Genomic DNA, 57,671 nt, shown 5'->3' with positions numbered 1-57,671 from the left:
ACACCATGGCGAAGCCCAGCTCCTGCTGGAGATTTGTTATCGTGTCAATAATCTGGCGTTGCACCGTTACATCCAGCGCCGTTGTCGGCTCATCGCAGAGCAGAATGCCCGGCTTACACGCAAGCGCAAGCGCAATAACTACGCGCTGGCATTGCCCGCCGGAGAGCTGGCTGGGATAACGGTCTTTAGTAGCCAGAGAATCGGGAAGCCCGAGCCGCATAAGCAGCTCCAGCGCGATACTCCGCGCAGCCCTGAGGCTGGTCTTCTGTCTGTAATAGACGACCTCGGTGACCTGCTTTACCACCGGACAGAGCGGGTCCAATGAACCGCGCGGGTCCTGGAACACCATGGCGCTGACCGCCTTGCTGCGGATCGTCCCTCCGGTCTGCTCCACACCGCGCGGCAGAAGGCCGAGAATGGCGCGCAGCGTCAGCGATTTGCCGGACCCGGATTCCCCGACCAGCCCGAGGCTCTCCCCGGCAGCCAGCGAGAAGCCGACCTTATCCACCAGCACCTCTCCGGATGCCGCCGTGAGGGTTAACGATTCTACTTCAAGTACAGATGATGTGATCATGATTTTCTCCTCCAGATATCGGCCAGGCCATCGCCCAGCAGCGACAGCGCAATCCCTGTATACACTACAGCGAAGCCCGGAACGGCCGACAGCCACCACGCAGTGGTGATGAACGGTTGCCCGTCAGCGATCATCGTTCCCCAGTCCGGTGTAGGCGGCGCGATGCCGATGCCGAGGTACCCTAGTGTAACGATCGCTACCAGCAGCCCGATCATATCCGTCATCAGCACGACTACGGCTTGCGGCAGTACATTCGGCAGCAGATGGCGCAGGAGAATCCGGTGTCCGGGCAGACCCAGTGTCTGGGCCGAGGCAATCCATTCCTGCTTGCGGAAGGAGGCAGTCAGGCCTCTGACCACACGGGCAAACACAATCCAGCCTACAAGGATGAAGGTAATATAAATTCCCCGCTCCCCTGCACCGCTGGCGAAGGCCACGATAATGACGATCAGATAGAACGGGAAGGCAATAAACGCATCTGTAATCAGCGAAATCACTTTATCAGTCCATTTACCGTAATACCCTGAGATCATTCCCAATAGCACCCCTGTGCAGAACGGGATAATCTCGGCCAGAATCATAATCGCCAGATCCGTACGGGCGGCATAGAGCAGTCTTGTCAGCAGATCCCGGCCAAGCTGGTCGGTTCCGAGCCAATGGGCAGCGGACGGCGGCTGCAGGAACGCGCTCAGATTCTGCTCCGATGGATCATATGGACTTAAATATGGAACAAGCACAGCGAGCAGAATCAGGATGGCGAACATCAGGATTCCGGTCAGCAGCGATGGAGTTTTCACAATCCGCCGCAATGCGCTTGGTCTTGTGCTTTTTTCAGTGAGAATCGGTTCTGAATGTATATTATTCATAGTTGCGCCTTCGTTCTGGGATCAAGCCACCCGGAGATAATCTCAGTCAGCAGACTGATGATGACAACCGCCAGCGCGCAATACAGGGCAATCCCCTGAATCACAGGGAAGTCACGGCTGGAGATCGAGGTGAACAGCAGACTGCCGATGCCCTTAATCCCGAAGACCTGCTCTACCACCAGCGTTCCCCCGATCAGATAAGAGATATTAACGCCCAGCAGCATCAGGGTCGGCAGCGCCGAATTGCGCAGAACATGCTTGAACAGAATGACCCGGGAAGGGATGCCGGCCGCACGCAGCGTAACAACGAATTCGGACTCAAGTACCTCCAGCATCTGCGCACGCAGCGAGCGGACCAGCGTAGGTATCTGTGAAAAAGCCACCGTCACCGCCGGAAGCACCAGGCTGTGCAGCGTGGACAGCCCCCCTTCACCGCTTCCGCCTACAGGGAACCAGCCGAGCCGGACGCTGAAGAGCAGAATGAACAGCAGCCCTACCCAAAAGACCGGCATCCCAAGTGTAACCGCCGGGATAATGCGGATCAGATGATCCAGCAGCTTGTCCTTCTGTGTAGCTGCAAGGACGGCAAGCACAAGTGCCGCGGCAATAGCCAGCACAGAAGCCATTACAATCAGCAGCAGTGTGACGGGGGCACGCTGTGCAATCAGCTCACGGGTTGAGGTTCCGCTGACAATCGAATTGCCGGTGTCGCCTTGGGTAAACAGCGTTTGGATGAACCGGACGAATTGCTCCCATATAGGGAGGTCCAGCCCAAGGGTGTGATGCATCGCTTGCAGCGCTTCAGGTGTACTGTATTCGCCGAGTATCATTTTGGCAGGATCACCGGGCACAATCCGGATGAGGAAAAAGACCGCCGTCATTACGCAGAGGATAACAATTAAGGCCCTTACAAGGGCTGTTCCCAGCCACTTGTAAGAACCATTGTTTCCAGCTGCACCCGTCAGGGTCAGTCTGGGCTTCATCATTGGCCTATGCGGACATCTTCCAGACGGAGGCTGCCGTTAGGCAGAACCATCAGTCCTTCAACGGAAGAACGGGCACCGATCAGGATGTCAGGATAGTATAACGGAATGTACGGCACTTCATCAGCGAGGATCTGCAGCAGCTTACTGTAGATGGCGGCCCGGCCTTCACCGTCAGCTGTCTTTTGTCCCTCATACAAAAGCTTGGTGACCTCGCTATTCGTGTAATGGGTCCAATACGATTTGCTGAAGCCCTCGGGATCGGTCTGGAACGCTAGGATCGAGTTCGCTTCCGGGGAGTCCGCCTGGCCGCTGTTCAGCATCGCTGCGAAATCATAAGCGAAGAAGCGTTCCCGGAAGGTGGCCAGCTCCACGGATTCAATCTCGATCTTGATGCCGATGGACTGGCCTGCCGCCTGGATAATCTGGGCTTCCTGGGCCCGGGTGCTGTTGCCGGAGGCGATCAGCAGCTTGGTGGAGAAGCCATTAGGGAAGGCTGACTTGGCCAGCTCCGCCTTCGCTGCGGCGGTATCGAAATCCAGCGTCTTGAGCGTATCGTTGGCGTTGTAAGGAATCGTTGGCGGCAGCAGGGATTTCGCGGTCTGGGCATAACCGAAGGTCAAGGCTTTGGTCAGACCTTCACGGTCCAGCGCCAGCGCCAGCGCACGGCGGACATGGATATCAGAGAAATGCTTATCCAGTGTATTGAAGAACAGCTGCTCCGTAACCCAGCTGCCGTTCGTAGCTACAGTAGTATCTGCGCCATTCTTAATCTCGCCTGCATTCTGGAGAGACAGCGCTTCAACCGCATTCACCGATCCGGCCTTAAGCTGGTTGATGGCCTGGCTGTCATCCTGGATCAGCTTATAGACCAGCTTGTCGATATAAGGCTTGCCTTCCTTCCAGTAGTTGGTATTCTTAGTGAAGGTCACATCGCCTGCCGGGTCCCAGCTCTCCACAACGAACGGGCCTGTGCCTACCGGCTTCTTGAAGAATTCCTCTTCGCTTACGCCGCCGAAGTCCTTCGGAATGATGCCGTTCGAGAAGTTCGACAGCTCCGAGATGAAGGGGGTGTACGGTTCCTTCAGCGTGATTACCAGCGTCTTGTCGTCCTGCGCCTTAACTGTATCCACCTTAGCCGAGATTGCCAGCGGGCCGCCAACCTTCAGATGACGCTCCAGGGAGAACACTGCATCCGCTGCCGTGACCGGCGTACCATTCGAGAATTTCAAGCCGTCACGCAGGACGAAGGTGTACGTTAAGCCGTCTTCGCTGATCGTATGCGACTGAGCCAGCTGATCCGTAATCTCCCCCTTGCTGTCAAAAGCCACCAGCGATTCAAACACTTTATCAATCGCAAATGCGTTATTCGACGTAATCTGGTTATGCAGATCGAACGAAGTAACAGAAGCCGGACGGCCATAGACGAAGGTGCCGCCTGCAGCAGGCTCTGCCGGTGCTGCGCTCTGCGCTGCGGCCGGACTTGAGCTGGCCTGGGCGTTATTGCCGGATTCGGCAGGATTGGCAGACCCGGAGCAGCCGGATAGAAGCGAGACGAACAAGATGGCCAGCGTACCCAGCCCTGCGGTTTTGCGGAGTGAAGACTTTAAATTAATCACAGTGTGATCCACCCTTCCTATAAATCATATATGTTTAGTATGGATTGTATTATGGGACAGAGCTTCCCTTCTGTCAAACAAAAAATCAGCCGGGCCGCAGAATTGCCTCTGAATGTTCCAATGCAGGAAATGTATTCGTAATCATTCGCTGTCTATCACGGTCTGAAGGCTGTAATCCTCCAGCGGGATATCAGGCTCCAGGCCAAGCGCCAGCTTCGCCAATTGACAGCCGATGAAGGGTCCCATTGTAAGTCCTGAAGCCCCCAGCCCGTTGGCGGCCAGCAGGCCCTCCCATCCGGGGACGGCTCCGATAACCGGTAGATAACCTGGGGTAAACGGACGGAATCCGACCCTTATTTCACGATAGATTCCCTCAGATAGTCCTGGAGCCACCTCCAGCCCCTTGTTCAGAATCTCCTGCATTCCTCCTGCGGTCACTCTTGTATTATATCCTGCGATATTATTCTCATGAGTCGCTCCAATGACAATCTGTCCCCCGGCAAAAGCAAGCAGGTATTGATCACTCGGCGGAATCACTACCGGCCACTCTTCCGTATTCTGTTGGTCTGCCACCTCCAGGTGCATGATCTGCCCCTTCTGGTAGCTGACCTTGAAGTCCAAGCCAAGCGGGCGGAGAAGGGAGTTCGCCCAGGCACCTGCGCAGACGATCACTTCATCCGCCGGAAGGATGTCGCCACCTACCGTTACTCCGGTTACCCGTCCGGGTTCAACATGAAGCGCAGCATCCCCGCCCAGCAGCACGGCGCCCTGCCGCTGCGCTGAACGCAGCAGTGCATCCCGCAAGGCGCGGCCGTCTACCCGCGCAGCTCCGCTGATATGAACCGAGGCAACCCCTTCGGCCAGCAGAGGGAAGCGTGCACGGGTCTCCTCTGCAGTCAGCCTCGTAATCTCACCGATCTCCGGGGCGTCTGCCAGCCGCATCCGGGCCCGTTCTTCTATTTTGCCGAGCTTGCCTTCGTCCGTATGTATACTTAGCGCACCAACCCGGGCATAACCGGTATGTGTTTCGCCGCCCTGCATCAGCTCCCCGATCAGTTCCGGGTAGAAACGCGCTCCCGCCTTCGCCAGCCGGTACCAGGCCTGATTGCGCCGCTGGGAGAGCCAGGGGCAGATGATGCCTGCGGCTGCATCCGTAGCCTGTCCGGGATCTTGGCGGTCCACCACCACGACCTCAGCTCCCCGCTTCGCCAACTGGTAGGCGGTGGATGCCCCGAGGATTCCGGCTCCGATCACAATTATTTTGCTCATATGTAATGTCCGCCCTTTCTGTACGCCTGAATCAGTGAATAGTGTTCTTCGCCAAGAATTCAAGGATGGTCTCATTCACGAGAACCGGCTGTTCTCTCAGCATATGCGGACGGTGGCTTGCTCCCTGCACAATCAGTGTACTGGAATTCTTCATCAGCGAAGCCAGCCTAGCTGTCTTCTCCGGGCCGGCAAAAGGATCATGCTCGCCTGAAATCAGCAGTGCCGGACAATCAATTCCGCTTAATTGTGCCTCAGTAAGATCCGGGTAGTGCACCCAGTCCTGTACAGTATGCCGCAAATACTCCTGCCAGTTCCCCTGATGGGCCTCCTGATGGCGCTGGATCATCTGATTAATGAAGGCCTGTTGCCCGCTGGCCAGCAGCCGCTCCGGCTCATATTCCTCCGCTCCCTGCGGTTCGCAACAACCGCTGGTTCCTATTGCCGTCAGCGTAGCCACCCGCTCCGGATGATTCACGGCCAGATACAGACCTACCCCTGCTCCCATGCTGTACCCGACAAGATGTGCCTGCTGCATGTTCATCCGTTCCATGAATTCTGCTATATCCTCAGCAATTTGCGGTGTAGACCAATTCAGACTGCTGCTCCTGGTTCTGCCATGGCCCCTGAGATCGGGGAAATAGCAGGCATACCGGTTCTGGAAATCTAGCAGCTGGCTGCTGAATGCCAGTATACTGCGGGAATAATGACTGTGCAAGAAAATAACGGGCTCTCCGGTTCCCATCAGTTCATAGAACAGGTCTAAATCATTCAACTTCAGATAAGGCATACTAATCCATTCCTCTCTCCTATGATTTCAAACCTAGCCTGTTACAGGCAAAAACCCCCGGAACATCCATTCCAGGGGAAACTGTCAGGCCGCTATAGATTCAGTTCGTCCATCCGCTGTTCCAGCTTAGGGAACACACGGAGCGCATTATTGTAGAAGACATCCTCCCAGTGGGCTTCCGGGACCAGATGCTTCACAAAGGGGATGTAAGCCGCAAGCGGAACCAGCGGCCAATCGGTCCCGAAGACAAGACGGTCGTACTTCTCGGCGAACACAATCGCCCGGCGAAAGTGATCGGTATACGTCTGCTCGGTCATCAGCCGGTCCACCTTCGCCTGATCCCCAACGATCCAGCCGGACAAGTCGGTGTACAGGTTCGGGTTCTTTTCCAATAGGGCTGCGGTGTCCATCACCCAGGGATCTCCCAGATGGCAGAGCATGAAGGTGATGTCCCGGTGCTTCAGGAAGGTCTCCTCCATGGACAGCGGATGGGAATACTTGAGCAGTCCCTGATCCGCATAGGTCAGTCCGCCATGAATGACAACCGGCAGATGATAGGCCGCTGCCAGCCGGTAGACCGGATCATAAATAGGATCCCCCACGTTGAAGTGGTAGTATCCGGCATACAGCTTGATGCCCACAACATCCGGCCGCTGTAAGGACGCTTCCAGCGCTTCCAGCTGGCCCTCCAGATGAAGGGTAAGCGGGTTGATTCCAACACAGGTGAACAGATTCTCCGGGAGGCTTCCCTCCAGATCAAGCAGCATGGGATTAAGCGCCTCTGAATCCGGAAAAGCACCGGCAACCGTCTCGGTCACTCCCATGCCTACACCAGCCACAACCCCGCTGCGGCGGAACTCCTCCAGAAGCCCCCTGCCGGTATAGTCAATGTTCGCCAGGGTCTCAGCGGTATCATGGAAGGCGGCGATATTGGAATAATGCACATGTGCGTCAATAATTCTCATCCGTAGCTTCCTTTCTGTTCCTTACTTCTTGAACCGGACCGACAGCAGATCGGCGTAAGCCTGCACCGGGATCTGCAAATCCGATATCAGATAGAATTGGGGCTTGCTGAACCGTTCTTCACCGTCCTGCAGATGCAGGTACTCCTCAGTATAGGTCAAAATGGCATCAGCATTCACCATTAGAGATGCTGAGAGATGTTCAGGGGGTACTGCCAGCGTGAGGTGCTCCTTCCGCTCTCTTGCACCAAGCTGGAGCAGTCCGTTTCCGCTCTTGGCGCCCGCTTGAATTCCTCCAGCCTTGTATACAATATCTTCTCCGCTACTGTTCTTCACATAGAATCTGCCGTCCCGGACCTCAGAACCGGCCTGATAGAAGGTTGAGGTCTCCAGATTCAGCGGGTACAGCGGCTGGCCTGTATTCTGTTCCACACGCACTGTGCAGGCAAGCACAGGAACACCCGGAAGCAGCATGAAATATTGATGCAGGACAAGTCCCCGGTATTGCTCGTTCTTCTGAATAGTAACACTTACCCGGATGCCTGACCAGCGGTTGCCCTTATCATCCGTAAGTTCAGCGAAATCAGCCGCAGCCTCTTCTTCCATCAGACTGCGTAGTGTTACATCTCCTACCCCGGTAACAATTCCACCCACCCACGGGTTCCACCAGGATTTGGCTACCGGCTGCGGGAATGAAGAATCCAGCCATTCCTGGTCCTTGTACACCAGCGAGAATAGGCCTGGGGAGAAGTCAGGGCTGGCCTGTATGCGCAGAACCCCGTTGTCAGCGGCCAGAACCCTGGACCCGCTTACTTCCAGTGTATCCTGCCGGATTGTCCCGTCCTGGACAGGCAAGACCAGGAAGGTCCGCTCCTGTTCGGCGTTCTCCATATCCAAATGCACGGTAAGCACATCCGGTTCCGGATGATCCGGGCGGGCCAGCGGCAGAGCCGCTTCTGTAAGCTTCTCCTCTCCGTTCAGTTCAAGCCGGGCCTCCTGAGTGTTCCCCTTAATCGAAGACACATGGACTTCACCCTCCAGATAGCTCATCTTCTGCTCCTGCAGTATAAGCTCGGGCGGGCCGCTAATAAACGGATTGCCGTTGTTCAGGCTCACTTCGAGCGGCTGCCCGGCCTTCAGCTCCTCAGCACCGTTGCCCTTGTTCAGCGCATATGCACGGAAATCCTGCCAGCGGTCCCAGGTGCCCAGCGCAACCCGCAGCGGCCGGGTCACCGCCTGGCTTCCCGCCGGAATCCGCCCCAGCGAATGTTCAACGGCGTGCAGCCAGGATTCCTGAATCAGCTCTAATTCCGCAGGCCAACTTATGCCCCTCGGCGTCTCACCCTTCGCGAAGATCCAGTTCTCCGTAAATTTATTTCCTTCCCAATAGTCCAGGTCAGAGGCTTCCTCTCCTGAGCTCAGGTCCACATATTTGCCGTTATACGGGATCACCCCGCCATGCAGCCCGAACTGGAAGCTGTCCTTCAAGATCAGTTCCTCCTGCTGATCGGTGTCCAGCGAATTGTGAACGCTGTAATGCCTAGAGATCAGGCCGTTATTCAGCAGGGTCACCACCATGGTCAGCCTCAGACCTTCCCGGGTGCTGATATCATAGACCGCTTCAAGCCGTATGGCCTCCTGCTCATGGTGTATCTTAACCTCCAGCGGAGCGAACTTCTTGAACTCATCCGTATAGGGGCGGCCGAACTTCGGATAAGGCAGTGTCACGGCCGTCTTACGTCCTTCGCGCAAGTACAGCTTGTGGCTGAATTTGTCCAGCACAGCCGCATACCGTCCGCTGCAGATGATCCAGCCCTCCTCCGTCTTACCGCCAAAGACTGCATCGGCGCCCGGCAGCACCAGGCTCAGCTCCTGCTCCAGAACGAAAGCTTCGCCGCTCTCCTCCAGCCGGCGGATGCCCACGTTGTGATGCCAGATGCCATGAGCCAGCAGCTTCGCTTGCACCTTAACCGTCCTCCGGCTTCCGGCCGGAACCTCTACGGTAATCCGGTTCTGTGCGAACGCCAGAATTCTGTCCTCCGGCAGCTCAAAGACAAACTTAGCTCCATCACTATACTTGTTCTCGACCGTCACATCCAGTTCCACCTCTTCACCCGTAAAGACCGCCCGTTCCGGCAGCCGGAGCTTCACCTTGACCGGGTATTTGGGCTTCACGCCAAGCTTGAAGACAGCAGGCAGGCCGTTGATCAGCAGCTCCGCCTCAACAACAGGATGAGTCTGGTAGACATTCTGCTCCTCCTCCACCGGATGAATGAAGAAGCGGCCCTCGATCCGCGCCTCAGCATCAACCTCAAGCGATTCCTCCAGCTCATAGCGGATCTGCGCATTGCTTATGCCGGTCACCTGTAGCGACAGGGGCTTCCCGCTTTTGTTAACCGCCTCATAAACCACCGGATATTCCGCACCAAAGGGCCGCTCATGTTCACCGGGAATGGTTACCTGAATCCGGTAATCCTCCGTCTCGATCAGGCGCAGTCCGCGGCCGGTCCGCTCGTACTCCATGCGCAGCGACACTCCGTCCTTCTGCCATTCATATGTAAAATAGTCAAACCCGCTCTCACCGTGGCCGTCAGGCTTGACTTCAATCTTGCGGATACTGTCGTTATACCAGTCTATCTTCTCAAAATAAGCGCTTACGGCAGCAGTCTGAAGCACCGAAGGAATGAAGTTCATCAGGTGGGTGGTATCATCCCGCTTTTCCCAGAAGAACCCGCTCTTCTTGTAGGTGGGAACCGCCTTCACATTACCAGGCCAGGTATACAGATCCAGCCGCGGCCAGCCGAGCTTAATCGTCTCCTCCACAGCACGGCGGACCAGCCGCTTGCCCACCTTGCGTCCATGGTAATCCGGCCTCACATTCAGCAGCGGAATATAGAGCGCCCCGGTATCCTCTCTGTAATGGGAGAAGCTGCAATACCCGATCACTTCTCCCCCGGCTACGGCCAGGAACAGCTTAAGCAGCGGATTAATCTCATGTTCGCGAATTACACTTTCCTCTGTCTGGTAGGAGCTGTCCCCGCCCCAGCTCTGGGAGCTGGCGTTCCACATCTCGGCGATGGAAGCGGCGTGGCGTTCGGGCACGTATTCTTCGATGATGATGTCGTTTGAATCAGACATTGCAGGCAGACCTCCTCGGATCACTGATATTCTTGCAGAATAGAATAACTGACAAACTATAACTACTTGCAGTATATAACAGATCATTTAACCGTTGTAAGATCCTCTTTAGTTATAAAATGAATATTACCTATCCATCCTCCATACTCAGATAAAAGTCAGCTTGGAACCGACCAGATAGCCAATCGACACAAACAGCAGCGACCACAGGAACGCTCCGGCGACCGTCACCAGCAGATACTTTTTGAACGACATGGCACTGATGCCGGAGACGTAGCTGGTCACATGCCGGATGCCGGGTACGAAGTAAGCGATGAAGATCGTCCAGTTTCCGAACCGGAAAAACCAGCGTTTGACACTGGCGAATCTTTTCGGGGTCAGCCCCACCCACTTCCCGTACCGGTCGACTACCGGCTGTCCAACCCGTAGACCAATCGTGTAGCTGATCAGCATGCCTGTGATAGAGCCTATGAAGCACACCAGGACCGAGAGAGAGTAATCCAGCACCATTGTGGAGGACAAATAGCCGACGAATAGCGTCAGGAGCTCATCCGGGACAGGAAGTCCCAGAAGCCCCAGCGCCAGCAGCGCAAAAATCGCTATATATCCGTATTGTGAGATCATCTCAATGACCCATGGCATGATGGTTCACTTCCTGTTAACGAGATTTTTGATAGACGGGAACGGGACTCTGCTAATCATCAGCATAGACAGCAGGCCCATAATCAGGACGATCAGCTCCGGCTTCAGCCGGTCGCTGGTCAGTGCAACCACCGACAGAATCACGCCGGCGGCTGTAATCGGCATTCCGGTGAATCCCTTGGAGGGAGCCGAGATATTGAACCGGGCCAGGCGCAGCGCGCCGCAGATCAGGAATCCGACGGCAGCCGCCGTCCCGATCCCCTGCACATTCTCCAGCCGGTGGAACAGAATCAGGAAGGCCGGGGCGATGCCGAAGGAGATAATATCCGCGAGCGAATCGAGCTGTTTGCCGAAATCACTGATGCAGTGCAGCATCCGGGCCAGCAAACCGTCCATAACGTCGCATAGAGCCGCCAGCAGAATCATAAATAAAGCAAGATGATAACGTTCTTGAATGGTGAATAGCAGCGAGAATGAGCCGAGACCCAGGTTCCCCAGCGTGCACATTGAAGGCAGCCAGTTCCATTTCATGCTGGTTCACTCCTTTTCTGACAAAATAATAACGGACGCATTAGCCGGTAAACGTAATATTGAAGCAAACGCCATCCGCGGTGTTGCTCACTGTATAGCGGCAGCCGTGCATATCCAGAATCTGCTTCGCGATCGAGAGGCCGAGTCCGGTCCCTCCGGTCAGGCGGCTGCGGGATGGCTCGATCCGGTAGAACCGCTCCCAGATATGCGGAAGCTGATCCTCGGGGATCTGCTCCCCGGTGTTATAAACAGAGAATAAAAGATCCTTAGCCTGGCTCACCAGCATAACGGTTATAGTGCTGCCTTCCTCGGCGTGCCTGATTGCATTGGTCAGCAGATTACTGATCACATTCTCTATCCAGGTCTCATCCGCATAGACAGGCTGTTCATTCGCAGGAATCACGACTACATCCAGCTGTTTGGCCTGCAGGGGATGAATCAGCTTATCCGCAACCTTCTCCGTCAACTCACTCAGCATGAAGGAGGTGCGGCGCAGCTTGATCGTGCCCGATTCCAGCCGGGCCAGATCCAGCATGTCCCTGACCAGGAACTCCATCTTGTCGGCTTCCTCGATAATGACTTTAATATAATGGTCCTGCTTACCGGCGCTTACCCCGTCCTCCAGCCCTTCGGCGAAGCCCTTGATAATGCTGAGGGGGGTCTTTAATTCATGAGACGCGCTGGCAAAAAACTCCTGCTGCATCTGCTCCAGCTTCTTCTTCTGCTCCATCTCTTCCACCAGCTGCTGATTCGTCTCGCGAAGCTCGCTGAGCGCAGCATCCAGGCTCTGCGACAAGGTGAGCATGCTTCGGGACAGGTGCCCCAGCTCATCCTTCGAACGGATGGACGCATGTCCGCTGAAGTCGAGCGCCACCATCCGCTTGGCGGTATTATTGAGCCTGATCAGCGGGCGGGTCACCATCTTGGAGTAAAAGAGGGAGAGAATCAGAATCAGCACGAATCCGCCCATGCCCAGGTATAGAAAGAACCAGCGCAGCGCCGCATTGGAATCTCTGATATCCTGCATCGAGGTTACCGTGAACAGCAGCTCAATCTCCCCGCCCGCCCGCTCAACAGGCATGATCAGGACCGAATTGCGGATGCCGCTCCAGGGGGCGGTCCATTCCTCTTGGATGCTATCCAGATTACGCAGCTTCGCGAGCTGCTCCGGAGTCAGCGGGAACCACTCCTCCATGGCCTCATACAGGATGCCCTGCCGCGGATTCCAAATCTTCAGGTCGGGCAGCACCAGCTCGGTGACGGTCCCGGCAATGGAGGCTTCTCCGTCTTCAGCCTCATCGCCAACAGGAGGCTTCCCTTGCTTGGTGATAGCGAACGGATAGAAAATATTACCGAGTGCACTCTCATCTGTGAAATGCTCTCCCACCACCTTGACCTGATCATTTACCTTCAGATTGGCCTCCCGGAGCATATCCCCGTACTGGTTCATGAACAACGACATCGGGACCACCTGTACTTTACCCGACTCATCCATCACCCTCATGCGGAACGGATCTTCAGACTTCATCCGGCCGTCCAGCCTTAAGATCACCATCTGCGTCTTGTTGCGCATCATGAACCGCACCTGCTCACGGGAGGTGCGGGTCCGGCTCCAGGCCTCGTTTGTATAGCTGGTTCTAAAGCTTTTGAGCTGCTTCTCGACGCGCGCCTCTTTCTGGTTCTGATAGAATCTGTCAAAGAACAGGAACTGGCCCAGAATCACCATGCCGTAAAAGCACACAAAGAAGATCACGGTCATCACAAACAGCTTGAAGGTAATCCCCCATCTTTTCATTCCTCGTCCTCGAATCTGTAGCCCGTGCCGATAACGGTACGGATGAAGCGGGATTCATAGCCCAGCTTGCTGCGCAATTTCTTGATATGGCTGTCCACTACCCGCGAATCCCCCTCGAATTCAATGCCCCACACACGGCTCAGGATCGTATCTCTCGAAATGACCGTTCCTTTGTTGCGGATCAGTAGCCACAAGAGGTCGTATTCCTTCGGAGTCAGCTCCACATCAGAGCCTTCGACCTCCAGCCGGTGCGCCAGCGTATTAAAGATCGCCGTGCCGAAGCTCACCACCCCGGATTCCGGCTCATGAGCCCCTTCTACCCGTTTCATCAGCGCGTTGGCCCGGGCAACCAGCACCTTGGGGCTGAACGGCTTGGTGACATAGTCATCGGCCCCAAGCTCAAAGCCGTGGATCTTGTCGTCATCGGCAGATTTGGCGGTCAATAGGATAATCGGAGTAGCCGATTTCCGGCGGATCTCCCGGCATACCTCGAACCCGTCCATCTTGGGCATCATAATATCGAGAATCAGCAGATCCGGCAGCAGCGAATCGAACCAGAGCAGCGCATCCTGACCATTGTCCGCTTCGCGCACCTCCCAGCCGTCCCGGATGAAATAGTCCGAGACCAGCTCCCGGATCCGCAGCTCATCTTCGACAAGCAGCAATTTTTTCTTCAATAGAACTCCCTGCTTTCCAAGCGTTTATATCTCACATCATAGTCTAGTGTTATGTCCTTTATGTGTCCTGATCAATCTTGCGGAGTAATAAGGCTGATAATATTAGCATTATCGGCTTCTTCTAATAGAAACAGAACATATTCGCAAAGAAAATTAAGATCTGGCCGTTTGGAAGAAATTGCACTGACGGGGGGGACTGACAAACATTTATGCCGCACACCCTAGCCCGAGTTCGAATTCTGATCGGTTTTCCGATTACATTGGGCCACGGGCCATCGCCTGTGTTTGGGCACAATGTATGCTGTTTTCCACATACATCCGGCCCGCGCATCCCCCGCCATCGCAAGCAGAAACGGCTATGCCGTCCTTTTTAAGGACGGTATCGTTTCAGCGAGAAATATAAGGATAAGTTATCGTGTGCAACATATAAATTCTGATATTTTCAAAAAAGAGCAGCGCGCTGCGCTGCTCTCTGTTACCCGGCTTGAATCGCCTGCTTGAACTGGCTGTTGTACAGCTCATTATAGATGCCTTCCAGCGCCAGCAGCTCCCCGTGGCTGCCCTGCTCGGCGATTTGCCCGCCTTGGATGACCAGAATGCGGTCGGCGTCCCGGATGGTGCTGAGCCGGTGCGCGATCACGAAGCTGGTCCGGCCCTTCATCAGCGTGCGCATTGCCTGCTGGATATGCATCTCCGTCCGCGTATCCACGCTGCTGGTAGCCTCATCGAGGATGAGGATGGCCGGATCAGCCAGGATGGCCCGGGCAATCGTCAGGAGCTGGCGCTGGCCGTGGCTTAAGGTTGTGCCTTCCGTCCCCAGCACCGTATCATAGCCCTGCGGCAGCCGCGCGATGAACCCGCTGACATTGGCCAGGACGGCCGCCTCTTCCACCTCGCGGTCGGTCGCATCCAGCCGCCCGAAACGGATATTCTCACGAATGGTACCCGAGAAGACATGCGCGTCCTGCAGCACCATGCCGAGCTGGCGCCGCAGCTCATTTTTGTTCATGGCCCGGATATCTCTGCCATCCACCAGCACCTCTCCGCCGTTCACCTCATAGAAGCGGGTCAGCAGATTAACGATAGTGGTCTTCCCGGCCCCGGTCGGTCCGACCAGAGCGATCATCTCGCCAGGCTGTGCCGTGAAGCTGACTCCGCTTAGGATCGGCGCATCAGGCTGATAGCCGAAGACGACCTCGCGGAAGACCACCTCACCGCATATTCTGTCCAGCCGCTGCGGCTGCTCCCCGCTGTATTCCGAAGGCATATCCATCACTTCGAACACACGCTCCGCCCCGGCGATGGCTGACTGGATCAGATTGTACTGATTCGCCAGCTCCGAGACCGGACGGCTGAATTGCTTGGCATAGTTCAGGACGCTGACTATGATGCCTACGGTGACCATCCCGTGGTAGGCCATCCATCCGCCGATGCCTGCGATCAGCGCGAAGTTAAGATTGCTGAGCATATTCATGACCGGGCCGACCAGGCCGGATACAATCTGTGCCTTGATGCTGGCGTTATTCAGCTCGCCGCTGATCCCGCGGAATCTGGCAACCTCCGTCTGCTCCCTTCGGTACTGCTTGATTACCTTCTGCCCGCTGACTGCTTCTTCAATGAAGCCGTTGAGCTCCCCCAGATGCTGCTGCTGATTCTTGAAGTAGAGCCGGCTTAACCCGGTAATTTTGCGGCTGGCCAGTACGACCAGCGGAACCGTTATAAGAGCGACAAGCGTCAGGGGAATATTAAGCACCAGCATAATAACCAACGAGCCGCTGAGCATGATCACGCTGTTCAGCAGTTGGGTCACACTCTGATTCAGTGAATTCGAGACGTTGTCAATATCATTGGTAGCCCGGCTCATCAGTTCACCGCTGGCATGAGTATCGAAGAAGCCCACCGGCAGCTCCTGATATTTCGCGAACAGATCCCGCCGCAGCTCATATACTGTCCGCTGCGATACGGATGTCATCACGTAAGCCTGTACCCAGGAGACTGCGCTCCCGAGCAGGTAAATCCCGCCCAGCAGCATACAGAACCGTACGAGCAGGCCGTAATCACGGGGAATAATGGCTGAATCGATCGCCTTACCCAGCAAATAGGGGCCAATCAGCGCCAGAACGGCATTCAGTATAGTAAATATGTAGACCATCAGGAGCCCTGTCCGCTGGCGGTTCAGATAGGACCAGATCCGGCCAACTGTAGCTCTGCTGTTCTTCGCACGAATCTTAGGCACAGCGCTTCCCCGTACAGGAGGGCCGCCGGGGCGTCCGGGCGGCTGCGCACCATTAGGATGACTGGACATATGGCTCCTCCTCTCCCTTCTGCTGGGACTGACGGATATCCCGGTAGATCTCGCTGCCTGCCATCAGCTCTGTATGAGTGCCCTGGGCCGCGATCCGGCCGTTCTCCAGAATCAGGATACGGTCTGCATCGATGATGGAGGACACGCGCTGGGCAATCATCACCACCGTGCAATCTGTAAGCTCGGTCTTCAGCAGCGTACGGATGCGTGCTTCGGTCACCGCATCAAGGGCGCTGGTGCTGTCATCCAGAATCAGGATCGCCGGGCGGATCAGCAGTGCACGGGCAATCGACAGGCGCTGCTTCTGTCCGCCCGACAGGTTGACGCCCCGCTGCCCAAGCAGAGTATCGTATCCTTGCGGCAGGGCGGAGATGAACCCGTGTGCTTCGGCAGCAACCGCCGCCTGCTCCACTTCTTCATCCGTGGCCTCCGGGCAGCCGTACCGGATGTTGTCCCTGATGCTGCCGCTGAAGAGCAGAGACTGCTGCATCACGAAGCCGATCCGGCCGCGCAGATGTCCGAGACTAATCTGCCGGATGTCCGTGCCGTCAATTTTCACAGCACCTGACAACACCTCATAGAACCTTGGAATCAGACTGACCAGCGTTGATTTCCCGGAGCCGGTGGCCCCAAGAATAGCAACCGTCTCCCCGGGGCGGGCGGTGAAGCTGATCTCCTCCAGCACCAGATTCTGATCCCCGCGGTTATATGCAAAGGAGACATTCTCAAATTCAACCTCTCCGAGTGTAATCACGCCTTGCTCCGCTGAAGGAGGATCGGTAATCTCACTCTCCGTCGCGAATACTTCATTCACCCGGTCCCCCGATACCTTGGCCCGCGACACGAAGGCCAGCATATTGCTCATCATCATCATCGACATCAGCAATTGGGTAACGTAGTTAATGAATGCAATAAGTTCACCGACCGGAAGCTTACCGCTCCAGTTCTGCAGCCCGCCGAACCAGAGGACAGCAATAATACTGGCGTTCAGGATCAGCATCATCAGCGGCATATTCAGTGCCATCAGACGGATGGCCCGGATACCGGTATCTGTATAGTCCGTATTGGCGCCATCGAAGCGCTTCTGCTCATGGCCTGCGCGCACGAAGGCCTTAATCACACGGATGCCGGACAGATTCTCCTGCAGCACATTGCTCACGCCATCCAGCTTCTCCTGCATCCGGGCAAACAGCGGGAAGGATAGCTTAATCAATACGTACAGCAGGATGAACAGCAGCGGCACCGCAGCCAGCAGAACCGTTGCCAGCGAGGGACTGATCGAGATGGCCATCACCAGACTGCCGATCAGCAGCAGCGGGGAGCGGATGAAGTTCCGCAGGATCATCTGTACGAAGGTCTGCAATTGCACGACATCATTCGTCAGCCGGGTGATCAGCGAGCCTGTTTTTAGCCGGTCGAGATTGCGGTTCGAGAAGGTCTGGATATGCTCAAACAGCTTGATCCGCAGATCATTACCGAAATGCTGTGAAGCCAGACTTGTAAAATAAGCACAGCCCACTCCGCCAACCATACCCGCAATGGCTATACCAAGCATGATTCCGCCAGTCTTCAGAATATGCGGCAGATTATTCGTCATCAGCCCCTTATCCACAATACTGGCCATAAGCGCCGGCTGCAGCAGGTCCATGGCAACCTCAACAACCATTAATAATGGGGCAAGCACACACCAGAGTGCATATGGCTTCATGAACCCCCTAAGCTTCCACATTCGTTCACCTTCATCTCATCTGTCATAACATCGGTTCAGGGTAAAGTGGTGATTTTATCCTCTACCATCGTTCTCGGCTTCGCCGCCGGAACCTCCAGCGGATAGCCAACGGCGAGAATAGCGACGACATCGTGCTCCTCCGGCACGCCCAGTACCTTACGGCCCAGCGCGCTTGCACCCAGCGAAGACCAGAACACTCCAGCTCCCGCCTCATGGGCTGCCAGCATGAAGTTCTGGATATAACAGGAGACCGCCATGATGTTCTCATCACGCGCCATAGCGTTATCCGCAGGCTTCGATAACACTCCAATCAGAAGAGGGGCTCCGCCGAAATCGGTCTTATGGTTCAGAGCCGCCCGGGTTTCGGGTCCAATCAGCAGCAGCTCCCAGGGCTCATTCATCCGGTGGTTTGGCGCGTAGCTTGCCGCTTCCAGCCAAGTATTCAGCTCTTGCTCAGGGATCGGGTCAGGCTTGAAGGCCTTAATCGTTCTTCTTGTCCGGATGGTGTCCAGAATTGTCATAGTTCATATCCACTCCTTCAGATGTAATGTCTTGTTCCCCGGTGTGACCGGCATTCTGTATACAATTGTATACGCTTATCTTTTGAATTCCAATGTAAATCCTAATTCAGGAGATTTCCAGTGCATTACCACACAGGCAAAAAGCCTGCGCAGCTCTGCAGGGGCAGAGGCTTCACAGGCTTTTTGCTGGTTGTTAGGCTGTCTCTCTCATTCCATCATCGCCGTGCGGACAGCCACAATCAGCATATCCATATGCCGGGCATATCGCAGCAGATAGTGTACAAGACTTGGAGCAAGCAGACTGCGCAGCAGGGGCTTGCGTGACTGGCCGATAATCACTTGTGTTGTCTGCATCTCATTCATCCGCTGGAGCAGATGCTTATACAGATGCCTGCGGCTGCCTGCCTCCGTGATATCCATCACCCCGCCCAGCCGTTCCGTCAGATGCCTTAACGTATCCAGGCGTTTCTGCTCTTCAGCCGTCCTGAGGCGGGCACATTGCACATAATGCACATGCCATTCCGCCTTCAGGCGGTGTGCGATACGGAAGCCGCGGCGGATGAGCTGCTCAGCCTGCGGCCCGGTGTCTACGCAGACGAAGATGACCTCGCGCCTGCTCCAGGGGCCGCGCAGGACCGGCTCCCGCTCCCAGGCCTCCAGCCGCTCATCCACATCATCGGCAATCTCACGGAGTGCCAGCTCGCGCAGCGCAATCAGATTGCCGATGCGGAAGAAGGATTCCAGCGCCTGGCTGACCTTCTCCTGCGCGTAAATTTTCCCCTCCCGCATCCGCTGCTGCAGCATCTGCGGGGTCACATCGATCAGCTCGACCTCACTGGCCAGACGCAGAATCGCATCCGGGACCGTCTCACGCACCCGCACTCCGGTTAACTGCTCCACAGCATCGTTCAGGCTCTCCAGATGCTGCACATTCACGGTCGTAATGACAGAGATTCCATGCTCCAGCAGCCGGAGGACATCCTCATAACGCTTGCGGTTGCAGCTCCCGGGGATGTTGGTATGGGCCAGCTCATCCACCAGCACTACCTCAGGGTGTCTGGCAAGAATGGCATCCGTATCCATCTCCGTCAGTACCGCCGACTGATAGGCCACCTGTGCCCTGGGGATCACCGGCAGGCTGCCCGTCTGCTGCCGGGTCTCTTCCCTGCCATGTGTCTCCAGCAGCCCGATGACCACATCGATTCCCCGGCTGAGCAGCAAATTGCCTTCCTGGAGCATTTTGTAGGTCTTGCCGACTCCGGGCGCAGCGCCGATATACACCTTGAAGGCGCCCCGCCGGATATGCTCGATCTGCTGCTCCAGCTCCCGCCCGGTCAGGCGGTGGAACGGCTCCTGCACGGCCTCCGGAGCCGGACGGACCGGGAGAATCCGTTCGCCGTCCTGCTCGGCGCGGTCGGCCATCAGGAACACATCGATATTGCGCGTCCGCCGCAGAACCCGGCTGGCAATGGAGCCCTGCCATTTCTCCTGCCAGCGGCTTTTCTGGGAATGGCCCATCACAATTCGGGTTACATTGTTACGGGTAGCGTAGCGTACGAGCGTAGCGGGCAGCAGCCGCAGGCGGACGACCTCCAGCTCCTCGAATCGCGCCTGGATACGCTCCGTCAGCTTCAGAATTGAACGCTTGAACACCTGCTGGTCCTTGGTCAGCGCGCGGCCGCGCAGGAGGAAGGTAACGATCAGCAGGTCGCCGTTCAGCCGCTTGGCGATCTGCTGGCCCCTGCGGATATAGAGCGAGCCGTTCCAGTGATACTGGGCTGATACAAGAATCCGCTCCGTTGCGCCGGAGGGGCCGATCAGCCCTTCTGCTTCGCGGTGCTTTTCCAGCGAATCATTGACTCCCTCCGCCATCAGCCGCAGCGACACCTCGCGCAGCACGCCCAGATTGCCCCGGCGGGACAATGCGGGATGGGCGCCCTTCCCCAGCACGCCCTCCTCCATCCGCTTCAGGATCGTCTCCGGCGAAACATCGATCAGGCGCACCTCATCGGCGGATTCCAGCGTATTCAGCGGAACCGTCTCCTCCGCCCGGATGCCGGTCATCTCATAGATTTGCTCGCCGACACCAGCCAGCTCATAGACATTAATCGTTGTGATCACACTGATGCCCTGATCCAGGAGGTAACGGATGTCCTCCAGACGTGTCGGGAACCTGGCCTCTTCACGGTTACGGTGCGCCAGACCGTCCACCAGCAGCACCTCAGGATTGCGCTCCACAATGGCTTCTAGCGGCAGATCCTTTTGTTCCATACCGTCCCTGGTCCAGTGAATGCTGGGCACCCGCTCCAGATCGCCGAGCTGCTGGACAGTCTCCGCCCGGCCCATTGTTGAGACGGCACAGATGACGACATCAATCCCCTGGCGCTTCAGCAGCTTGCCTTCCTCCAGCATATGATAGGTTTTGCCCGAGCCGCTGACCGAGCCGATAATGATCTTCAGCCGCCCCCGCTGGAGCTGGTAGATCGAATATAAGATGTCCTCCGGGGACTTGCGTTTATAGGGTGGCACCGGCTCACCTTCTTCCTGCAGACTTACTTCGTCAGCGCCTTAAGCGCCTCATTCAGCTTCAGCACATTGACGCGCTTCTCCCCGAACAGTCCCAGGTCACGGCCTTCGGTATGCTCCTCAACAAGTGCCTGTAGCTGATTAGCGGATATTCCGGTCAGCTTGCTGATTCTGGGAATCTGCACAAGCGCAGCCTCCGGGGAGATGTGCGGATCAAGTCCGGAACCGGAGTTCGTGATCAGATCCACCGGCAGCTTGCTCACAGGAACACCGGGATTATCCAGCTGCCACTGGGTAATAGAGTCTTTGGTACGCTGCAGCATATCGGGATTCGACGGGCCATAGTTGTTCGAGCCGGAGGCTCCGGCATTGTATTCAATGCTGGATACCCGGCTCTGGAACAGAGCCTGATCCTTGAAGCTCTGCCCGATCAGCGCGGAGCCGACTACCTTCCCGTCTGAATCCTTCAGCAGGCTGCCGTTCGCCTGGGCGGGCATCAGCACCTGAGCCAATGCCGTTGCTGCCAGGGGATAGATCATCCCGCAGAGAACAATGAAAACTACACTTAACCTTATAATAGTGAAAATATAGGCAGCCCGGGAAGGGGCTTCCTTCGCCCCGGCGGTGCCGCTAACGGATTGTGCCATGATGCTTCCAACCTCCCAGTATAATCAATCGTCTGCCGGACGCCAGATCCATATCTAAATCCATATACTGACGAGCAGATCAATCAGCTTGATGCCGGCGAACGGAACGACCACGCCGCCAAGCCCGTAGATGACAATGTTGCGCGCCAGCAGCCGGGTAGAGCTCATCGGCTTGTAGGCGACCCCGCGCATCGCCAGCGGAATCAAGAGCGGGATAATCAGCGCGTTGAAGATCAGCGCTGAGAGAATCGCCGAGCTGGGGGACCCCAGGCCCATTACATTAAGGGCATTCATCTCGGGAATCGCCAGCGTGAACATCGCCGGAATAATTGCAAAATACTTGGCAATATCATTAGCAATACTGAAGGTAGTCAGCGCCCCGCGTGTCATGAGCAGCTGCTTCCCGATAGCAACCACCTCAATGATCTTGGACGGATCGGAATCGAGATCGACCATATTGGCCGCCTCCTTAGCTGCGGTCGTCCCGCTGTTCATCGCCAGCCCCACATCCGCCTGGGCCAGCGCGGGGGCGTCATTGGTGCCGTCCCCGGTCATGGCGACCAGCTTGCCTTCGCCCTGCTCCCGGCGGATCACCGCGATCTTGTCCTCCGGCGTACTCTCGGCGATGAAGTCATCGACCCCGGCTTCGCGGGCAATCGTCGCTGCGGTCAGCGGGTTATCCCCGGTACACATAATCGTCTTGATTCCCATGCTGCGCAGCTCGTCGAAGCGCTCCTTCATCCCGGGCTTGACGGTATCCTTCAGATAGATCAGCCCGTAGATCCGGTTGTCTACCGCAACTGCCAGCGGTGTCCCGCCCAGCCGGGCGATGCCCTCCGAGCTGCTGTCCAGATCAGGCGGGACGGTGCCGCCATGAGCCAGCACCCACTTTTTGACGGAATCTACTGCGCCCTTACGCACAGAGCGTCCGTCCTGCAGATCGATCCCGCTCATCCGGGTCTCAGCCTTGAATTCAATGAACTCCCCGCCTGCTGCCAGGCTGCTGTCATAGCTTAGCTCCAGCTTCCTCGCCAGTTCAAGCACGGAGCGTCCTTCCGGGGTCTCATCCTTCAGCGAGCTGACGGCCGCCCATGCGGCAAGCTCTGAAGACGATGCTCCCCCTACTGCCACGAACTCGCTGGCCATGCGGTTACCGAACGTGATCGTACCGGTTTTATCGAGAATCATGGTATTGATATCCCCGGCGGCTTCCACCGCCTTCCCTGACATCGCCAGCACATTGAACTGGGTCACCCGGTCCATTCCGGCAATCCCAATCGCGGACAACAGCCCGCCGATCGTCGTTGGAATCAGGCAGACCAAGAGTGCGATCAGGACCGGAATCTCCAGCTTCACCCCGATGTAATCCGCAATCGGACGCAGGGTAACAACAACAATCAGGAAGATGAGTGTCAGGCTGATCAGCAGGGTGCTGAGGGCAATTTCATTCGGCGTCTTCTGGCGCTTCGCCCCTTCGACCAGCGAGATCATCCGGTCCAGGAAGGATTCTCCCGGATCACTGGTAATCCGCACCTTGATCTGGTCGCTGACTACACGGGTGCCGCCGGTCACAGAGCCGAAGTCACCTCCGGCTTCCTTGATGACTGGCGCGGATTCCCCGGTAATCGCCGATTCATCCACCGAAGCCAGCCCCTCAATTACTTCCCCGTCACCGGGAATGAATTCGCCCTGGCTGACCACCACGATATCACCCTTGCGCAGCTCCGAGGCAGGGACCTGCTTGACGGTTGAACCGGTAAGCTTATTGGCCGTGATGTCCTGCTTTGTTTTTTTGAGCGAATCGGCTTGCGCCTTGCCCCGGCCCTCGGCCAGTGCCTCGGCGAAGTTGGCGAACAGCACAGTGAACAGCAGGATGAAGAAGACAGCAAGATTGAAGCCGGTGGATTGCTCCGCATTGAAATATCCCGGCAGCAGTACCATCAGCAGCACGATCACCGTACCTGCTTCCACAACGAACATGACCGGATTCTTCATCAGGGTCACCGGATTAAGCTTCATCAGACTGTCTCTGGCAGCATTCCGCAGGATGGGACCTGTCAGCATTTTTTTCCTAGGTACAGTACTCATTCTCTTCGCTCCCTCTCCTTACCGTAAAGTCAAATACTCTGCTACCGGACCCAGCACAATCACCGGCAGGAACGTCAATGCGCCAATGATGAGCACCGTCCCGATCAGGATGCCCGTGAACAGACCGTTGTCGGTACGGAAGGTTCCAATCGTCTCCGGCACCGGCTTCTTGCGCAGCAGGGAACCTGCGACCGCCAGCATGGCAATGATGGACACGTAGCGGCCGAGCAGCATGACAATGCCTGTGGTGATATTCCAGAAGGAGGAGTTATCCGCCAGTCCCTCGAAGCCCGAGCCGTTATTTGCCGCAGACGACACATATTCGTACAACACCTGAGTCATCCCGTGGAAGCCCGGGTTGCTGATGCTCCCCTTACCCAGCTCGGTCAGAAAAGCCGCCGCCGTCGGCACCAGAATAATCAGCGGATGAATCAGAATCGCAATCGCGATCAGCTTCATCTCCCTGGCCTCAATTTTGCGCCCGAGAAACTCCGGGGTCCGCCCGACCATCAGCCCGCACAGGAAAACCCCAAGTATGGCATACATCAGCATATTGACCAGCCCGACGCCTTTGCCGCCGAATACCGTGTTCAGCATCATCAGGGTTAGCGGTGTAATACTCCCAAGCGGCGTCAGCGTGTCATGCATATTGTTCACTGTGCCGGTTGTCGCCGCTGTGGTGACGGTGGTGAAGAGCGACGATTGCGGGATGCCGAACCGGACCTCTTTGCCCTCCATACTGCCTTGAGCAGCATCTACTCCCATCGCGCTAATCGCCGGGTTGCCCGCCCGTTCCGCAGCGTAATTCAGTCCCAGCAGCAGCACGAACAGGGTCATCATCGCCGCAAAAACCATCCACCCCTGACGCTTGTTCCCGGCAAACTTCCCGTACATATAAGGCAGTGAGGCCGGAATCAGCCACATCGAGAGAATCTCCAGCACATTGCTCAGCGGACTGGGGTTCTCAAAGGGATGGGCCGAGTTGGCTCCGAAGAAGCCCCCGCCGTTCGTACCGATGTGCTTAATCGACTCCAGCGAGGCTACCGGACCAATGGCAATCTGCTGAGTCTGCCCTTCGAGCGTGGTCACTTCAAGTGTAGGCTTCAGCGTCTGTGGAACATGAAGTGCTACAAGCGCCATTGTTATAAGCAGTGCGGACGGAAGGAAGATGCGAACATGCGCCTTAACGAAGTCCTCGAAGAAGTTCCCGACCGAGCCCCGCCCTGTAATCCCTCTGACAAAAGCCACCGCCACCGCCAAGCCGCTGGCCGCCGAGGTGAACATCAGCATCGTCATAACTGCCATCTGCGAGAAGTAAGACACGCCTGTCTCCCCGCTGTAATGCTGCAGATTCGTATTCGTCATGAAGCTGATCACCGTGTTGAACGTCAGGGTCTGCTCCATGCCCCCGATCCCGCCCGGGTTGAGCGGAAGTCCCTTCTGCAGCCTGAGTATAATATAACTGAACGCCACCAGCACAAGGTTCGTTCCGATGAAGCTGAGCGCGTATGTCTTCCAGGACATTCCTTCCTGTTGTCTCAGCCCGATCAGCCGGTAGATTCCCCTCTCAGCTCCGCCGAAGATCCGGTCCGTCCGGTTCGGTTCACCCGAGAATACATGATATAGATAAGTGCCCGCCGGCTTCACCAGCAGTACGAGTATTAAGATGACCGCTATAATCTGCACAATACCCACAGGTGCCCCTCCTTAATTAGTTAGAATTTCTCCGGATGAATCAATGCATAGACCAGATAGAGAAACAGCAGCGCAGTCGCTGCCAGAACAACCGCCATCATTCATCCCTCCCTTGTTCCCCGGTCACCCGTCCGCACCACTCTGCGAACATGCAGAAGAGCATAAATACCAGTACCAGCGTCAACGTCATGTACAGATCCATCATCTGCTTTTGCCACTCCTTACCCTTATGGAATCTCTCTCTTGTAACTTCCGGTCTAGCGTAACATTTCTTCCATTAGTTCAGGGTTAGGGTTTGCCCGGGGGCATTAAGATCCCATTAAGATCACCATAAGGCCATTAGGCGTACCCCAGACTCATTCATCCTGCGCTAAGAACGGTAGATCTCCTCCCCCAGCACCCGGTTGACTCCTTGAAGAAAAGCGTTATACCCGCCATCCGGCTCCATGCGGTGCGGCAGCGCCCAGTCTACAATGCGCTCAATCTCCTGCGGATTGAACTCGAAGCTGGCGGCAAGCTGTGCCCGCACCTCCCCGGCAGCCGCACCTCCGGCAAACTTAGCCGCAGCCGCATACACCCCGCTGTTCTCGTAAGAGCATTGCTGCACCCTTAGCAGCTCCAGCCGCCGGTATGCTTTTTGAATCATCACCAGCACCACCGACACTACACTGACCAAGCCGATATTTCTTAACCACAGCTCCATTCCCAAGGCCTTCTTTCACAGTTGTGTTCTTTCAGAATTCAGCGTACCACTCGGCGCATTAGTTCAGGATTAGGGTTTGGCGGTTGGAATTAAGATTGCGTATGAATGCTACTGGCGGAGGAATAAAGTAGTTGCCTAGGGGGCGAAGCGCACACGCTTGACCTCACACCTTCGCTCGAGTGTAATGTAATCGGTTTTTCGATTACATTGCGTCGCGCACCTTCGCTCGGGTGAAATGTAATCGGTTTTTCGATTACATCGGACCGCACACCTTCGCTCGGGCGTAATGTAATCGGTTTTTCGATTACATTGAGTCGCACACCTTCGCACCGGCGTAATGTAATCGGTTTTTCGATTACATCGGGTCTATGTGCCGCTACAACCGCCGCCCCCCACTGTCTGGCTACACTATTGCAGCAACAGCAAAAAAACCATGCCTCTACAGACATGGTTCCCCAGGTTCCCCCTTACAACAACTGCGTCTTACCGTTCCTACGCCGCCTCAGATCCCCCTGCTGTCGTCCCCCGCCTGCAGCATCCGGTAGCCCACGCCGATATGGGTCTGGATCACCTTCGGCTGGGAAGGGCTGCGCTCAATTTTCTTGCGGAGCGTGGCCATGAAGACCCGTAGCGCCGGAATGTCATAGGTGGGACTTCCCCAGATTTCATGCAGGATATAATTATGGGTCAGTACCTTGCCCACATTCTTGGCCAGCAGGCACAGCAGCTTATATTCGATAGGGGTGAGGTGGATTTCCTCCTCCTCCAGCCAGACGCAGCCCGCCGCATAGTCAATTCTCAGATTCCCGTTCGTAAAAACAGACGCATCCTTCATCAGCTTCTCACCGTCCCCCCGGATGCGCCGCAGGCTGACCCGCAGCCGGGCCAGCAGCTCATCCACGCTGAAGGGCTTGGTCAGATAATCATCGGCCCCGGCATCCAGCGCTTCGATCTTGTCACGGTCCTCGCTGCGGGCGCTGACCACAATAATCGGCAGGTTCGACCAGGCCCGGACCTTACGGATAATCTCAACGCCGTCCATATCCGGCAGACCCAGATCCAGAATCATAAGATCCGGCTGGCTGGACACCGCCTCCAGGATCGAGGCTTCGCCTGTCTCGGCCGTATGGTATTTATATCCTTGCGTCTCCAGGGTTGTTGTAATCAGCTTGCGGATCGGCTTGTCGTCCTCCACGACCAGAACCACCGGTTTATTCATGGACATTCACCTCCTCTGCCAGCAGGGTGAAGCGGAAGACCGTCCCCTGCGGTGCATGATCTAGTACCTCAATATGGCCGCCGTGGGCGTGAATAATCGATTTGCAGAGCGAGAGTCCTAAGCCCAGCCCGCGCCTGCCGTCTCCCCGCACATTGTCGGCTGTATAGAACATCTCGAACACTTTTGCCTTCGCCTCGGCAGAGATTCCCGGACCGTCATCGGCGACCTCCACGACCACCAGCCCGTTCTCCCGCCTGGCCGAAATCGTAATATGCGATCCGGCCCCGCTATACTTAATTGCATTATCCACCAGGTTGATGATCACCTGAATGATCAGCCGTGAATCCATCCGGGCCATGAGCAGTTCATCCTCCAGCAGCACCCGGATCACATGCTCAACCTTATGGCGGTTCACATGCAGCAGCGCTTCCGCGATCACTTCCTCCAGCAGCTCGGCCTGCATTTGCAGATGAAGCGCCCCGTTGTCTAGCCGGGTGATCGACAGCAGATTCTCCACCAGATTGATCAGCCACATGGAATCGTCATAGATGTCGCTGTACAGCTCCTGCTTCTGCTCCTCACTAAGCACCTCCGAGTTGCCGATAAGGATGCCAGCATTGCCCGAGATGCTGGTCAGCGGCGTGCGCAGATCATGTGAGATGCCGCGCAGCAGATTGGTGCGGAGCTGCTCCTGGCGGATTTGCAGGGAGATTTCCTTCTGCTTCTCGTTCAGCTTGTCTTTCTCCAGGGCGAGGGCGCATTCTCCCAGCATGGCGATCGTCAGGCTTTTCTCAAAAATCTCCAGCGGTTCCTCCTGCTCCATCACAATCCCCGCCACCGCGAACACCGTGTCACCGCTGCGCACCGCATGATACAGGCAATGGGCCGACGAGAACGTATCGGTGGACGCACCCGCCCGTTTATTGTTCCGCAGCACCCATTCGGCAACCTTGCGCTCAGCTTCCACCGTATACCTGCTGGCATCCGCAGCGCTTCCGGCCTTCGTATAGATCTGCGGCTCTGTGAGCACGCCCTCGTCCACCTCATAGATAATGACGCTCCGGTCGAGCAGCTTCAGCATTTGCAGCGCCGTCTCGTTGATAATGGCCGGTGTGTCCTTGGCCTGCTGCAGCTTGCGGCTGGTCTCCAGCAGCACCTCCGTCCGGTAGGCCTTCTGCGCCGATTCCCGGGCTTGGGCTTTTACCCGCAGCGTTAGCGTGCTAGTAATGAAGGAAGCCGTGAGCATGACGAGGAACGTCACCGGATAACCGGAATCATAGGCCTGCAATGAGAAATAGGGCTCCGTGAAAAAATAGTTAAACACCAGCACGCTTAGAATCGAAGTCACCGCACTGTACAACCGTCCCTTGGTCACCATTGCATCCAGCAGAACGCCGAGAATATAGACAGTGATAATATTCGCTTCACTGAAGCCGAGGCTCTTGAACCATAAGCCAATTAGCGTACATACCAGCAGGATGCCCAGGGTGGTAGCTGTATCCGTCAGCGACAGCAGCGGAGGCTTCGTGTAGGGCCGAATCCCTTGACGGACGGCAGCGCCATGATCCGGGATAATATAAATATCCATCCCCGGCGCCGCCGCAGTCAGCTTATCGATAAAAGTGGACGCAGACGGCCAGCGGCTCTGGTGCTGCGAGTGGCCGAGGAGGATTTTGGTGACACGGCTCGTTCTGGCGTATTCGGCAATTTGTCCCGGTACATCCTCACCGTAGACCGTCGCAACCTGAGCGCCAAGCTGCTCGGCCAGTCTCAGGTTTTCGCGCAGCTCCGCCTTGCTTTTCACGGTCAATTCCTTCGTCTTGGACGTCTCCACGAAAAGCGCAGTGAACTCCGCGTGCAGGCTGTCCGCCATTCTGGCTGCCGTCCGGATCACCTTCCTGCTCGACACCGCCGACGACAGGCAGACCAGGATATGCTCCTTGGCGTTCAAGCCCTCCGCTGTTGCCCCCTGCCCAATCCGCTCGGCCATCCGTTTCTGCTGGTCTGCTGCATAACGTAAGGCGATGTCCCGCAGGGCCGTCAGCTTCGGAAGATCATACAGCTCCGCTGCCTGCTCCTGCTGTTCCCCGGCCGGGTAGATCCGGCCCTTCTTCAGGCGGTCCAGCCAGTCAACCGGCGTGATGTCGATGAACTCCACGCGGTCGGCATTGCCGAATACGCTGTCCGGAATCCGCTCCGGCGCAGGAATGCCTGTTATGGAAGCAACTGCATCTGCCAGTGTCTCCATATGCTCAATCGTGATCGTAGTATAGACGCTGATGCCTGCGCGCAGCAGTTCTTCTACATCCTGATAACGTCTTTTGTGGCGTAGTCCAGGCGCATTGGTGTGGGCCAGCCCATCCAGCAGGATCAGCTCCGGCCTGCGGCGGATCGCCTGGTCAAGGTCGAATTCCTGCAGGATTAGTGGGCCCGCAGCAATATTAAGCGGCGGCAGCCGCTCCAGCCCGGCAAGCAGTCCGGCCGTTTCCGTCCCAGCATGGGGCTGTAACCAGCCTACGGCTACTTGGACGCCCTGCTGCTGCTCCGCACGGGCGGCAGCCAGCATGGCGCCAGTTAGGTCTAAGCCCGGTACATAACCGAAGAATATCGTCAGCCGGCCCCGTCTTTTTGCCGCTGTCATCTGCCCTGTCATCCGCAGGCTTCCTTTCTTCAATGGACATTGTTGTGTGCTAGCGTAAGTATAGCATGTGGCTCATCAACATAGGATTACGGATTCCGCTGTGGCATTAAGATTGCATTAAGATGATGTGGGCTGACTATGCAGCATAGCTGCTGTATCACTCTGCCCATATGCATTGCTGCCAGCCGCAACCACTGTGCCATCCGCCTTCAGGCCAAGCGTATGGGTACAGCCTGCCGACACCGCTACGATATGCTGCCAGCTACTGACCTCGCACTGCCCGTATTCATTCCAGCCAGCCGCTGTAACCGTACCGTCTGGGTGCAGGCCGACAGTATGATGGCTCCCGGCGGCAACCGCCGTAATCCCGCGCCAGCCGCCTACTTCGCATTGGCCGCGCTTGTTCAAACCGGCTGCGGCTACTGTGCCATCGGCCCGGAGTCCGGCGGTATGCAGGTACCCTGCTGCGAGCATGGTCATCTCCTGCCATTCGCCGACCTTCAATTGCCCATGGCGGTTGTTCCCCGTAGCAACGACTGTGCCGTCAGCACGAAGTCCGGCTGTATGCCAGTCGCCCGCCGTCACCGCAACGATGTCCTGCCAGCCGCTCACCTCACACTGGCCCTCATTGTTCCGCCCAGCCGCGAGCACTGTTCCATCCGCCTTCAAGCCAACTGTACGCCGCCAGCCTGCGGCAACCGCCACGATATCGCACCAGCCGCTTACATTGCATTGGTCATGCTTGTTCCAGCCCGCCGCCATCACCGTACCATCTGCTTGAAGGCCTACTGTATGCGAGTTGCCGATATGTGCATTGCCCGCAGCTACCGCAACAATATTGCGCCAACTCCCTACCTCACATTGCCCGTATGTATTCTCCCCGCACGCCCTTACCGTTCTGTCCGGCAGAAGCAGCACAGAATGGCGGTAGCCAGCCGCGATTGCAGGTAATGAAACAGTATGCATAATAATTGCACCCCTTTTTTTCTACTATTATATAGAATAGCAGAAAGAGGAGCCCAAGGCTCCCCTCTCTATGCTCAGCTCCAATACCTTTACTGAATCAACAGTCCGAACCCGCTCTGAATATAGTACAGGTCCGGATAGGCAATGTTGCTGGTCGTCAGGTTGTTAAAGGTGGCCGAGCCGTTGCCGGTGTACGTGTAGATGGCTGCTCCTTTATGGGCGCCGGAGAAGCGCGAAGTGGTCACGCCGTCGAGACCGGTGCCGTTAATATTGATGTTGTTGAATACGATGTTAGAGAAGCCTCCCCCGTAGCCGAACTGGATCGCATCGCGCTGGGTGTTGATGATGTCGATGTTGGTGAAGGTAATATTCTTGATCGGATCACTTGACGCTTCCAGATCAATCGCCCCGCGTTCCCCGTTATACAGATCTTGGCTGGTACCGCTATTAATGATAGTCGTATCCGAGAATACCATTCCGGTATTGTTGTTGAAATGCGCACCCGGGAAGGTCGTATTCAGACGGATGCCGGAGCCGCCCACGGTGTCGATAATATAGTTGTGATCCGCCTTATGGCCGCTGCCCCCGAAGATACCGATCGCCCCTGCGCGCCAGTTATTCTCAATCGTATTGTACGAAAACGTATTGTTCACCGCATCCGGCGCACCGAACGTATTGCTCGGCCACACAGCCAGACCGTCATCCCCGTTATTGCGCACATTGGTATTGCGGACGGTAGAATTGCTGGTCCCTTGGGAGAAGTTGATGCCGTCCGCCAGATTGTTGCGGATGCGGCTGTTCTCGACAAGCAGATTGTTCGCAAAAATCGCCGGTGTCCGTGCATAATCCCCCACCCACATGCCGCATTCAAAATGCTCAATCCACACCTCATGAATCACCGAGTTGTTGCCGAAGTTATCCATCAGGCCCTTGTAGATGGCATTCTGGTTGTAGCGTGACCGCAGATTCGAGTTCATATACAAGTTGCTGAAATCCAGCTTGCCCTGGACGCGGAAGGAGATGCCCCCGCCAGCCGCATTGGGATTCGTGAATTGCAGATTGGTATGCCAGTAGCCTGCTCCTGTAATCGTGATGTTGTTAATCATGTTGTTCACCGAGCCAATGACCCACATGCTGCTGAGGTTGAAGGTTCCCGCCGGAATGTAAAGTGTCTTCCCGCCTGCAACAGCTGCGGCAACTGCACTGTTAAATGCGGCAAGATCATCCTGGCCGTCCCCGGCAACGGCTCCGAAATCGGTGACCGATACACTGTTTGCCGGGCGGGCAATGGCTGCCGGAACAGGTTCAATCTCCAGGAAATCGACTCCATACTCCAGATTGTCCCCGTTATTCTTCTGAATCCGAATCGTATCACCGGGCTGTAGCGGGGTGTCCAGCTTCCAGTGGACTTCATCGAACCGGAACAGCGGACGTCCGGCGCTTGGCGCATCTCCCGGCTGGTCACCGGAGAAGTATTGCCATGCATAGTAAGAGGTGAGCGGAACGGTTTTGGCCTTGGTTCCGTTGACGTAGACATCAAGCGCACCGTTAAGGCCCATGCCGTCCGCCGAATCCGGCATCGTGAATCTCATAGTAACACCAGCTCCCCCCTGACCGGGTCTAACTGTCCACTGGGCATAGGAGCCGCTAGACGGCAAAGCGATGTAGCTCTGGCCCGAGGCCTCCGAAGCGGTTAGCGACTGATCGAAATTCGGGGCGGATTTCACCACTGCTGAACCGCCGCGTGTGGCATCCTGTGTATCATAGCGGCTGTACGGGACACTGGCTCCACGCATGGCATAGACGACGAGATTGGCATTTTGTACATTATTGGCCTGCTTGGCGGTCACCTCATTGGCATCTGCAGCAATGGTCGTAGTAACTGTGTAGTTTCCGTTCACTGCGCTCCAGGTGCCCGGAAGGGTGACATTCACAGAAGCTCCGGCCGCAATCACACCGCTGTATGAGCCGGTAAAAGTCTGTACGGTCGCACCGGACGAGTTCTTCAGCACAACGGTGACGCCATGGGCCCCGCTTGCGGACGCAAGATTGCCCTGATTCTTAAGATTGACAGTGAAGGCTACGCTGCTGCCTGCTGAAGGGGTGGATGGTGACCACGATGTGGTCCCTGCCAGATCCGAGCTGGATACAGGCGCAACCACCAGCGGCGATGAACTTGTGTAGCTGTTGTTGCTGTCATTCTGCTCGATAATCTGCCCCGCCTCGTCTACCTTGGCAATGAGCGTATAAGTTCCGGCTGGCTTCGTTCCGGCATTTAAGGAGACGGTAGCTGAAGCTCCGGCTGACAATGCCGCTACCGGTGCGGAACCGGCCAGCTCACTGTTTAGATAGAAATTAACGGTGGTGGCTGCGGCTGCGGCATTCCCTATATTTTTCACCACTGCGTTCAGGGTTACCGCATTGCTCTCTATCGGAGAAGCGGGTGTCCAGCTCAGTCCGGTAATTGTCAGGTCCGGGTTCGGCGCCGGTGTGCCATAGACCTGGAATTCGGCAATTTGTCCGGCAGGTGCGCCGGAATTGGAGGCAATATTCAGCTGGAGACGCTGAACCGTAGCGGTAACCGGAATCGTGACTGTATTGCCGGAAGCCGGATTGAACGTGTAGTTCTGTGCAGATACCAGATTGCTGAAGCTTGAGCTGCTCTGACTCTGGCTCAGGACCTGAATATTCTGGGTGCGGGTGGCCCATTCTGCAGCCGGATTGAGCTTCAGCACAATGGACGTAATGTTATGATTGGCACCGAGATCAAGAGTCAGTGTGCTGGGATTGCCGTTGCCTTCCCAATATGTGCCTATATTATTGTCGTTAGCATTGCTTGCGGTGTAATTCTGGGTTGTGGAGGAAGCACTGATTGCTTTACCGATAGCAATATTCGCCCCAGGCGAAGCCGTTGCTGTGGGAACTGGAGTGTTCGTTGGTGTCGGTGCCGGTGTGGCTGTAGGCGCTGGAGTAGATGTAGGTGTAATTGTAGGGACCGCCGTAGGTGCAGGGGTTGGACTGCTGGAACCATAGATTTCAAGCTCGGACAGTTGCCCTGCCGGCCATCCTGTGTTCGCGCTGAACAGCAGCCGGACATACCGCGTATTGGCAGGCGTGAAGTTAATGGTCACACTGTTGCCCGCGACTCCAGGATTAAATTCATACGCAGCGGAGCCAACGATATCGGTATAACTGGAGCCGTTCGTGCTGCCCTGCACCGCCAGCGTCTGTGTCCGTGTCTCCCAGCTGGCAGGAAGCTTCAGTACAAGCTGGTCAATGCTGGTGAGCGACCCCAGATCGACCTGAATCCACTGGGGAAAAGCATTATTGACACTCTCCCAATACGTACTCTGGTTACTGTCCTTCACGTTATCCGGCGTATAATTCTGCGATTGCCCGCTGGATGTAATGGTTTTGTTCAGCGTCAGATTCGCTCCGCCCGCAGCTGACGAACGGGTCAGCGGTCCGGCAGCCATGAACAGCGTAGAGATCAACAGCGTGACTACTAGCGACCATACAACATACTTGTTACGCATTCTATTCCTCCTCAGGGTTAGGGTTAAGCGGAAAGCAAGTATTTTGCCGAAACACACTTTGATAGCGGTTACAAATCACCTCTAGCCTCCCTTCCATTACGCTGCAATACACCCTCATTATAGTTTTAATGCAGTATAATCTTTAATAGCTGATTCTACGGAAAAGATAGGCAATTCAATGATTCTCGCCCAATGGTTCAGCTGTTGGGCAGCTTAGCGCAAAAAAACCTTGATTGGCTGGAGCCGATCAAGGTTTTTTATTCCCTCCTTCAGCCATAAGGTGATTTTGTGATTCACCTGAAACGAAGGAAACTTATTGGTTCATAATATGAAGACTAATAGATCAAAAAATATTTAGTTTAATGTTGACATTCCTTTTTCATTCCTTTCCAATCATTCCCACAATTTTTTTCGTAAGTTATATAACCTTCATTCGAATACTTTTTAAGTAGCTTACTAGCATCTGACTTACTACAATTCTTTTTCACATTAATCTCATCTTGTAAAAGTAATACAAGTAGAGAACTGGACACATCGATATTCGATAAATAAAAACCTAATAGTTCGTTATATTCAGAGCTAAAAAACAAACTTATATACTCTATTCTGAGTTTAACATTTTCCTTAGATTCAATCACTCCTTCATAACTTGCGAATAAATTAAAATCATCCAAATCGTAAACTCTATTCACTGAAATTAACGGATTCATGCCTCTTATATACAAACCTATAACATTACCATCGTCTTTCTCAAAGAAAAGGACATGGTCTAACTTCTCATTATCATCCTCATCATGTAAATAAATAATATTTGATATTTCTTTTTGCACGAAAAAATGATCAAACTTTTTTGTAAAAGACAATATATAGTTATTCATAGTCGTAGTCACTCTCCAATCAAATCTAAATCTGATTTTAGCTTACTTGATAAACGATCTCCCTTTTTATTTAAGAAAGTCAATATTTCGTTTGTTTGTCTATTAACTAAAACAACTGCATCCCCCTTAACAAAAGCATCTACAGCCTCAATTGTATTCCATTGAAAAGGTTCAGAATTAGCAAGATTTTTCGAGTCATTTACAATTGAGGAAACAAACCTTTTCATCCCTTCTTTGTCCCCTTTTGTAACTGGGACACCTAAATCTCTTGAAGTTTCATAGATATCTTGAGCATGTTTTTTTAATTTTTTATCGAAATTCGGGCTGAAAATCGGCTTAGCCCCATTTGGTTTCGGGCCACCATCCCCCGTCCCCTTAATGTTATCAAAATCAATCCTGCCTTTATCTCCATCAGCCTTCATGGAGATTTCTTCTATTTTACCCTTCTCTAGCTTACTGAGTTTGCTATATTCAGCATCACTAAGCTTGATCGGCTTCATTCCGTCTTGCTGTAATTTCTTAAACTCCTTATCGAAGTTCTGGTCATCAATGTCCCTCATGGTTCCGTCGACCAGCAGCACCCAAGGATTAACCTCGCCATACAGACGGATATGCTTCCCCTTGCGCTCCAGCTTGAACTTCTTGAACTTGAATTTCTGCAGAATCCGGTCCAGCAGGCCCCGCAGGTTTTTGGTTCCCTTCATGAGCCCCTTTTGCAGGCTCTTAATCACGATTTTACCGTTACGTATGATCATGCTGCCGCTCTTGGAGGCCAGCTTGGCTCCGGATTTCAGCAGGCTCTTGATGCCTTTGGCTCCCGCGCCTACAGCCTTTTTCACACCGCCGGCTGCCGCGCCGACGCCTTTCTTGACAGCTTGTCCGGCTTTCTTCACGCCGGCCCCGATGGCCTTGAAGCCAACTGCCATCGCCAGCTCAACCAGTCCCATCGCCAGTGCAGCGGCGAGCGCTATCGCGGCAGGCTCAATCATCTTCTGCCAGCCCTGGCTCAGGTAGGTCCCGATGTAGCCGGCGGCTTGTGCCAGGCTCTGTGCGACAGACACAATCGCCTGGGCCTGCATCACAACCGTGATGATATTAAGGATCGGGGGAATGAGAACCGTAACGGCCCCGCCCGTGGCGACAAAAGCAACGCCAGCCACAACCAATACTCCCGCGATGCCTGCAATAATCTGTAAACCATGGGCCTTCATCCATTTTATTACATATGATTTAATTTGGTCAAACAGCATTTTCGCATTGTTCGCGCGAAGCTTTGCGCCGTCTGCTATTTTGCCGCCAAGGCTCTGCTTCGCTGCTCCGGTGTCGAATTCAGCCATAATGCTGTCCATCGTAGCCGGGTCACGGCTGCCGGACATCTCCTTCGTTTCCCCGTCCTTGAGATTGGCTTCCTGCACCAGCGCCGGGTCCATTTCGCCCTGCTCCACCGACTCCATCTCAATGTCCTCGGCGCTTAGCTTTTCTTGAGTTGCCGCACCAGCGCCAGCTCCCTCCGCTTGCTCAACAGCCCCGCCTTCCGCAGCTTCGCCGCCCATCGGCTTCGAAATATCTACGCCCAGCAGATACTCCCACATCTTGCCTTCCAGATGGCTGAAGGATCGCTTCGCCGCCTGGCCGAGTGCCCCGATCCGGGACATCACATCCAGGAAGGTGGCAATCAGCAGACTACCTAGGGTGGAGATCAGCTTGGAATAGAAGTTCTGTACCGCGGCTAGCGCCTGATCTACCTTGGCGGCCAGGAAATCCATGACCTGTGTGACTTTGGTCTTCAGCTTCTGGGCCATCTGGTTCACGGCCTGGACGGCCTTGTTGACCACACTGTCGATCTTGCTGCAGATTTTGGCGGCAATGCCGGGGAATTTGGCAAAGACCACGGACACCAGCTTCTTCAGCAGTGCGCCTAAGCCCTTGATCAGGGTGGTGATCAGCCGGCGGCCCAGCTCGATAATGCCGAGTATCACCTGCTTGGCTTTCTCAAAAATAAATTTGACCGCTTTCCGCAGCCCCTCGAAGATGAAATTGACCGCTTTCTTGACCAGATTCACCACGGCTTCGAGCTTATCCTTCACCCAGCCGAGGAAGCCCCCCTTCTTCTCTTCCTTGGCCTTCTCCTCCTCATGCTTGCTGTCCGCTTCCTTCTTGGCCTTGCTGTAGGCCTGGGTCGCCTCCCGTTCCGCTTCGGATTGCTTCTTCTGCGCTTCCCGCTCTTTGTCGGTGCGGACGGTGTTAATCTCCTTCTTCTTCTGCTGGGAGGCGGCTCCGGCCTGCTGCGCATAATCCGCTTCGGCGGTGTCCAGCTCCTTCTTCCATTCGCCCCGCAGCTGGGTGACCTCTGCTTTGGCCCCCGCCTGCTGACTGAGCTGTTTATTCTTGGCCTCCGTCTCCGCCTGCCGGATCTGCGCCTGGCTGTTTGCTTTAGAGCTCAGCACGCTGCTGTCAAATTTCGCCTGCTCCTTCTTGTATTCCGTCTGCTTGGCGCCGAGCTGCTTCTTCATCTCCGGGGCCAGGCTGCGGTTCAGCCCGGCGGTCATCTCCGCCGGAAGCGCCAGAGCCGGCAGCTTCTTCGCCCCGGGCGCTTGACCGCCCTTCAGCCCCGCAGCGGCCTTCACCACCGTACCGTCCGGTTCGGGATAGATGTCATTCTCGCCCCAAGGCTGCTGGATCTGGCCCAGCTCCGCCTGCTTGGCTGCGCCCACTTCCCGGGAGGCCTCCTGGCCCATGCCGTCCATCCGTGCAGGATCGGCCTCACCGGTCATGCTGATGCCTGGCGGCTGGGCGGCGGCGGAACGGATCTCGCTCATGATCGCCTCGGGATTGTCACCTGAACCGGAAGAGCGGATGGTCATTTTATCCAGGTGACCCGGATTCACTGCCCCGCCGGTGCGCTCACTCTTGAAGCCTTCCTTCACCGTGTGCTTTAGTCCTGCCGGCTTCCTCCGGGCTTGCAGTACCTTTCCCTTCAGCCCGGTGGGAACGGGAACCGCAGGCAGCCCTTGCTTAGCCTTCTGGTTCTGCTTCGCGAACGCTCCGGCCGAAACATTCACCGCCTGGGCATAGGCGTCGCCCAGCTCCGTGGGCTGCACCTGGGTCAGCTGATCCAGAATCTGCCCCGGGTCTTCACCGCTGATCTTCACCGCCTTGGCCTCCACCGGCTTCTCCTTCCCGCCGCCGGCCAAGGCACCAAGCGCTGCACCCAGCGAGGGCTCCTTGGCCGCCTTCTTCGGCGTCCCGGCTCCTTGGACCTCAGCGGGTGCCTTCCCTTGCCCCGGTGCGTCGACCGTTCCATGCGCTGCGGGCTCTTTGGCCTCCCTGGCAGGTGTAGCTTCAGCGACCTGCTCTTCCCTGGCTCCGTCCCCAGCTTCTTTCTGAGCGGGAGCCGCTTCTTCAGTCTTAGCTTTTTGGGCTGCTGGTCTCACCGCTGCTTGTCGGGTAACAACTGGCTTCGCTTCCTTCTTAACGCCGGTATCCGAGCCGGCAGAGGTTCCCTCAGCCGAAGACTTAGCCGGTGTACCAGCCGCAGAGGCAGGCTCTGCCGGGACCTCCGGCTTCTCCTTATGCTGCATCTTGGCCTCATCCGGAACGCTGGCTTGCCGGTCTTCAGCCTGCTCCTTCTCCTTGCCATCCTTTTTCAGACTGGCTAACAATTGAACAACAGCCCGGTTGCCCAGCGTACGCTGGAGCGCCAGCTTGTCTTCTCGGCTTAAGGAAGCCGGATTCTGGCGGATGCGCCGGATAATTTCTACCGGGTCCGGCTGCTTAACCGCAGCCGCCTTCACAAACACCGGCGGATTGCTGCCGGTTTTACGGCTACTGGAGGTTTTATCCGGCTCCTTGCTTACGGTAGCTTGGGTCTGCAAATGGAGTTCCCCCTCTGTACAAAATCGATGCTATAGATAAAGTAAAATCCATAGCGATTTTTACAGCCGGGTTCCTCTGACAGCCCGAAAAAAACAGGTTAATCATGGTGGTATGCAACCATAATCAACCTGTTCGATGCAGCACATCATTCTATTAGCCATCCGCAGAAAATCAGTTATGTAAGTCCCGGATATACCACGCATCACAGGCATAATGCTCTGAACCGGCCAGGGGCCCGTCCATCCGGTTAAACCCATGCTTGGTATAAAAGCGACTGGCGGCCTCCATCGTCAGCAGCGTCTCCAGATAACACTTCCGGTAATGCTGCTTCGCGAAGGCGAGCGCCTGATCTAACAGCTGTGCCGCAACACCTTGGCCGCGGATCGAGGAGGACAGATACATTTTCTGCAATTCGCAGATCCCCTGCGCTTCATCAAAAGCCGCGATCCCGCACCCGCCCAGCACCTGCCTGTCCGCTTCCACAATCCAATACGCCCGGTTCTCCGCACTATTATAATAGGTATATAAATCATGCAAACTATCGTCGGCCCAGGCCAGCCCCTCGCGGTTGCCGCCGAATTCAATCAGACACTCCCGGACAATTCGCTCAATCGCTGCGTTATCCCTGCGTTCAATGGGACGGATCTGGAGCATAGGTTTATCCTCTTCCTTCTTCTTCAATTAACTTATTCTATCATTTCCCCCTGAATGTTGTCACCGCTGCTACCGTCCCTTTCCCGCTGAACGTCCCGCCTGCTATACTGAAACTTACACAACCCGTAAGGAGTGAAACCGATGAACCGACTGGTGTTTTTTCTAGGACCCGGAGGCGCAGGCAAGACCACATTAGCCAAGGCCGTTGCGGCCCGGCGTCCGGCTGCGGTGTTCGATATGGATATCCTGCTGCGACCGGCAGCGACCGCGATCATGACCATGCACGGACTTGACCCCGATGACAGAGATTCCGCTGAGTACAAAAGATTATGCCGCGATCTCGGCTACCGCATCACGATGGATGCAGCGCTCGATAATATCGGCCTGTACAGCGATATTTTCGTGGTGGGTCCCTTCACCAAAGAAGCGGCCGATCCGGAGTGGATCGGCCGCGAGCTCGCGCGCGCAGGGCGCACGTTAGAGGAAGTTGAGGTCAAGGTAGTCATGGTAAGCCTGTCGGATGCCGCCGTGTACCGTCAGCGGATTGAGGGCAGACGCTCACCGCTTGATGCGTGGAAGTTCGCCCACTGGGAACAATTCAGCGCTTCCCTCGGCAGCCGCACGGTTGCCTGGCAGCTTCCGGCTGCGCATGTCGCACAGATTGACAACTCCCATCCCGACAGGAATGTTGCAATCGCGGCGGTGGAGGCTTTTATATATGAAGAGACGCCTTAATGCAGGATTATGACAACTGGACGCTACCGCTTGACCGCATGAATATAATGAATGGTCTCAAAAGCAGCAAGGTCATCCGCACGGTTACCAAAGAACCGGTCCTGGATGGCTTCCGGGGACAGGTGCTCGTAGACCAGCAGACCGGCCTCAGCCAGCAGCTGCTCCATCTCCGCATATGTGAAGCAGGATTGCATGGGCTCGCCACCGGCGGCAGCCATCTGCACCATTTTAGATACGCGGCCGGACAAGCCCTGCTCCTCCCATAGCCGCTCATCTGCATAATCCAGTACGATGGAGCTTCCGGCAGGCAGATTCCCGAACAATGCGCTGATCAGGCGGGCATTCTCCTCCTTGGTGAGATAGTAGGATACGCCCAGCAGGCTGAATAGGGTTTTGACATCAGGATCGAACCCCTGTGCAAGCAGACTGGGATAAGCAAATCCGCCTGTAAAATCCATGGGAACCATGTGGAGATTCCCGGGAACCGCAAGCTGCCCATCGCTGAGCCGCTGCTGCTTGAACGCCTGTGTAGCCGGAGCATCCACTTCAAAGATCTCCAGCTGCTCCCGGAGCTCAGGATGACGGTAAGCAAAAGTATCCAACCCTGCCCCCAGAATCACATATTGCTTCAGTCCGAGACTCAGCTCGTGCTGCACGATAGCTTCACAGTAAGCCGCGCGGGCCAGCGGGGTTGGGGATAACTGAACCTGGGTAATCCATCTCAGTATGGCGTCAGGATCATCCTGGTGCCGTTCGGCAATTTCAGGATTGAAGAAAGCAATGCCCTGAACCATATTCCTGCTGATATCCGCGAACTCCTCTGGTGTAATCAGCTTCTGCGCAACATGATCATCGAAAATCTTAGGACTGTCATACCGGCTGTGATAGGCGCGGCCAAATGCGGACACTAAGGCAGTCACGCTGGACTTGTTCTGCTTCATCTGGAATTCCCCCATAAAAAAATAAGATTCCCCCTGGCCAGGAGAACCTTATTATATACACAAAATATTAATATGTAAATTATAGCATAAAAATATTTTTTTGTCAATGATTAATTTCTCATTGGACCCTGCTTACCCTCTATCGACTGAGCTCATCAGCTGGAAAAAGTAGCCCGCCTCCTGCGTCTTGTTCAGTCCATACCAGGCCTCCAGGGTATCCGATGTGCAGACCTCCAGCGCCTTCAGCACCTCCCGCGCGAATTCCAGCGGCGCTGTACCTGATGCCGTAACCAGATGCCCGCCCGCTGCTGCGGGTTCCTGTACATGGGAAGCCTCTCCTTTGTAATTCGGGCAGACCATTTTCAGATAATCCAGATTGTTGCTGGTGTGCGGCACAGCATCCAGAATCCCCCGGTCAGCAAGCGCCTCAACCGCACCGCAGATGGCCCCTACCGTAACGCCGAGCTTAAGCGCCTCGTCAATCCTTTCCAAAACCGCCTGATTCTCCGGCTCTCTCCAGGTCGTTCCTCCAGGCAAAATCAGCAGATCGCCGCTCTCCAGCCTGCACTCCTCCAGGGTAATATCCGGCTGTATAGCCAGTCCGCCCATGGTGGTGACCGTTTCTTTGGCCGCGGATACTGTAGTGACTTTTATTGGCGCAATGTTTTTGCGGAAGTACCTCCCCGTGTTCAGTTCAGCCACCAAATATCCGTATTCCCAGTCTGACATCGTGTTGAACACATACAGGTAAGCTTGCCTTGTACTCATTTATAATCTCCCCTATCTCCTAAGATACCGCTATTATAACTAGACTTCCCTGACAACCGCTGTCAGCGAAGTCCGGTTCACTGTAGAAATATATGATTTGAATTTGCCAAGGAATGCTTATTATATTACATTGTAATTATATATACACCTAATTTGATGAGGAAGTGTTTTGAGTGATAGACAATTCAATTTCTTTTCAGGCTGCAAGAGCGATAATGGAAGAACATAACGTTAATTTTCATCCTTCATTCGCTTATTCTGTATTGGATCATTACATTGCTGGCGAAGCTATCGTCGATGGATGTTCGGCATTGATAGGGACGTCTTCGGGTATATATGCAGTTGTTGGGGACGAGAAGAATGTACACTTTATGGATCTGCTTATGGACAAATTCAAGAGCAGAAGAACGGCCAACCAGAGGTTCACCTTGTTCTCGCCATCTAAGCTATGGGACCTCAGCATTATGAGGCATTTTGGAGCGGAGCTGGCGCAGTTGCGCAGGTATGCATTTGACTTTAATGAAGAACATTTTCTTGGATCAAGCAGAGTCGGATGTCCCGCTAACTTTCAGTTAAATAAGATAAACAAGGACGCGATCGAAGCCAATAGTACTTTTGATTCGGCATATATCACTCAGTATTGGGGATCGGCAGATAACTTCTCGAACAAAGGTTTCGGATTCTTCGTGACTCAAGACAACCGGTACGCGAGCGAATGTATTTCAATCTTTTCTTCATTAAATTGTGCAGAAATAGACATTGTTACCCATGAGCATTTCAGAGGCAGAGGATTGGCTCAATATATGTCAGAGGCTTTCATTCAGGAATGTATAGACCGAGGATTATTACCGAAATGGGATTGTAATATTCATAATCTTGCCTCCACCCGTCTGGCCGGAAAATTAGGATTTGACCATCCCACAACATATTCTGTTTTTGTTATGAGATAGACCACCTCAAACCGGACGCATAAAACCCTATGAAGTCAAAGATACTAACCACAGTAAATATAAGTATAAATGGAGGATACATATGCGACTGCATAACAAAGTGGCTGTAGTTACCGGAGCGGCGTCCGGGATGGGGAAGGCGGTTGCTGTTCTTTTTGCGAAGGAAGGGGCTAGGGTGGTCGTGGCGGATATTCATCTGGAGGCCGCGGAGAAGGTTGCCGGTGATATAGAGTCCAGCGGCGGAGAAGCCATCGCAGTGCAAGCAAATGTTGCCGACGAGTCTGACATTCAGCATCTGATCGATAGTACTGTCAGTACCTATGGCACTGTAGATATTCTGGTGAATAATGCGGGGATCATGGATAACTTTGAACCGGCGGGAGAGATTGAGGATGAGAGCTGGGAGCGGGTGCTCGCCGTTAATACAACTTCGGTGATGCGTGCTACGCGCAAGGTACTGCCTATTTTCCTGGCAAAACAACAGGGTGTTATTATTAACGTTGCCTCCGTAGGCGGTCTGTTCGGTGCCCGGGCCGGTGCGGCTTATACAGCCTCCAAGCATGCGGTTATCGGCTTCACCAAGAATACCGGATTCATGTATGCCGCCAAGGGAATCCGCTGCAATGCGATTGCGCCGGGCGGTGTGGAGACGAATATTGGTTCTACCATGACCCATATTAATACCTTTGGTATGGAACGTACACAGCCGGGCATGGCGCTTAATCCACGGATGGGCCAGCCTGAAGAAATCGCACAGCTCGCCCTATTCCTCGCTTCGGAGGAAGCCAGCTTTGTGAATGGGGCAGTCATCACGGCAGACGGTGGATGGACGGCTCATTAAGCGGAGGGCCTCGTGCGAATTCAAGGGCACTATTTGGAAATAGTACCCTTTGGGCCGCATCAGGGCCAGGCGCCGTGGCGTGCCCAGTCCGATTGTAATCGGTTTTTCGATTACATTCGGCTCATGAGTCTCCGCGGTGTTCCCTTAAACAAAGGCCATCTCCCGTCATTCTGCGGGCAGATGGCCTTTATTCTTACATTGTTTCAGCTCCGGGCGTCTTGTACCCGGATGTTGCTGCCGAACAAGGTGGAGTCGCTGGTCAGCTTATAGGCCGGATAGCCTGCCTCCGCTTCGAGGCGCATGACCTCATCGAACTGCATTTCCTGCTGGCGGTCACACAGGAAGGTGAACGGCTCGGTCTGGAATACAATATCGGTCGGGGAAGGCCCGCTGACAATCCGGATCACCAGCATGCCGTTGCAGCCGCAGTCCTCCGTGTCATAGAACAGTTTGAATTGCCCCGGTCTGCCGGCCAGGCTCTGCTCCAGCCGTTCGCGGGTCATTGCATTAAGCTCAATCTGCATCTGTAATCTCTCCCATCAGGACAACCTGTCCGGTATGCTGTAACTGTAGGCGACAAGTATAGTCCCTAATCTGCGCAGACCTGTGTGACAGCAGTCACTAAGAATGTGACTTTATAATAACATACAGATAAGGAGTCGCCCTAACCCGGATTTCAGCCCGGAGAGGTCAACGCCTGCTCTGCATTATCCTTCTATATCCTGCTTCACCCAATCTGCGAACGCACAGTCTCCTGAAGACTCAGCAGCTCAGCTCTTACCTTGACCACCTCACCAATAATAATCATGGCCGGATTGCTGATCTTCATGGCCGCAGCTACTTTGTCTATATTGCCAAGCGTGCCGGTCACCGTCCGCTCACGCAGCGTGGTTCCGTTCTCAATCAAGGCAACCGGGGTCTGCGGGTCTTTGCCGTGAGCCAGCAGCTCCTTGCAGATCTCGCCCAGCTTGCTGACGCCCATATATATCACAAGCGTGTCCACACTATGGGCCAGCGCGTCCCAGCGTACCGGCGAATCCTGCTCCTGGCAGCGGCTGCCGGTCACGATGGCGAAGGAGGCGGCCACACCGCGATGGGTCAGCGGGATACCGGCTGAAGCGGCTGCGCCTACCGCCGAGGTGATTCCCGGAATCACCTCATAGGGAATGCCGGCGGCGGCTGCGGACAACGCCTCCTCCCCGCCCCGGCCGAAGACGAACGGGTCGCCGCCCTTCAGGCGGACCACATGGCTTCCGGCAGCGGCATGGCGGATCATCAGCCGCTCGGTAGTCTCCTGCGGCAGCGAATGCAGGCCCGGCGCTTTGCCGCAATAGATGCGCAAGGCATCACTTGGAGCGTAAGCCAGCAGCTCCTCATTCACCAGCCGATCATACAGAATGACATCGGCACTCTGAATGCGCCGCAGCGCCTTGACGGTAATCAGCTCAGGGTCGCCCGGACCCGCACCTACGATCGATATCCGTCCCGGCTTCATAGGCTTTTCTCCAGGACAGTCGCGCCGGTCAATACCGCTTCACCATGTCCCTGAGACACAGCCGCCGGAGCACCTGATCTGCTCCCTTTTTGCGATAGATAGAAGAGTATGCCTGTGAACAGCAGCCCCCCTGCGAAGTTGCCGAGCAGCACAGGGATGCCGTTCCAGATCCACCAGTCCGCCAGAGTCACGTTCGCTCCGAGCATCATTCCGGCCGGAATGACGAAGAAATTGACGACCGTATGCTCGAAGCCCTGTCCGAAGAAGGTCAGGATGGGCAGCCACATGGCGAGGATTTTGCCGGAGGTGGACTTGGAGGTCATCGCCATTACCGCCCCCAGCGTCACCATCCAGTTGCAGAGCATCGCCTTGATGAAGGCCAGCCCCATCCCTTCTGCCCCCATGCTGCGATAAGCGGTTGTCTTACCCTCACTCGCAGTGATTAGTGTCTGGACCAGGGGGTTCGACAGATCCGTGCCCATCTTCGTAATCGTCAGCCCGTAGAGCACAGCATAGACGGTGCAGCCGATCAGATGCCCGATAATCACCCAGAAGTAATTCCCGAGCATCCGCCTGATAGTGGTCTGCTTCTCCAGCACGGCCAGAGGAATCAGGGCGAAGCTGCCGGTCACCAGCTCCAGGCCGAGCAGGATAATCATCACGAAGCCTACCGGGAAAAGAAGCGCACCCGCCATAGGGATTTTCGTCTGTGCCGCTGCGGTAAAAGCCAGTGTTGTAGCACACGCCAGGATCGCCCCGCCGAGACTGCCGCGGATGATAAGCTGCATGATACTTAATTCTGCTTTGGCCCGGCCTGCTTCAATCATGGAGCTCAGCACTTCGCCTGGTTTGACATAGTCCATTACGAATCCCCCTTATGCGTATCCCTGAATTAGAGCGTTAAGTACAGACTGCCGGTCTCGTGATCGACTTCCACCTCATAGGTGGTCACATGCCCCGTATCCGGGGCCTGCACCTCACCGGTATGCAGCTCGATCCGCCAGTCATGCAGCGGGCAATGCACCTTGGAGCCGCAGACCATCCCCTCCGAGAGCAATCCTCCCTTGTGCGGGCAGCGGTTCTCCACCGCCAGCACCTCACCGCTGCTTAGCCGGAATAGGGCAATCTCCAGGCCGTCTATCCTTATGGTTCGTGATCCTTTCAGGTCCACATCATTCAGGTTGCCGATCAGCAGTTTCGTCATTGTCATCTTGGGGGCCTCCTTATACCGTCTCTGGCAAAGAGATCGGTTCGAAATTTTTGCGAAGCTCCGGTGTATTCACAATCTGCTTCCATGGATCGGTTGTGAGGCTAAGCGTCTTCTGAATTCTCTCTACCAGCGCCGCCCGTTCCTCCGGGGAGGCCAGTGCCTGCTTGATGCTATCCAGTCCCACACGCTCCACCCACTGCGCAGTCCGCTCATTCCATCCGGCATTCTCGCGGTAATACTGCAGGAAGGCGCTCGCCCATTCCAGCACTTCATCATCAGTCTTCACCACGCAGAGCAGGTCCGTGGCCCGGACATGAACACCGCCGTTGCCGCCGACATGCAGCTCCCAGCCGCCGTCAATCGCCACCACGCCGAAGTCCTTGATCGTCGCTTCCGCACAATTGCGCGGGCAGCCGGATACGGCCAGCTTCACTTTTCCCGGAGCATTCAGCCGTTCAAAAGCCTTCTCCAGCCGAATCCCCATCCCCATCGCATCCTGAGTACCGAACCGGCAATAGGTGGAGCCTACGCAGGTCTTCACGGTACGCAGTGTCTTGCCGTAGGCATGGCCGGAGGGCATATCCAGCTCCTCCCACATCTTCGGCAGATCCTCCTTCTTCACGCCCAGCAGATCGAGCCGCTGTCCTCCGGTGAACTTAACCAGCGGCACATCGTATTTGACCGCCACCTCCGCAATCTTGATCAGCTCAGCCGGTGAAGTGACACCGCCGTAGATTCGCGGCACGACCGAATACGTCCCGTCCTTCTGGATATTGGCATGGTAACGCTCATTAGTGTATCTCGACTCATTCTCATCCACATATTCCTCCGGCCAGAGCATACCCAGGTAGTAATTCAGCGAAGGGCGGCATTTCGGGCAGCCCTCCTCATTGCTCCAGGACAAGACATTCATAACCTCCTTCACTGTCGTCAGCTTCATGCGCTTGATCTCGGCGACAATCTCATCCCGGCCCAGCGTGGTGCAGCCGCAGATACCCTCCTTAACTGTAACGGCCGCTTCTCCGGCATAGAGCTGAAGCAGCCCCTCCACCAGCGGCTTGCAGCCGCCGCAGGAAGCGGAAGCCTTGGTGCAGGTCTTGATCTGGCCCACGCTGGTGCAGCCGCCGGTGGTAATCGCCTCGGCAATCGTCCCCTTCGTCACGCCATTACAACCGCAGATGATCTCGTCGTCTGCCATCCCCTTCAGCCGGTTGCCCTTGGGGGAAGCCAGCGCATCCGCCGGAACACCGAGCAGCAGCTCCTTCTCCCGCCCTTTGATGTTCTCGCCCTTTTTGATCATCGAGAAAAGCTCTGCTCCGTCATTCGTATCACCGAACAGCACTGCGCCAATCAGCTTATCCTCCCGGATGACCAGCTTCTTATAGATGCCTTCCGTCTCATCCTGGAAGCGGAGCGCCTTCGTGCCAGGCTGCTCGGTATACTGGCCAGCCGAGAAAACATCAACGCCGGATACCTTCAGCTTGGTTGAGGTTACCGAACCGGCGTAGCCTTCGGTGGGAACGCCCGCCAGTCTTTTGGCCAGGACTGCGCCTTGCTCATAGAGCGGGGCTACCAGACCATAGGCAATGCCGCGGTGCTCTGCACACTCCCCGACGGCATAGATACCGGGCAGGCTGGTCTCCATATAATCGTTCACCACGATGCCCCTGTTCACCTCGATCCCGCTGCGCCGGGCCAGCTCCACGTTCGGCTTGATGCCGACCGCCATCACGATCAGATCCGCCTCTGCCATCTCGCCGTCTGCGAACAGGAGACCTTTGGCTCTTTTTTTGCCGAGAATGGCTTCGGACTGCTTCTTCAGCAGGAACTTCATGCCCTGGGCCTCCAGCTCCTTACGCAGCATTATGGCGGCCGCCTCATCCAGCTGACGCTCCATAATATAATCATGGATGTGAACCACCGAGACACTCATTCCCAGATGCAGCAGCCCTCTGGCCGCCTCCAGTCCGAGCAGACCGCCGCCGATGACAAGCGCTTTGCTGTATTTTTGCGAGACGTCCTGCATGATTTGTGTGTCCTTGATGTCGCGGAACGCGATGACGTTCTCCTTCTCCGCTCCCGGGATCGGCAGCATGAAGGGGTTGGAGCCGGTTGCCAGAATCAGCTCGTCATACGCTGCGGTGATTCCTTGATCCGTGGTGACTGTACGCGCCGCAGTGTTAATAGAAGTAACTGTGTGGCCCGTATACAGCCTGATGTTGAAGCTCTGATACCATTCGAGATCATTAATGACGATTTCATCCAGACTTGCCCCGCCCGCCAGGACGGAAGACAGCATGATCCGGTTATAGTTGGGATGAGGCTCAGTGCCGAAGATCGTAATCTCATATGCCTCCGGCGCCAATTTGAGCAGATGCTCAATTGCTCTGACCCCTGCCATTCCGTTGCCGACGAGTACCAGTTTCTTGCGCTTTGCTGTCATATTTGTCTCTCTCCTCTCCAGGTAAACAACACGTATACAACACAAACAGCCCGCTTCACTCCGCCCGGAAAAGATACATTTCCCGTAAGCGATATAAGTGAGAGCAGGCGCCATTGCCGCTTCAGCCGGATACACCGTTGTATCCGAAGAATTGATGAATTTGTTAAAATGACTATACTACACGACTTTGCAGTACGTCAATAATTATGACATATAAAATTTAATTAATTTAATTTATCGACAAGATCGCATAATTTATGTTATATAATATAACATTAATGCATTCTTATTAAGATACTCTGTACAAAAGGAGCGTCGTCCATCTATGCATTCCCTGCTCGTTATCCTGCCCCCCGGAACAGAGACTTCCGCAGAAGCGCGCTCCTCGCCCAGCCCCGTCCCTCTCCTCAGCGCCTGCGGCTATGTCGTGGAGACAGCCGCTACTGCCGAGGAAGCTGCTCCATTAACCGGCGATGCGGACGCCTTCATTCTGGAGCTTCCGGTGACGGAGATCAGCGCCTGGAGAGAGCTGCTGGTTCAGCACAAGATTGCACCTGTATTATGGTGGTGCACTCCGCATACTGCGACCTTATCCGTCTCGGCCTGCGGTGACGATATTATGGTGGATGGCATCCTGTCCCCGGCCATGCAGCCGCCGGAGATTCACTGGATGCTTCACTTCAGCGCCAGGCAATGCTTCGAGCGCAGGCAATGGCTGAAGGAGCGGGAGCAATTGCTGTCGCGGATCGAGGAGCGCAAATGGATCGACATGGCTAAGGGCATCCTGTCCAAAGCCAAGAATATCAGTGAATCGGAAGCCTACGACCTGCTGCGCAAGCAGGCGATGAATGAACGCAAACGGATGGTGGATGTTGCGACCTCCATCGTCAAGGTCTACCAGCTGCTGCAGGATCAAACATAAGGAGAACGCCATATGATTAATATTCTGAAGGAAGTCGCCCGCGGCAAGCGCGGCGCGAAGGATCTAAGCTACGGGGAAGCTGAATACGCGGCGGAAGCCATTCTCCGGCAGAGCGCTTCCCCGGTGCAGATTGGCGCGTTCCTGGCCGCAGAGCGCATGAAGCTGGAGAGCCTGGAGGAGCTGGAGGCCTTCGTTGCCGTCTGCCGCAAATACGCGGTCCGCGAGCCTGTCCACCAGGGAATCGACTGCGCCGGTCCGTATGACGGCAGAGTACATTCCTTCATTGCTACTTATCCCACCGCCTTCCTGCTGTCTGCCGCTGGTCTGCCGGTTACCCTGCACGGTTCAGCGGGCTTGCCGCCCAAGTGGGGCATTACGCTCCAGGATATCATCCAGGCCGGAGGTGTGGATATGGCCGGTCTGAGCCGCAGCTGTGCTATTCAGGCTGCCGAAGCCAGCGGCGTCCTGTTCGTAAAGTCAGAGCAGTGGTGCCCGCCTCTGGGTGAACTCCGCGGACTCCGCGAGGACCTTGGGATGCGCACGATCTTCAACACGGCGGAGAAGCTGATCGATTACGCCTGCTCGCCGTATATCGTATTTGGTATTTTTCATAATACGGTGTTTGAGCGGATCTCACGGTTAATCGGGAAGCTTGGCTATCAGCGGGGATTGGTGGTTCAGGGCGTGGAAGGCTCGGAGGATCTGTATATTGACCGGCCGAACCGGGTCTACCGGGTAGAGAACGGTATAGCCGAGCTGGATATTATCGACCCCGAGTCGCTTGGGCTGGAGACAGTAGTGCCTACGGAGACCGGTTGGACTGCGGAACGGCAGCTTCGTACGGCGGAGGAGATTCTGCAGGGCGGCGGGCATATGGCCTACTACAACCAGACCCTGCTGAACGGAGCTGCCCGGCTCCATGCCGCCGGACGGGTGAATTCCCTGGAGGAAGGTGTCTATACGTGCAAGCCTCTGCTGGATAACGGCCAGGCCTGGGAGGCTTATTCCAAATGGAAAAATACCATACTATGTAGCAATGCAGCTTCGCTCGGGCAGGCCTGAGCCTGCTTGCCGCTATTAACAATGTGAGCAGACTGATTACCGGTCTGTTTTTTTTTTGCGCTAATGCACAAACATTCCATAAGACACCTAAATATTATAATAAATGGTTAACATCCGTGCTACATGATAACAAGCTCATAGGAGGGAATACAATGGCCGTTCTATCTACTGGTCCCATTGAAAACAATCAAGTCAATGGAACAAGACCCACTCAATCAGTAACCATTAAAGTTGAAAACAAAAGTATCTCCAATTATGCTACTGTGACCATTCAAGGGTACACCCTGAACGGGGGGCGGACCTTGTATGCCAATGAGACTTTTTCGCTACCTCCAAATGCAGTAGCCACCAGAAATTATTATGCGAATTTCAGTTTTGATTATGTAATCACAATCATTGGAATAAGTACAGAGAACCTCGCAGCTTCATTATGGGGTAAAAGCAGCTCCGGGGAGCTTGTTACAGCACATCGTCTGGTCGCTTCCGAAATGCTGGGAAGCGCATCAGGTACAACAGGAACTACCGGTGCCACAGGAGCTACCGGGGTTACAGGAGCCACGGGAGCGACTGGGGTTACAGGGACGACAGGACTGACCGGTGGGACTGGAGCTACGGGGGCTACTGGAGAGACAGGTCCCTCGGGCGGTCCTGAAGGGGCGACAGGGGCTACTGGAGTAACCGGGGCTACGGGAGCAACCGGGGCGACAGGAGCTACCGGGGCGACAGGAGCCACCGGGGCGACAGGAGCCACCGGGGCAACGGGAGCCACCGGGGCGACAGGAGCTACCGGAGCGACAGGAGCCACCGGGGCCACAGGAGCTACAGGACTAACAGGGGTTACGGGTACTACCGGTGCCACTGGAACAGTGCAACCAGATCCTTTTCAGGTATACGTCCAGGCAGGAGCCGTTGGGGGAAACGGGACTCAAGCCAGTCCTTTTGGCACCATTCAACAAGGGGTAACCGCTGTATCTCCTAATGGAACAGTCTATATTATGGGCGGAACATATCCCGTCACTGCTAATATCGGAATTAATAAGGCAGGTGTAACCATAAAAGGATTTCCCAACAGCCTGATTCTCCTTCAGGCAGCGGTCATCGTCTTTACAGTTACCGGCAGCGGCGTGACGATCGACGGTTTGACCATCACTAGTGATAATCCCTATGCTGTTGAATTCATTCAAGTGGCAGGATCCAATCATACCATCATTAATAATGTAATCTATGGTCCCCCGCAGGCCGGACCTTCCTCCGGCTGGGTGGTGAACCGCGGTCTAGTTTCAGCTGCCAACAATATGACAAATTTAATCATGCGGAACAATGTCTTTTATTCTTTGCGCCAGCCTGCCTATTTCAATCAGAATGCAACGGGTGAGATCATTAATAACATTGTTTATAATACCCGAGGCTTCGTTAATGACCGGGCGGTTCTGGTATATTCAGGTAATGCCTGGGGCAGCCCGGTTAATGCAGTGGATATAGCTCTACTCGTTGGGACTATCACGGGTCCTCCGTTTGATCCGTTGACAGATCTTAGTGCGAATAACAGCAGCGCTACAATTCAGGATTCCCGTTAACCAGAGCCTCCGTTCTGAGCATACAGAAGAAGCACATGCCATGTCAGTCACCGGTATGTGCTTCTTTACTATACTGAGGTCATTCATTACCCTTCTGCGTTATGCTATTCCAGGTCCAGAGCATGCTTCGCTCCTGCTCCAGAAGAATCTTCCCGTGATTGGGGCCCACGCGCTCCTCCCAGCTTGAAGACCAGAATGCCGCCGACGATGATCAGCACGCCAATCAATTGGTTGAACGAGAACGGAACCTTCGCCAGTCCGAGCCAGCCCATGGAGTCCCACAGTAAGGCGAAGCCTAGCTGGGAAGTAAGTACGATCGATATGGCATAGGTTGCGCCAAGAATCCGGGTCGCCTGCACCAGGCAGATCACGACTCCGACTCCAATCATTCCGCTGAACCAGTACCAAGGCTGCATATGCTGGAGTGTGAACATGTTTTTGCCTTCCAGAATCAGTCCCATGACCAGAGAAGCGGCGAAGCCCATCCCCAGCACCAGTGTGGTAGTCGACCAGGAGCCGGTATGCTCATTGACCTTGGCGTTGAAAATATTCTGCAAGCTGACCAGCGCACCTGCAATCAGCGACAATAGAATTCCTGCTAACATATTTGTTGCTCCCTTCCTCAATCTCCGTTATAACTTCAGTACAATAACACCGAGAACCATCAGCCCGATCCCGATGAACTGCGGGGTCTTCATCTTTTGCCGGGCGACGCCGAACCAGCCTCTGCTGTCAATCACGAACGTCAGGCAGAGCTGGGCAATCAGCAGGGCGGAGATGGTCAGAGTCACCCCGATGCTTTTAATGGCCGTCACCTCACTAAAAATAATGAATGCGGCATAAGCGCCGCCTGTCAGGTATAACGGACCTGCCTTACGGAACCCCCGCTTCTTCCCGTCCCGGACAGCCAATGCAATGGCCAGTGCCATAATGAATCCGGTCAGCTGGGTGATCGTTGCTGCCTGCCATGTGCCGATATCCGTACTAATTCTGGCATTGGCCACCCCTTGCAGCGTAATGCATGCCCCGGCTAGAAATGCGAACAGTATTCCTTTCATCTGTCTATCTCTCCTCTACTCCACTTGTCATTTCTAATTAAAAGCCAGTTCGGCCGATTCGGGAAGGACATATGTCCCAAATTGCAAAAGCTTCCGTAATGTCCTGTTCCGCTTCGGCTCGTCAAAGAGACGACAAGCCCGCTTCAGGCCGACTAACGGCTTGAAACGGGCTTGTCTTTAGGCTGTATTTTCAGGAGATCAGCTTCATTTCCTTAAGCTTGTCCATAATGAGGCCGCTGACCGCCGATACGCGCCCCTGATCCTCAGAGGTCAACCAGGCCAGCTCCTCGATTTCCGAAGCCGGGGCCAGTTCGCCGGTGAAGTCTGCGGTCAGGCAGGTCATACGCACAAGGACACCTTCTTCCTTGCCGTGTGCCGGAGCTTCAAAGGTTCCGAATTCGGCAATCGTCTCCTGGAGAATCTCCACCGACAGTTCCTCTCGGATCTCCCGGATCAGGGTCTCGGCGTCACTTTCGCCGGGCTCCCGCTTGCCTCCGGGGAAATAATATGTGTCTTTGCCCTTGGATCGTGCCCCCAGCACTTTGCCGTCCACCACGTAAATCCAGGCAATTTTATCAATGATTGCGTTCATGATTAGTATTCCCCCGCTGTATGATTGTAATATGCATATGCCGGGCTGCTTCCTCCCAGGGCACCGTATAGCCTTCACCCTTGGCGCAAAAGATCGAGGCAGAGGTGTAGGCCGGGTCGGCATTCTTATTGTAACCACGCTGCTGAATCACGGCTTCCGCCTGATGGCAAGGCTGGTAGCCGGAAACTCTGAGCGACAGCGAGCCTTTGCCCTGAGTCATCGAGGCCAGCCGCGCCCCGTAATTCATGAAGCTGGCCACCGGAGCGGTTCCGGTGATGACAGCCTTGGACTCCGTCAGGTCAGGAGGCTCGAACGAGCCGCCTGCCTGCTGAATATCACTCATAACCTTGCCCACATCGCCTGATTCTATCCGGATTCTCAGCTCATAGACCGGCTCCAGCAGCACATTCTCCGCCTGCTCCAGCCCGTGGCGCAAGGCACGGTGGGTGGCCTCACGGAAGTCTCCGCCGCTGGTATGCTTGTTATGGGCACGCCCGCTAAGCAGCGTTACCTTCAGGTCGGTCAACGGTGAACCGGTCAGCAGGCCGTGGTGCCCGCTCTCCAGCACATGCTGCCCAATCTGATTCTGGTACCCTACAGCCAGATCGTCCGGGTGACACTTGTTAACGAACGTAATCCCGCTGCCGCGCTCCCCCGCCTCCAGCAGCAGATGCACCTCGGCATAGTGGCCCAGCGGCTCGAAATGCCCGCAGCCGTAGACCCGTCCGGTAATCGTCTCCTTGTATAGAATCTCCGGCGGACCAAAAGCAATCCGCAGCCCAAACCGCTCCGCCACAATCTGCTCCAGAATCTCCAGCTGAATGCCGCCCATCACCTGAATGTGCAGCTCCTGGAGCGACTCCTCCCAGCTTACGTTCAGCGAAGGATCTTCTGCGCCAAGCTGCCCGAAGACCAGCATCAGCTCCTTGAGATGCACCGGCGGCTCGAACAACACCTTCGATTTCAGTGTAGGGGTCAGTCCGCCTTCCAGAATTCCCGTACATTCACCAACTCCAGTGCCCGGCAATGCACCACTGAGGCCCACCACCGCAAAGAGCTCTCCGGCAGCAGCCCAATCCGCTGCACTGTAATCTGTTCCGTTATATTTACGGATGCCTGTCACCCGTTCGGAGCTGCGCTCCGGCTCAAGTCCGTAGGCCAGGCTGTCCCTGTTCTTCAGCACCCCTTGGAGCGCTTTGATGTAGGTTATTCGTGTACCTCTGGCATCATGGCGGATCTTATAGACCCTCCCTCCAAAAGGCAACCGGTAATCATATTCCGTGAACACAATCGCATCCAGGTAGTGCAGGAACTCCTCCACCCCTTGGTCAAGCAGTGCAGAGCCTTGCATACACGGGAAAATCCCGCCGCGCTTCACCATCGTCCTCAGCGCACTGCTGCAATCGCTGTCCGTTAGCTTTCCTTCCAGGTATCGTTCCAGCAATGTTTCGTTGCGTTCCGCCAGGAAAGCCATTTCTTCATCGGTCCATGCCGCTCCCGGCTGCGGCGGCAGCAGCATGGCATCCGGGCTGAGCAGCTCATGGATCTCCTTCAGGACACGGGCGGGGTCACTGCCTGCGCGGTCGGTTTTGTTGATGAAGAATAAGACCGGAATCCGGTGCTGGCGCAATAGTTGCCAGAGAGTTTCGGTATGGCTCTGCACCCCCTCCACCGCACTGAGAATCACCACGGCATAGTCCAGTACCTGCAGACAACGCTCCATTTCTGGGGAGAAATCCACGTGCCCCGGGGTATCCAGCAGGAAATAACGGGAGTCCTTATAAGTGAATTCCGCCTGATCCGCGAACACCGTAATCCCGCGCGTTTTCTCAATCTCATGGGTATCCATGAAGGAATCCTGATGGTCCACCCGTCCCCGGCGGCGGATCGCTTCCGTATGGAACAACAGCTGCTCTGCGAAGGTCGTCTTGCCTGCATCAACATGAGCAAGCAAGCCAACGGTTACATTATTCATATAGTAATGCTACACCCCTCCACGGATATGCGGAGCAACCTCTGACTGATAAAAGATGCCCAGACGCTCCATCTCAGTGAAGCTGTACCCCGGAACCTCAAGTGTCGCCAAATTATCCTCCACCTGCGCCTCATTCTTGAAGCCCGGAATGACACAGCTTACCGCCGGATGCTCCAGAATCCAGCGCATCGATGCCCGGGCCATATTGCCGCGTCCGGCAGCAATCCATTCCAGCTTGCGGGCCAGCTCCACTCCGGTGACAAACGGCAGTCCGGCGAAGGTCTCGCCCACGTTGAAATGCTCACCGTTCGCGTTGAAGCTGCGGTGGTCGTTTGCCTGGAACGTGCTGTCCTCCTTGAACTTGCCGGTCAGCAGCCCGCTGGCCAGCGGTAGACGCACCAGGATTCCTGCACCCTTCTCCGCTGCCTTCGGCAGCAGCTCCTGGGCCGGCTGCTGGCGGAACAGATTGAAGATCACCTGGAGCGCTTCCACCCCCGGATACTCCAGGCAGAGCAGCCCTTCTTCGATTGTCTCAACGCTTACGCCATAGTGGCGGATTTTGCCTTCGGCTTTCAACTGGTCCAGCGCCTCGAAAACACGCCCATCCCGCAGAATCTCAATCGGCGGACAATGGACCTGGTACAGGTCAATCGCTTCCCGCTCCAGCCGCCGCAGGCTCTGCTCACAATATTCGCTAATGCTCCGCGCAGAATACGTCTCCGGATCATGGATGTCCCCAGCCCGGCAGAACTTCGTGGCAATATGCACCTCATCGTGCTTCCCGCGGGTCGCCTTCGCCAGCAGCTCCTCGGCATGGCCTCCGCCATAGACATCGGCAGTATCGAAGAAATTCACGCCCTGCTCCATCGCGAGCTGAAGGCCCTTCAGCCCATCCTCATCCCGGCTGCTCCCCCAATCTCCGCCAATCGCCCATGTCCCGAAGCTAACCTCACTTACAGACAAACCGGTATTCCCCAGCTTGCGGTATCTCATTGTAAGAACCCTCCGTTTATGATTTAGTGTGATTCACGCACAATATTCCTAATCAAGAACGTCCTCCGGCGATGTCCCCTCCGTGGAACCGTTCACAACTCTTCTTATTATGCAGGGTTTGGACGGCCAGGTCCAGTTTAGAACGACATATCTAACGGGTGAAGGATGCGGTACTGCTGACCCGTGTGCCATGGCACTGCCCAATCTGGTCGGTATTTCGACTACATTTGGACCACGCACCTCCGCAGCGCCCAATCTGGTCGGTTTTTCGACTACATTTGG

At 55.5% G+C, this 57,671-nt stretch carries 46 protein-coding genes (1 of these 46 running past the window's edge); 6 read left to right on the top strand and 40 right to left on the bottom strand.

The annotated features are described in order from the left end of the window. The 28 genes from K1558_RS26505 to K1558_RS26375 all read right to left on the bottom strand — a co-directional run. Window positions 1–574 carry the 5' portion of an ABC transporter ATP-binding protein gene (locus K1558_RS26505; protein ID WP_238654974.1) on the bottom strand. Its footprint begins 182 nt before the window's first position, so the window shows 574 of its 756 coding nt (coding positions 1–574); the start codon lies at window positions 572–574; the stop codon falls past the left edge of the window. Further along, complete coding sequence (locus tag K1558_RS26500) at window positions 571–1,440, bottom strand: ABC transporter permease (protein ID WP_238654973.1); 870 nt, start codon at window positions 1,438–1,440, stop codon at window positions 571–573. Before K1558_RS26500 ends, K1558_RS26505 begins: the two co-directional genes overlap by 4 nt. Beyond that, window positions 1,437–2,426 carry an ABC transporter permease gene (locus K1558_RS26495; protein ID WP_238654972.1) on the bottom strand — a complete coding sequence of 330 codons (990 nt, stop codon included), beginning with the start codon at window positions 2,424–2,426 and terminating at the stop codon, window positions 1,437–1,439. Before K1558_RS26495 ends, K1558_RS26500 begins: the two co-directional genes overlap by 4 nt. Then, window positions 2,423–4,042, bottom strand: coding sequence for an ABC transporter substrate-binding protein (locus tag K1558_RS26490; RefSeq protein WP_238654971.1), 1,620 nt, complete (start codon window positions 4,040–4,042; stop codon window positions 2,423–2,425). The genes K1558_RS26495 and K1558_RS26490 overlap by 4 nt, the downstream gene beginning before the upstream one ends. A gap of 141 nt (window positions 4,043–4,183) precedes the next feature. Continuing rightward, entirely contained in the window at window positions 4,184–5,311 is a 1,128-nt protein-coding gene (locus K1558_RS26485) for an NAD(P)/FAD-dependent oxidoreductase (RefSeq protein ID WP_238654970.1), read from the bottom strand. A 31-nt stretch (window positions 5,312–5,342) separates the two neighbouring features. Continuing rightward, window positions 5,343–6,098: an alpha/beta fold hydrolase gene (locus K1558_RS26480; RefSeq protein ID WP_238654969.1), complete on the bottom strand. Its 756-nt coding sequence runs from the start codon at window positions 6,096–6,098 to the stop codon at window positions 5,343–5,345. 92 nt (window positions 6,099–6,190) lie between these two features. Further along, a complete protein-coding gene (locus K1558_RS26475) occupies window positions 6,191–7,063 on the bottom strand; it encodes an amidohydrolase family protein (RefSeq protein ID WP_238654968.1) in 873 nt (290 codons plus the stop codon). Between the two features lie 21 nt (window positions 7,064–7,084). Next, entirely contained in the window at window positions 7,085–10,198 is a 3,114-nt protein-coding gene (locus tag K1558_RS26470; RefSeq protein WP_238654967.1) for a GNAT family N-acetyltransferase, read from the bottom strand. 147 nt (window positions 10,199–10,345) lie between these two features. Beyond that, entirely contained in the window at window positions 10,346–10,840 is a 495-nt protein-coding gene (locus K1558_RS26465) for a DedA family protein (RefSeq protein WP_238654966.1), read from the bottom strand. A gap of 6 nt (window positions 10,841–10,846) precedes the next feature. Further along, window positions 10,847–11,371 (bottom strand): CDP-diacylglycerol--serine O-phosphatidyltransferase, encoded by a 525-nt coding sequence (gene pssA / locus K1558_RS26460; protein WP_238654965.1) that lies wholly within the window; start codon window positions 11,369–11,371, stop codon window positions 10,847–10,849. Window positions 11,372–11,411: 40 nt separating this feature from the next. Further along, window positions 11,412–13,166 carry a sensor histidine kinase gene (locus K1558_RS26455; RefSeq protein WP_238654964.1) on the bottom strand — a complete coding sequence of 585 codons (1,755 nt, stop codon included), beginning with the start codon at window positions 13,164–13,166 and terminating at the stop codon, window positions 11,412–11,414. Beyond that, on the bottom strand, window positions 13,163–13,843 hold the full coding sequence (locus K1558_RS26450; protein WP_238654963.1) for a response regulator transcription factor: 681 nt from the start codon (window positions 13,841–13,843) through the stop codon (window positions 13,163–13,165). Before K1558_RS26450 ends, K1558_RS26455 begins: the two co-directional genes overlap by 4 nt. Window positions 13,844–14,318: 475 nt before the next feature. Then, complete coding sequence (locus K1558_RS26445) at window positions 14,319–16,148, bottom strand: ABC transporter ATP-binding protein (protein WP_238654962.1); 1,830 nt, start codon at window positions 16,146–16,148, stop codon at window positions 14,319–14,321. After that, window positions 16,132–17,877, bottom strand: coding sequence for an ABC transporter ATP-binding protein (locus K1558_RS26440; protein ID WP_238654961.1), 1,746 nt, complete (start codon window positions 17,875–17,877; stop codon window positions 16,132–16,134). Before K1558_RS26440 ends, K1558_RS26445 begins: the two co-directional genes overlap by 17 nt. A gap of 35 nt (window positions 17,878–17,912) precedes the next feature. Beyond that, a complete protein-coding gene (locus K1558_RS26435) occupies window positions 17,913–18,398 on the bottom strand; it encodes a nitroreductase family protein (protein WP_238654960.1) in 486 nt (161 codons plus the stop codon). 207 nt (window positions 18,399–18,605) lie between these two features. Then, window positions 18,606–20,927 carry a histidine kinase gene (locus tag K1558_RS26430; protein WP_238654959.1) on the bottom strand — a complete coding sequence of 774 codons (2,322 nt, stop codon included), beginning with the start codon at window positions 20,925–20,927 and terminating at the stop codon, window positions 18,606–18,608. A 23-nt stretch (window positions 20,928–20,950) separates the two neighbouring features. Then, window positions 20,951–21,571 (bottom strand): potassium-transporting ATPase subunit KdpC, encoded by a 621-nt coding sequence (kdpC, locus tag K1558_RS26425; RefSeq protein ID WP_238654958.1) that lies wholly within the window; start codon window positions 21,569–21,571, stop codon window positions 20,951–20,953. Between the two features lie 54 nt (window positions 21,572–21,625). Next, the gene (gene kdpB / locus K1558_RS26420; RefSeq protein ID WP_238654957.1) at window positions 21,626–23,659 is read right to left on the bottom strand and encodes a potassium-transporting ATPase subunit KdpB; all 2,034 of its coding nucleotides are present in this window, start codon (window positions 23,657–23,659) and stop codon (window positions 21,626–21,628) included. A gap of 18 nt (window positions 23,660–23,677) precedes the next feature. Further along, window positions 23,678–25,354, bottom strand: coding sequence for a potassium-transporting ATPase subunit KdpA (kdpA, locus tag K1558_RS26415; protein ID WP_238654956.1), 1,677 nt, complete (start codon window positions 25,352–25,354; stop codon window positions 23,678–23,680). A gap of 20 nt (window positions 25,355–25,374) precedes the next feature. Next, a complete protein-coding gene (gene kdpF / locus K1558_RS33235; RefSeq protein ID WP_173127715.1) occupies window positions 25,375–25,452 on the bottom strand; it encodes a K(+)-transporting ATPase subunit F in 78 nt (25 codons plus the stop codon). 272 nt (window positions 25,453–25,724) lie between these two features. After that, on the bottom strand, window positions 25,725–26,057 hold the full coding sequence (locus K1558_RS26410) for a hypothetical protein (protein ID WP_238654955.1): 333 nt from the start codon (window positions 26,055–26,057) through the stop codon (window positions 25,725–25,727). A 502-nt stretch (window positions 26,058–26,559) separates the two neighbouring features. Further along, on the bottom strand, window positions 26,560–27,276 hold the full coding sequence (locus tag K1558_RS26405) for a response regulator (protein WP_238654954.1): 717 nt from the start codon (window positions 27,274–27,276) through the stop codon (window positions 26,560–26,562). Next, complete coding sequence (locus K1558_RS26400; protein WP_238654953.1) at window positions 27,269–29,929, bottom strand: sensor histidine kinase; 2,661 nt, start codon at window positions 29,927–29,929, stop codon at window positions 27,269–27,271. The genes K1558_RS26405 and K1558_RS26400 overlap by 8 nt, the downstream gene beginning before the upstream one ends. A 105-nt stretch (window positions 29,930–30,034) precedes the next feature. Further along, window positions 30,035–30,883: an RCC1 domain-containing protein gene (locus tag K1558_RS26395; RefSeq protein ID WP_238654952.1), complete on the bottom strand. Its 849-nt coding sequence runs from the start codon at window positions 30,881–30,883 to the stop codon at window positions 30,035–30,037. Between the two features lie 89 nt (window positions 30,884–30,972). After that, the gene (locus K1558_RS26390; protein WP_238654951.1) at window positions 30,973–34,419 is read right to left on the bottom strand and encodes a discoidin domain-containing protein; all 3,447 of its coding nucleotides are present in this window, start codon (window positions 34,417–34,419) and stop codon (window positions 30,973–30,975) included. Window positions 34,420–34,778: 359 nt separating this feature from the next. Continuing rightward, window positions 34,779–35,297 (bottom strand): hypothetical protein, encoded by a 519-nt coding sequence (locus K1558_RS26385; protein ID WP_238654950.1) that lies wholly within the window; start codon window positions 35,295–35,297, stop codon window positions 34,779–34,781. An 8-nt stretch (window positions 35,298–35,305) separates the two neighbouring features. Further along, window positions 35,306–39,172, bottom strand: a complete 3,867-nt coding sequence (locus K1558_RS26380) for an HNH endonuclease (RefSeq protein ID WP_238654949.1) — start codon at window positions 39,170–39,172, stop codon at window positions 35,306–35,308. Between the two features lie 172 nt (window positions 39,173–39,344). Continuing rightward, window positions 39,345–39,827, bottom strand: coding sequence for a GNAT family N-acetyltransferase (locus K1558_RS26375; RefSeq protein ID WP_238654948.1), 483 nt, complete (start codon window positions 39,825–39,827; stop codon window positions 39,345–39,347). Between the two features lie 141 nt (window positions 39,828–39,968). Here K1558_RS26375 and K1558_RS26370 point away from each other — a divergent pair, with 141 nt between their 5' ends. Continuing rightward, window positions 39,969–40,562: an AAA family ATPase gene (locus K1558_RS26370; protein ID WP_238654947.1), complete on the top strand. Its 594-nt coding sequence runs from the start codon at window positions 39,969–39,971 to the stop codon at window positions 40,560–40,562. A gap of 23 nt (window positions 40,563–40,585) precedes the next feature. Here the strand turns inward: K1558_RS26370 and K1558_RS26365 are convergent, their stop codons facing one another. Together K1558_RS26365 and K1558_RS26360 are read right to left on the bottom strand one after the other, a co-directional pair. After that, window positions 40,586–41,503 carry a class I SAM-dependent methyltransferase gene (locus K1558_RS26365; protein WP_238654946.1) on the bottom strand — a complete coding sequence of 306 codons (918 nt, stop codon included), beginning with the start codon at window positions 41,501–41,503 and terminating at the stop codon, window positions 40,586–40,588. A 132-nt stretch (window positions 41,504–41,635) separates the two neighbouring features. Next, window positions 41,636–42,271 carry a type 1 glutamine amidotransferase family protein gene (locus K1558_RS26360; RefSeq protein WP_238654945.1) on the bottom strand — a complete coding sequence of 212 codons (636 nt, stop codon included), beginning with the start codon at window positions 42,269–42,271 and terminating at the stop codon, window positions 41,636–41,638. Window positions 42,272–42,444: 173 nt separating this feature from the next. On the opposite strand from K1558_RS26360, the gene K1558_RS26355 reads away from it, so the two are divergent. Both K1558_RS26355 and K1558_RS26350 read left to right on the top strand, forming a co-directional pair. Continuing rightward, the gene (locus K1558_RS26355) at window positions 42,445–43,221 is read left to right on the top strand and encodes a GNAT family N-acetyltransferase (protein ID WP_238654944.1); all 777 of its coding nucleotides are present in this window, start codon (window positions 42,445–42,447) and stop codon (window positions 43,219–43,221) included. A gap of 82 nt (window positions 43,222–43,303) precedes the next feature. After that, the gene (locus K1558_RS26350) at window positions 43,304–44,062 is read left to right on the top strand and encodes an SDR family oxidoreductase (protein ID WP_238654943.1); all 759 of its coding nucleotides are present in this window, start codon (window positions 43,304–43,306) and stop codon (window positions 44,060–44,062) included. Window positions 44,063–44,265: 203 nt separating this feature from the next. Here the strand turns inward: K1558_RS26350 and K1558_RS26345 are convergent, their stop codons facing one another. The 5 genes from K1558_RS26345 to nirB all read right to left on the bottom strand — a co-directional run bounded on the left by K1558_RS26345 (window position 44,266) and on the right by nirB (window position 49,210). After that, a complete protein-coding gene (locus tag K1558_RS26345) occupies window positions 44,266–44,586 on the bottom strand; it encodes an iron-sulfur cluster biosynthesis family protein (protein WP_238654942.1) in 321 nt (106 codons plus the stop codon). 203 nt (window positions 44,587–44,789) lie between these two features. Beyond that, a complete protein-coding gene (gene cobA, locus K1558_RS26340) occupies window positions 44,790–45,557 on the bottom strand; it encodes a uroporphyrinogen-III C-methyltransferase (protein ID WP_238654941.1) in 768 nt (255 codons plus the stop codon). Then, the gene (locus tag K1558_RS26335; RefSeq protein WP_238654940.1) at window positions 45,554–46,420 is read right to left on the bottom strand and encodes a formate/nitrite transporter family protein; all 867 of its coding nucleotides are present in this window, start codon (window positions 46,418–46,420) and stop codon (window positions 45,554–45,556) included. Before K1558_RS26335 ends, cobA begins: the two co-directional genes overlap by 4 nt. A 29-nt stretch (window positions 46,421–46,449) precedes the next feature. Further along, a complete protein-coding gene (gene nirD, locus K1558_RS26330) occupies window positions 46,450–46,761 on the bottom strand; it encodes a nitrite reductase small subunit NirD (RefSeq protein ID WP_238655023.1) in 312 nt (103 codons plus the stop codon). 19 nt (window positions 46,762–46,780) lie between these two features. Beyond that, window positions 46,781–49,210, bottom strand: coding sequence for a nitrite reductase large subunit NirB (nirB, locus tag K1558_RS26325; protein ID WP_238654939.1), 2,430 nt, complete (start codon window positions 49,208–49,210; stop codon window positions 46,781–46,783). A 325-nt stretch (window positions 49,211–49,535) separates the two neighbouring features. Between nirB and K1558_RS26320 the strand changes: the two genes are divergently transcribed. From K1558_RS26320 to K1558_RS26310, 3 genes are all read left to right on the top strand, one after another. After that, window positions 49,536–50,132 carry an ANTAR domain-containing response regulator gene (locus tag K1558_RS26320; protein ID WP_238654938.1) on the top strand — a complete coding sequence of 199 codons (597 nt, stop codon included), beginning with the start codon at window positions 49,536–49,538 and terminating at the stop codon, window positions 50,130–50,132. Window positions 50,133–50,144: 12 nt separating this feature from the next. After that, window positions 50,145–51,194, top strand: coding sequence for an anthranilate phosphoribosyltransferase (locus K1558_RS26315; RefSeq protein WP_238654937.1), 1,050 nt, complete (start codon window positions 50,145–50,147; stop codon window positions 51,192–51,194). A gap of 152 nt (window positions 51,195–51,346) precedes the next feature. Continuing rightward, window positions 51,347–52,771, top strand: coding sequence for a right-handed parallel beta-helix repeat-containing protein (locus K1558_RS26310; protein WP_238654936.1), 1,425 nt, complete (start codon window positions 51,347–51,349; stop codon window positions 52,769–52,771). Between the two features lie 104 nt (window positions 52,772–52,875). On the opposite strand, the gene K1558_RS26305 is transcribed toward K1558_RS26310, so the two are convergent. From K1558_RS26305 to K1558_RS26285, 5 genes are all read right to left on the bottom strand, one after another. Further along, complete coding sequence (locus tag K1558_RS26305) at window positions 52,876–53,376, bottom strand: DMT family transporter (protein ID WP_238654935.1); 501 nt, start codon at window positions 53,374–53,376, stop codon at window positions 52,876–52,878. Between the two features lie 27 nt (window positions 53,377–53,403). Continuing rightward, window positions 53,404–53,829, bottom strand: coding sequence for a DMT family transporter (locus tag K1558_RS26300; RefSeq protein WP_238654934.1), 426 nt, complete (start codon window positions 53,827–53,829; stop codon window positions 53,404–53,406). A gap of 190 nt (window positions 53,830–54,019) precedes the next feature. Then, window positions 54,020–54,421 carry an NUDIX hydrolase gene (locus K1558_RS26295; protein WP_238654933.1) on the bottom strand — a complete coding sequence of 134 codons (402 nt, stop codon included), beginning with the start codon at window positions 54,419–54,421 and terminating at the stop codon, window positions 54,020–54,022. Next, window positions 54,405–56,396, bottom strand: coding sequence for an elongation factor G (locus K1558_RS26290; RefSeq protein WP_238654932.1), 1,992 nt, complete (start codon window positions 56,394–56,396; stop codon window positions 54,405–54,407). The genes K1558_RS26295 and K1558_RS26290 overlap by 17 nt, the downstream gene beginning before the upstream one ends. A gap of 9 nt (window positions 56,397–56,405) precedes the next feature. Continuing rightward, window positions 56,406–57,389 (bottom strand): aldo/keto reductase, encoded by a 984-nt coding sequence (locus K1558_RS26285; protein WP_238654931.1) that lies wholly within the window; start codon window positions 57,387–57,389, stop codon window positions 56,406–56,408. Between the last annotated feature and the right edge of the window lie 282 nt (window positions 57,390–57,671).

It is taken from the genome of Paenibacillus piscarius, assembly GCF_022234545.1.
Taxonomy (GTDB): Bacteria; Bacillota; Bacilli; order Paenibacillales; family Paenibacillaceae; genus Paenibacillus_AQ; species Paenibacillus_AQ piscarius.
This window is presented reverse-complemented; position numbering and strand designations above follow the sequence as displayed.

Coding starts and splice junctions, on each gene's coding strand:
- K1558_RS26500 (WP_238654973.1), bottom strand. CDS start 1,440: ATGAATAATATACATTCAGAACCGATTCTCACTGAAAAAAGCACAAGA.
- K1558_RS26495 (WP_238654972.1), bottom strand. CDS start 2,426: ATGATGAAGCCCAGACTGACCCTGACGGGTGCAGCTGGAAACAATGGT.
- K1558_RS26485 (WP_238654970.1), bottom strand. CDS start 5,311: ATGAGCAAAATAATTGTGATCGGAGCCGGAATCCTCGGGGCATCCACC.
- K1558_RS26480 (WP_238654969.1), bottom strand. CDS start 6,098: ATGCCTTATCTGAAGTTGAATGATTTAGACCTGTTCTATGAACTGATG.
- K1558_RS26475 (WP_238654968.1), bottom strand. CDS start 7,063: ATGAGAATTATTGACGCACATGTGCATTATTCCAATATCGCCGCCTTC.
- K1558_RS26470 (WP_238654967.1), bottom strand. CDS start 10,198: ATGTCTGATTCAAACGACATCATCATCGAAGAATACGTGCCCGAACGC.
- K1558_RS26465 (WP_238654966.1), bottom strand. CDS start 10,840: ATGCCATGGGTCATTGAGATGATCTCACAATACGGATATATAGCGATT.
- pssA (WP_238654965.1), bottom strand. CDS start 11,371: ATGAAATGGAACTGGCTGCCTTCAATGTGCACGCTGGGGAACCTGGGT.
- K1558_RS26455 (WP_238654964.1), bottom strand. CDS start 13,166: ATGAAAAGATGGGGGATTACCTTCAAGCTGTTTGTGATGACCGTGATC.
- K1558_RS26445 (WP_238654962.1), bottom strand. CDS start 16,148: ATGTCCAGTCATCCTAATGGTGCGCAGCCGCCCGGACGCCCCGGCGGC.
- K1558_RS26440 (WP_238654961.1), bottom strand. CDS start 17,877: ATGTGGAAGCTTAGGGGGTTCATGAAGCCATATGCACTCTGGTGTGTG.
- K1558_RS26435 (WP_238654960.1), bottom strand. CDS start 18,398: ATGACAATTCTGGACACCATCCGGACAAGAAGAACGATTAAGGCCTTC.
- kdpC (WP_238654958.1), bottom strand. CDS start 21,571: ATGGCACAATCCGTTAGCGGCACCGCCGGGGCGAAGGAAGCCCCTTCC.
- kdpB (WP_238654957.1), bottom strand. CDS start 23,659: ATGAGTACTGTACCTAGGAAAAAAATGCTGACAGGTCCCATCCTGCGG.
- kdpF (WP_173127715.1), bottom strand. CDS start 25,452: ATGGCGGTTGTTCTGGCAGCGACTGCGCTGCTGTTTCTCTATCTGGTC.
- K1558_RS26410 (WP_238654955.1), bottom strand. CDS start 26,057: ATGGAGCTGTGGTTAAGAAATATCGGCTTGGTCAGTGTAGTGTCGGTG.
- K1558_RS26405 (WP_238654954.1), bottom strand. CDS start 27,276: ATGAATAAACCGGTGGTTCTGGTCGTGGAGGACGACAAGCCGATCCGC.
- K1558_RS26400 (WP_238654953.1), bottom strand. CDS start 29,929: ATGACAGGGCAGATGACAGCGGCAAAAAGACGGGGCCGGCTGACGATA.
- K1558_RS26395 (WP_238654952.1), bottom strand. CDS start 30,883: ATGCATACTGTTTCATTACCTGCAATCGCGGCTGGCTACCGCCATTCT.
- K1558_RS26390 (WP_238654951.1), bottom strand. CDS start 34,419: ATGCGTAACAAGTATGTTGTATGGTCGCTAGTAGTCACGCTGTTGATC.
- K1558_RS26385 (WP_238654950.1), bottom strand. CDS start 35,297: ATGAATAACTATATATTGTCTTTTACAAAAAAGTTTGATCATTTTTTC.
- K1558_RS26375 (WP_238654948.1), bottom strand. CDS start 39,827: ATGCTCCAGATCCGTCCCATTGAACGCAGGGATAACGCAGCGATTGAG.
- K1558_RS26370 (WP_238654947.1), top strand. CDS start 39,969: ATGAACCGACTGGTGTTTTTTCTAGGACCCGGAGGCGCAGGCAAGACC.
- K1558_RS26365 (WP_238654946.1), bottom strand. CDS start 41,503: ATGAAGCAGAACAAGTCCAGCGTGACTGCCTTAGTGTCCGCATTTGGC.
- K1558_RS26360 (WP_238654945.1), bottom strand. CDS start 42,271: ATGAGTACAAGGCAAGCTTACCTGTATGTGTTCAACACGATGTCAGAC.
- K1558_RS26350 (WP_238654943.1), top strand. CDS start 43,304: ATGCGACTGCATAACAAAGTGGCTGTAGTTACCGGAGCGGCGTCCGGG.
- K1558_RS26345 (WP_238654942.1), bottom strand. CDS start 44,586: ATGCAGATTGAGCTTAATGCAATGACCCGCGAACGGCTGGAGCAGAGC.
- cobA (WP_238654941.1), bottom strand. CDS start 45,557: ATGAAGCCGGGACGGATATCGATCGTAGGTGCGGGTCCGGGCGACCCT.
- K1558_RS26335 (WP_238654940.1), bottom strand. CDS start 46,420: ATGGACTATGTCAAACCAGGCGAAGTGCTGAGCTCCATGATTGAAGCA.
- nirD (WP_238655023.1), bottom strand. CDS start 46,761: ATGACGAAACTGCTGATCGGCAACCTGAATGATGTGGACCTGAAAGGA.
- nirB (WP_238654939.1), bottom strand. CDS start 49,210: ATGACAGCAAAGCGCAAGAAACTGGTACTCGTCGGCAACGGAATGGCA.
- K1558_RS26320 (WP_238654938.1), top strand. CDS start 49,536: ATGCATTCCCTGCTCGTTATCCTGCCCCCCGGAACAGAGACTTCCGCA.
- K1558_RS26315 (WP_238654937.1), top strand. CDS start 50,145: ATGATTAATATTCTGAAGGAAGTCGCCCGCGGCAAGCGCGGCGCGAAG.
- K1558_RS26310 (WP_238654936.1), top strand. CDS start 51,347: ATGGCCGTTCTATCTACTGGTCCCATTGAAAACAATCAAGTCAATGGA.
- K1558_RS26305 (WP_238654935.1), bottom strand. CDS start 53,376: ATGTTAGCAGGAATTCTATTGTCGCTGATTGCAGGTGCGCTGGTCAGC.
- K1558_RS26300 (WP_238654934.1), bottom strand. CDS start 53,829: ATGAAAGGAATACTGTTCGCATTTCTAGCCGGGGCATGCATTACGCTG.
- K1558_RS26295 (WP_238654933.1), bottom strand. CDS start 54,421: ATGAACGCAATCATTGATAAAATTGCCTGGATTTACGTGGTGGACGGC.
- K1558_RS26290 (WP_238654932.1), bottom strand. CDS start 56,396: ATGAATAATGTAACCGTTGGCTTGCTTGCTCATGTTGATGCAGGCAAG.
- K1558_RS26285 (WP_238654931.1), bottom strand. CDS start 57,389: ATGAGATACCGCAAGCTGGGGAATACCGGTTTGTCTGTAAGTGAGGTT.